The organism is Paractinoplanes toevensis, from assembly GCF_018332695.1.
Taxonomy (GTDB): Bacteria; Actinomycetota; Actinomycetes; order Mycobacteriales; family Micromonosporaceae; genus Actinoplanes; species Actinoplanes toevensis.
Window position 1 is genome coordinate 1 of sequence record NZ_BOQN01000099.1, and the last position, 57,475, is coordinate 57,475.

A 57,475-nucleotide genomic window follows, 5' to 3' on the forward strand; every position below is an offset into this window, starting at 1 on the left:
GGGGCGGCGCCGACGGCGAAGATGACCGGGCCGGGCGGCACCGGGTCGATGATTCCGCAACGACCGGGGCGGCGCGGAGCGGCGGAAACTCGTACGCCGCAAGGGAGGACGACCGGCGTGACCCGCCCGCCCAGATCGCCCGCGCCTATGCTCCGTATTTGATCATCATTGCGATCTTCTCGATCGCCAGCCTCGGGCCGATCAAGGCCGCCCTCGCCAAGGAGCCCTGGACGGTCGTCTTCGCCTGGCCGGGCCTGCACGTGACCGGGGCCAACGGAAAACCACTGTCATCCGTCAACTTCACCTTCGGGTGGCTTCCGGCGGCCGGGACGCTGATGATTCTCGCCGGGATCCTGACGGCGATCGTGCTGCGGGTCAGCGCGGGCCAGGCGGTGCGGGCCTATCGGGACACCTATTGGACTCTCCGGCACGCGATCGTCACGGTGATGGCGGTGCTGGCGCTCGCGTACGTCATGAACCAGTCCGGGCAGACCAACACGCTCGGCGAGTTCCTGGCGACGGCCGGCGGCTTCTTCGTCTTCCTGTCGTCGATTCTCGGCTGGATCGGGGTCGCCGTGACCGGGTCGGACACCTCGGCGAACGCGCTGTTCGGCGCGCTGCAGGTGCAGACCGCGACGAAGGCCGGCCTCGACCCGGTGCTGCTGGCCGCGGCCAACTCCTCGGGCGGCGTGCTGGGCAAGATGATCAGCCCGCAGAACCTGGCGATCGCGGCGGCCGCCGTCGGCATGTCCGGCAAGGAGGGTGACATCTTCCGCCGGGTAGTCGGCTGGAGTGTCGTCCTGCTGCTGGTCATGTGTGTGCTGGTGACGTTGCAGGGCACCCCGGTTCTGGACTGGATGGTGCCGTGACGGGACGACTACGGTGAGAGAGTGCTGACCGATCGGGATCGCACCCTGCTGGCCCCCCATCTCAACCTGTTGCGTGCCGCCCGGTCGGAGTTGGCCGCGGCGCAGGCCACGCTGACCGACGCCGAGCGGCGGGCCGACCAGTCGCGCACCGGCACCGACTGGCGGGACCGCCTGCTCGGCGGCCTGCTCAGCATCGACGAGGGCCGTTCACAGCGGTTCCGCGGCGCTCGCCGGGACCGCCGGACGGCCCAGGCCATGGTGGACGCGGCCATGAAGAAATACACGAAGTACGCCACCCGGATGGATGAGCTGCTCGAGCCGATCCTCCGCCGTGACGACCTGGCCTTCCGCCGGATTCTGGCCGCCGCGAAGGAGTGTGACACCGCCGTGCGGGCCGCCGCCGGGATCCGCGGCAACATCGACGCTGCCCTGGCCCGGCCCGTCTCGAACACCGGAAAGACGAAGGCCGAGCGGGACACCCAGGCGTGGCACGAGGCCGAGTTCAACCGGTTGCGGTCGACCGAGCTGATCGCCGAGATTCGCGCGTCGGCGCGGGCGCTGGAAGGCCTGACCGAGCGAGCCGCGCGGGCGCTCGGCGAGGTGACCGGCGACCCGGCGCCGACCTCGCCGACGCTGAGCCCGGTGGCGTTGAGCCGGCTCGGGGCGACCACCGGCCGGTCTGCCGAGCGGCCCCTGCGCGACCTGCACCGGCAGCTGGGCGGCGTGCTCACCGAGCTCGAACGCTGGCGCACCCGGGCCGAGGAAGCCCGGGTGGCGGCCCTGCGCGCTGCCCAGGACAACCTGTCCGGCTAGGGCTGGACCTCCAGGAGCTGCTGCATCGCCTGGAGCAGCTGGTGGTTGGAGAACGGCTTGTGCAGCAGCGGCGCGTCCGGCGGCAGCTCCTGGCCGCCCGGCGCCGGGCCGCTCGTGTAACCGGACATGAAGAGGACCGGAAGCTCCGGCCGGGCCTTCCGCATCGAGGCGGCCAGCTGCGTGCCCGACATGCCGGGCATGATGACGTCGCTGAGCAGGGCATCGACCTGCAGGCCACCCTCCAGGCAACGGTGCAGGGCCTCCTGCGGATCGGCGGCGGCGAACACCTCGTACCCGGCCTTGGTGAGGATGCGGCAGACGATGTCGCGCACCCCCTCCTCGTCCTCGACCACCAGGATGCGCCGGCCGGCTCCGGCGGCCGCGTCGGCCGGGGCCACCGGTGCCGGTTGCGCCGGCGCCGTGCCGCCGGCCGGCAGCCGGACGAGCACGGTGGTCCCCCGGTCCGGCTCCGAGTCGAGCGTGATGGTCCCGCCCACGTCGGTGACCACCCCGTACGCGGTGGCCAGCCCCAGCCCGGTCCCCTGGCCCCGGCCCTTGGTGGTGAAGAACGGCTCGAACGCGCGGGCCGCCACCTCGGGCGTCATCCCGCAGCCGGTGTCGGTGATGGCCAGGCTGACGAACCCGTCAGCCGGTGAGGCCGAGGTGGCGATGGTGAGCCGGCCGCCGCTCGGCATCGCGGCCCGGGCGTTCATCACCGCGTTCATCAGCACCTGTTCGAGCTTGCTGCGGTCCATCGTGATCGGCGGCAGGTCGGCCGCGAGCTCGGTGGTCAGCTCGATGTCCTCGCCCAGGGTGCGGCCGAGCAGCCGCTGCATGTCGGTCGCGATGGTGTTGAGGTCGAGCGTCTCGGGCCGGGACGGTTCCAGCCGGCTGAAGATCAGCAGTTGCCGGGTGAGACCGCTGCCGCGCGCCGCGGCCTGCACGATCGCCTGCACGTCGGGCTGGCACGGGCTGTTCTCCAGCTCCTCGGCGAGCACGTCGGCATAGCCGGAGATGACCGCGAGGATGTTGTTGAAGTCGTGCGCGATGCCGCCGGCCAGCTGGCCGAGCGAGTCGAGCCGCTCGGCCTGGCGCAGCTGCTGTTCGAGCTGGCGCCGGTGCCGCCGGGCGGCCGCCTCCTGCAGTTCCCGCTGGACCGCCGGGGCGAGCCGGGCCAGCCGGTCCTTGAGCAGGAAGTCGCGCACCCCGGCCCGCATCATCGCGGCCGCGGCCTCCTCCCCCACCTGGCCGCTGACCATCAGGAACGGGATGTCCGGGTCGTGCGTGCGGACCTGTTCGAGGGCCTCCTCGGCTCGGAAGCCGGGCATGTTGTAGTCGCAGATCACCACGTCCGGCGAGCGGGCGGCGAGGGCGGCGGCCATGCTCTCGTGGCTGTCCGCCCGGACGTGCGTGACGTCGATGCCGGCCCGGGTGAGCTGCCGGGCGATCAGCACGGCGTCGTCGTCGTTGTCGTCGACGACCAGCAGGTGAACCGGTGCGGCGCTCACTGGATCTCCGGGGTCAGGGTGAACCGGAAGGTCGCACCTCGGCCGGGGACTCCCTCGGCGGTGATCCAGCCGCCGTGCCGGGTGACGATGCGGTGCACGATGGCCAGCCCGATCCCGGTTCCCTCGAACTCCGAGGCCCGGTGCAGCCGCTGGAACGGGTCGAACATCCGGTCGGCGTAGTTCATGTCGAAGCCGGCGCCGTTGTCGCGGATCTCGAAGACGTCGATGCCCCGCTCCCGCCGCACGCCCACGGCAATCACCGGCTGGTCGGTGCGGGCGGTGAACTTCCACGCGTTGCCCAGCAGGTTGTGCAGGACCGAGCGGATCAGGTTGCGGTCGCCCGACGTGGTCAGGCCGTCCGGGATCTCGGCGGTGACCGGGCGGCCCGGTTCGCAGGCGGCCAGTTCGGCGACCACCTCGCGGGCCAGGGCGCTCAGGTCGGTGTGTTCCCGGCGCAGCTGCGAGCGGCTGGCCCGGGACAGTTCCAGCAGGTCGTCGACCATCTGGGTCATCCGGGTGGCGTTCGCCCGGATCCGGTGCAGATAGCCCTGGGCCTCCTCGGCCAGGTCGCCGGCGTAGTCCTCGAGCAGCACCTGACTGAACCCCTCGAGCGAGCGCAGCGGGGCTCGCAGGTCGTGCGAGACCGAGTAGGCGAACGCGTCCAGCTCCTTCGTCGACGCCTCCAGCTCCGCGGTCCGCTGCCGGACCCGCAGCTCCAGCTCGTCGTTGAGCCGGCGCACCTCCTCCTCGGCCCGTTTGCGCTCGGTGATGTCGGTGGAGATGCCGCAGATCGCGTACGCCCGGCCGTCCTCGTCGTGCAGCGGGAACTTGACCGTCACGTACGTGTGCATGCCGTCCTCGGCCGGCGCCTTCTCCTCCATCTGCAGCGGGATGCCGCAGTCGATGGCCGCCAGGTCGTTGGCCCGGAACTCGTCGGCGATCGGGCCGGGGAAGAGGTCGTGGTCGGTGAGCCCGACGATGTCCTCGCGGCGCAGGTTGAACAGCCGCTCGTACTCGCGATTGACCAGCAGGTAGTGCCCGTCCGCGTCACGCATGTAGATCACCGCGGAGGTGTGGTCGATCAGGGCCATGAGCTGCTCATGGCCGACCACCTGAGACACCACTTTTCGCCGTCACCCCACCAGCGCGACAGACACCGACCGGCCCGACCGTACCTCCGTCCCGGGTGGCTTTTCTCCGGTTTCCCGGGGAAGCGCCGCGCGCAGCGGAGCGAGCGTATGGTCCCGCCGGGCCTGGGTGAGCCGTTCCAGGAACATCTCGTTCATCCCGGTGGTGCCGGCCCGGTTCGACACCAGCGGCCGGTCGCCCTGGCCCGCATCGTCGCGCTGCCGCTGCGGCTTGAACAGGAACTTCTTGCTCAGCATCAGGTGTGCCCCGGCCGCCCGGGCGTGCGCGGCGAGCAGCCGGTACCAGTCGACGAGGCCCGGGTGGTGGCCGATCAGGCCGTGCAGCTCGGCGATCGGCGCGGTGCGGAGGTCGGCCTCGTCCAGGTCGAGCTCGTCGAGCAGCCGTTCCGGCAGGGTCGGGCGGCCCATCAGCTTCTCGATCTCCTGCCGCTCGCCGTCGAGCAGGGCCGGGAACAGCCGGCGTACGTGGTGGTCGTAGCCGGCCAGGTCGATGCCGAGCAGGAAGTCCCGCTTGAGCGCCTCCGGATCGAGCGCACCGCTGGGCGGGATGTCGTCGCGGGTCCAGTGCACCGCGAACTGCCGGAACACGTCGAGGAAGTGTTCGGCCGGCATGCTCTGCTCGGGTGGCCGCGCCGCGAAGTCGATGAACAGCCGGCGCATCGCCTCGATCAGGCCGGTGGCCGCCCGTACCCGATCGATCGCGTCGTCGCCGAGCAGCGGCGCCTCGCCCAGCGGTCCGAGCAGCTCGTTGACCGCGAGTTCGACCGCCTCACCCTGCTTGACCAGCAGGAAGAAGCTTTCCTCGCCGGGCGTGCCGGTGTAGCTGCGGATCCGCCCATCGTCGAACGCCCCGGGCAGCACCGCCATCAACTCGTTTCCCCGGCGGACCTCGACGGTGCCCACGTTCCAGCGCACCAGCGAGGCGAAGCTGTCCCGCGGGCAGTGCCCCTCGCCGGTCCGGTCGGCCAGCGCCGCGAAGTACTCGCGGAAGGGCCGCTCGGCGACGACCAGCCCGTCGAACGCGCGCTCCGGGTCGGCCTTGCCGCCGGCGTTCCATTCCTGATGGTGCCGGGCCATCGACGCGCCGACGAAACCGAGCCGCACGACCAGCTGTTTTGCCTGCTCAGCGTCGAGCCCGTCGACCTCCGGCAGGTACCGCAGCAGTTCCTCGCGAACCTGGTCGGCGAGCAGTCCGGGCGGGGCGTCGCCATGCAGAATGGCGCTGTTCAGGCGGGGTAACTCGTCGTCCACCCAATCACCAGGCCGCATAGTTTGCCCTTCGACAACCAAGCCGGATCTCTTAGCTCGGCATCGATTGACATCGGTGAATCTCGATGCGAGGGTACGGGCACCCCAGGTGTCAGCGTGTCGCCGACCCGTCACGCGCCCACACCCCGAAAGAGCAGAAGGGACCCTTCATGCGCCTACGACGGGCACTCGCACTCGGCGCCGCCACCATCGCGGCCGCCACCGGAATCCTGGCCGGCCCGGCCGCCGCGGCTCAGGCCGCCGCCCCGGCTCCGGCTCTCGCCGCCGTCACCCTCGCCAACACCATCAAACTGAGCAACTGCTCGGCCTCGCTGGTGCGTTTCCCCAGTTCGGTCTCGAGCGACCGGGCGATGATGCTGACCAACGGGCACTGCTACGAGGGCGGCATGCCGGGCGCCGGCGTGGTGATCCAGAACCGGACCAGCACCCGCAGCGGCTCGCTGCTCAACTCCAGCGGCACTGCGCTCGGCACGGTCCGCGCTGACCGCGTCCTCTACGCCACGATGACCGGCACCGACGTGACGCTCTACCGGCTCAGCTCCACCTTCGCGACGCTGACCAGCCGCTACGGTGCGACCGCGCTGACCATTTCGAGCAGCCGTCCGGCCGCCGGTGCGAGCATCTCGATCCCGTCCAGCTACTGGAAGCAGATCTGGAACTGCAAGATCGACAGCTTTGTCAGCACGCTGCGGGAGGACGTCTGGACCTGGAAGGACTCCATCCGGTACGACGTCAACTGCGACACGATCCACGGCACCTCGGGTTCGCCGATCGTGGACTCGACCAGCGGCCAGATCGTCGGCATCAACAACACCGGCAACGACGACGGCGCGATGTGCACCCTGAACAACCCGTGCGAGGTGGACGCGAACGGCACCACGCACGCATACCAGGGGCAGAGCTACGGCGAGCAGACGTACTGGTTCACGACCTGCCTCAACGCGAGCCGCACCATTGATCTGACCGTGTCGGGCTGCCTGCTGACCAAACCGACAAGCTGACTCGACCGAACGGACGAATCGTCGCAGGTCCGGCGGTATATTTCCGCCGAACTACATTTCCACTAATCAAAATAGCGCTGTGATCAATTCACCTATTCGTGTGTGCGTTTTAAACCGGACAAATGCTGTGAATTTCCTATGATCTTCACATCGGCATTACCCGGATACGAAGAGGTGAAGCGATGAATAAAGTTGCCCGCATGATCGTGATGTCGGGAATGGCCGCCGCTGCCGCCCTGGCGTTCAGCGCCGGACCGGCCGCGGCCTCCTCGGCCACCCCGGCCACCCCGGCTCCCACGGCGAGCAAGGCCACGACCGAGTCGGCCGACCGGTTCGGCCCGTCCCGGAGCAAGGTCGTGAACTACTTCCGCGACCCGCGCACCTGCAACCGGGTCGGCTGGATCGGCGAGCGGCGCAACCAGTGGGACAGCTACAACTGCTTCCGCGTGCCGTTCGGTTTCAAGCGCGGCTGGTGGGCGCTGCAGGTCCGCTGGGACAACCACGGCGGCTTCCCCGGTCACCACGGCGGCCCGATCGGCTTCCCGGGTCACCACGGCGGCCCGATCGGCTTCCCCGGTCACCACGGCGGCCCGATCGGCTTCCCCGGTCACCAGGGCCCGCACTTCCCGGCCAAGAAGTAATCCGCTCCACGAGAGCAGTTAACGGCCGAGGGCCGCACCCGGAAACGGGTGCGGCCCTCGCCGCATTTCCGGCCTAATTCGCAGAGTCACAGGAAATTCCCAGGAAACATTCCGCATATTGACAGTCCTCATTCTCAACCGCAAACTGGGAGCGCTCCCACCCCCTTATTTAATTCACCCACTTGGAGAGCCATGCAGTCCGCGATTCCCCGTCGCGCGGCCCTGGGCGCAGCCCTGCTCGCCGCAACCGCCCTGGTCGCGCCACCGGCGCAGGGTGCCTTCGCCGCCACTACCGCGGTAAACGTCAGCGTCAACGCCCGCGCCGGACTGGCCACCGTCCCGGCCACCGCGCTCGGTGTCAACGACGCCATCTGGGACACCACCCTCGGCACCGACGCCGTTGCCGACCTGCTCGGCAGCGCCGGCGTCAAGATGATCCGCTACCCCGGCGGCTCCTACGCCGACATCTACCACTGGGAGACGCACACCGCGCCCGGCGGTTACGTCGCACCGAACACCGACTTCGACACGTTCATGGCGTCGGCCCGCCGCACCGGCGCCCAGCCGATGATCATCGCGAACTACGGCACCGGCTCGGCCGAAGAGGCCGCCGGATGGGTCCGGTACGCCAACGTCACCAAGGGCTACCAGGCCAAATACTGGACGATCGGCAACGAGAACTACGGCAACGGCCGCTACGGCTCGGCCTGGGAAGCCGACGACCACACCGACCTGAGCCCCACCCAGTACGCGAACGAGGTGGTCGCCTACGCCGACGCGATGAAGGCGGTCGACCCGACGATCAAGGTGGGCGCCGTGCTCACCACGCCGGCGAACTGGCCGGACGGGATCGTCGCCGCGGGCGACAGCGCCACCTGGAACCAGACCGTGCTGTCGATCGCCGGCCCGCACATCGACTTCGCCGACGTGCACTGGTACCCCGGCGGCGGCAGCGCGGCCGAGGCGATCGGCAAGACCCAGTACCTCGACGACACGATCTACGCGCTACGGCAGCAGATCAACAAGTACGGCGGCGCCGGCGCGGCGAAGATCGGGATCAGCCTGACCGAGCTGAACGTCGGAGTTGGCCAGAACACCCAGCCCGGCGCGATCTTCCTGGCCGACGCGTACGCGAGCCTCATCGCGAACGGCGTCTTCACCGTCCAGTGGTGGAACGTCCACAACGGCATCGGCACCCCGTCCACGGTTGCCGGGCAGCCCGACTACAACGACTTCGGCCTGCTCTCCAGCGGCACCTGCACCGCCGACAACTCGGTCTGCGAGCCGCCGCTGAACACGCCGTTCGCGCCCTACCACGCGCTGAAGCTGCTGTCGTCGTTCCTGCACCCGGGCGACCAGATGATCCGAGCCGGCACCGACAACGCCCTGGTCACCGCGCACGCGTCGCGCCGGCCGAACGGCGACCTCGCGGTCCTGATGATCAACAAGGATCCCGATGCGGCGCACGACGTAGCGGTCAGCTACGCCGGCTACACCCCGTCCGCGGCGGCCCCCACGGTGCTCACCTACGGCAACGGCGACACCGCCGCACACGCGGGCAGCGCCACCACGCTCCCGGCGTACTCGCTGACGTTGTTGACCTTGAAGCCGGCCGCCGCCATCACCGCGCCGCAGGCACCGGCCCAGCTGACCGCCTCGGCCATCACCGACCGCACCGCCACGATCAGCTGGACCGGCGTGGCCAAGGCCGGCAAGTACGAGATCTACCGGGCCAACGGCGCGGTCAGTGAGCAGCTGGGCGAGACCGGCGCAACCTCGTTCACGGTCCGCAACCTGCAGCCCGGCACCCGCTACACGGTGAACGTGCTGGCCCGCGACAACGCCGGCAACCAGTCCTGGTCCTCGGCCCCGCTGACCTTCACCACCGGCGCGCCCGCCACCAGCACGTGCACGGTGAAGTTCGCCGACGTCAACGACTGGGGCAACGGCTACGTGGGCCAGGTCGACATCACCAACACCGGCGCGGTCCCGCTGAACGGCTGGACCCTGAACTACACCTGGCCGACCGGCTGGCAGACGGTGAGCAGCGGCTGGTCCGCCACCTGGACCCAGACCGGCACAGACGTACGGGTGACCAGCGACGCCACCCTGGCCGCCAACGGCGGTACGGCGTCGGCCGGTTTCGTCGGTTCCTACAGCGGCCCGAACATCCTGCCCACCGCCTTCACCCTGAACGGCACGGTCTGCTCGATCGCCTGATCATCGGCGGTAACCCGGGCAACGCGCCCGGGTTACCGCCACCCGCTACCGTCCGCCCGATGAGGCTGCTCGAGTACCTGCTGATCTTCTTCGGACTCGTCGGTCTCTACATCGCCGTCCATGTGCCCGGCGGCCCGATCCCGGTGCTGCTGCTGGCGGCCATCGCGGTGGTCGTCTACCTGCGCCGGACTCGCACACCTCTGGTTCGAGCCGGCGCGCTGCGGGCGGCCCTGCCCGGCGTGCTCGCCCTGTGGGCGGCAGTTTCGGCCCTCGCGGTGGCCACGGTCGCGCTGTTCGACCGCGACCACCTGTTCGACCTGCCCCGGCGGGAGCCGCTGCTGTGGCTCGCGATCGTGATCTTCTACCCGCTCGTCTCGGTGTATCCGCAGGAGCTGCTGTTCCGGGCGTTCCTGCTGCACCGGTACGCGCCGGCCTTCGGGACCGGCCTCGGCGCCGCCGCGGCGAGCGCGGCGGCGTTCGGCTTCGCCCACCTGCTCTTCGGAAACGTCCTCGCGGTGGTCGCCACGATCGCCGGCGGCTGGCTGTTCGCCCGTCGTTACCAGCGCACCGGCTCGCTGCTCGTGGTGTCGGTCGAGCACGCCCTCTACGGCATCACCATCTTCACGGCCGGGCTGGGGCAGTACTTCTATCACGGCGCGGGGCCCCTCTGAGGCGCGCCGAGTCGGGCCACGGACTGCCGGGCCGAGCAATCTCCAACGAAGACCGTCCCGGGCCGCACCAACTACGCTCCGTCATCGACTGGAGCGGCACCAACACGCACACGTCGACAATGCGTCGCGCCGGTTCCGGCGGCCATTAGATTTCGTTACCGCCCTCCGCTAAGTGTAATGATCGTTTATTGGCGTGCGCCCTGCCGGCCGCGAGAAAATATGTGCATGCGGCAGCTGGAGTTCTTTAGCAGGTCTGAGGTTGCCGCTATGCGCGATCCCACGAGAGCGCGTAACTATTCGCCGGGGAAAGCGGAGTTTCGTCGTGACCATGAGCGGCGCCGACGGTGGGGCTCAAGCGGCGCTACGGGTGGAAGACGTGCCGGTCGAGCGGCTGTTCGCGCACCTGCGGGGAGCTTGGTCTGCATGACCCTGTCGAGAGTGTTCCGCCGCTGATCTGGCCGGAGGGCGCCACGTGCGGGCAACCGCCCGATCCAACCCCGCCGACGCTCGACGATCTCGACGAGGCCTGCATGCAGGGCTTTTCTGCAGATCAGGCAGTTGACACTCACACCGCGCGGGCGGAGTTGCAAGCACAACGACGCCACCGCATGGTCCGTCCTCGACGGTCACCCGGAGGCGCCGGCGACCTGCAACCGGCGCCGACCGCCTCTGGCCCGGTGCCCCCGCGCCGCCGGCGCCATCCGGCATGGCACCGCCAACCGGCTGGGCCTGGGGCCGCGCCGCCGAGCGCGAATAGTGTGCACAGTTTTCTGAGGAATGGGGAATCAACCAGAAGAATCACCGTGAGAATACATGGCCCACCGCTGCGAAAAACCGGGCACTGATCCCGGACGACGTTATTGAAGCCATGCGCTGCCTGAATTGGGGCCGGCAGAGGTTGCCAGATCCGGGAAACGACGCCGGCCGGAGCAGAGCAACTCCGGCCGGCGTCTCCCCTCATCCCGAATGTGGCTACATGGTGATGCTCGCCTGCGGGCCCGAGTACGCCTTGACGATCGACGGCACGTCGGCTGCCGCGTCGAGGGTGTACGAGTAGAAGCTGCTCGGCGTGAACGCGGAACCGCCGGTCACCTGGGCGCCCGTGCAGTTCACGGCGATGCTGCCGCTCTGCTTCAGCTGGCCCTTGGTGGTGTCGTCGATGTTCCACGGGTTCTTGACGTTGTCGAAGTAGCTGTTCTCCAGAACCATCTTGGTGCTGCCCCGCGACAGGTTGCCGTACGAGGTGATGTTCTGCAGGTAGTTGTTGTAGAGGTGCGCGTACAGCAGGTTGTCCGCGCTGGGGTTGCGCTGGTTGGTGTTGTAGAACCAGTTGTGGTGGATGGTCTCGCGGGCGGTGACGTTGTCGGTCCAGCCGATGCCGAGCGTCTTGTTGTGGTTGCCCAGCTGGTTCCACGAGATGGTCACGTTGGACGTGTCCTTGCGGCTGTCGATGTAGCCGTCGTTGATGTTCGTGAACGTGTTGTGGTCGATCCACACGTGGTCGGCGGTGTCCATCTGGATGCCGTCGTAGTCGAAGTCCTTGTCGTCCGGGTCGTCCGACGCGACGGCGGTGTCGCCGATGGTCAGGTTTCGGATGATGACGTTCTTGACGCCGGCGGCGAGAAAGAAGCCACCGTTCTTGATCCGCCCGGTGGTGCCCACCCCGACGATGGTCTTGTTGCTGGTCACCCGGACCTCGTAACCGAAGGTCGGCACCGTGATCGTTCCGCTGACCCGGATGACGTACGCCGCGCTGGCCGTCGCGTACTTCAGGAAGTCGGCGTAGGTCGTGACGGTGACCGTCGTGCCGCCCGCACCACCGGTGGTTCCGGCGGCGAAGCCGTCGGCCGTGTTGGAGAAGGTGCGCCCGCCGGTGGACACGGAGTTGAAGGCCCACTGCTTGTTCGAGTTGGCCGAGCAGGTTTCCTGGATGATCGCCGCGCCGGAGGCGGTGGACGCGTCCTGGTCGGACAGGCACAGGCCGCTGTTCACGTTGATGATCTGGAACGTGTTCGTGCCGCTCGCGGTCAGCGTGAACAGCTGGTTGGTCTGCGACCCGACGCAGGTGTACTGCTGCACCTGGACACCCGAGGTCTTGGACGCCGCCGGGACGTCGACGCACTTCCCGCTGTTGACGTTGACCAGCTGGTACTGCGAGCTCGACACGGCGTTGAGCTTGAACTGCTGCCAGGCCGCGCCGGCCGTGCAACCCCACTGCTGGAGCAGCGCACTGTTGTCCTTGGACCCGGCGGCGACGTCGATGCACTTGCCGCTCTTGGTGACCGCGAGCTGGTAGGTGCCGCCGGCCGCGGGCAGGGTGGCCGCCTCGGACGGCATCATCGAGATCCCGACCAGCAGGGTCGGCACGGCGACGGTGGCGACCGCGCCGAAAATCAGTTTCTTCCTCATAGCGGGTTCCATCCATCCGTGCCGGCGAGATATTTCTGCGGGGTGTAGTTGGCGGCCGTCGAGTCGGACATCTGCGGCCGGTTGCTGTTGGTGGTCGCGCCCGAGCCGGTGTTCTTGTATTCGTAGAAGCGGGCGTTCTTCCACGAGTTGCTGGACATGTCGATCCAGGGCTGCGCGGTGGCGAGCGCGGCACTCAGCGACGACTCCCGGTAGAGCACCTGCGCGTCGGCTCCCCACGGGCGGCCCAGCTGCGTCTTTCCGCCGGCGGCGCCGGTGATGGTGCATTTGTAGAAGAGGAAGCCGTAGGTAACACCGGCATCGGTCTTCGCGGCGGTGATCGGTCCGCCGGTCGAGCGCTTCTCGTAGATCGAGGAGGTGTTGAAGACCGCGGTGCCGCCGCCGAAGATGAAGTCGACGGTGCCCTCGACGTAGGAGTTCGTGTAGTAGGAGCGACCCGCGTTGACCAGCAGGGTGTCCTGGGCGCCGAGGAAGCGCACGTTGTTGAAGACCGACCGGTCGGCGTTGACGTTGGCCGCTACCGCCTGGCTGCCCTCGCCGTAATCGTTGGACATGGTCAGGTTGGTGGCGGCGAAGTCCTTGCCGTTGACGAAGACCGTGGCGCTGCCGGACGTGCCGTAACCGCCGGCCGAGCTGTGGTTGTTCACGATCACCGTCTGGGACGCGGATGAACCGAGACCCTGCAGCGTCACGTACGGCTTGTTGGCGGGGATGGTGACGATCTCGCGGTAGGTGCCGGCCTTGATGGTGATGGTCCGGCGGGTGGTGTTGTTCGCCGGGACGGCGTCGATCGCGGCCTGGACCGTCTTGTACTGCCCGGTGCCGTCGGCCGCGACGACCGCGCCGGTGGTCGAGCCGCCGGAGACGCTGGTGAACGCCCACTGCTTGTTCGAGTTGGAGGTGCAGGTCTCTTGGATGATCGCGGCCCCGGACGCGGTGGAAGCGCCCTGGTCGGACAGGCAGAGCCCGCTGTTCACGTTGATGATCTGGAACGTGTTGGTGCCGTTGGCGGCGAGCGTGAACAGCTGGTTGGTCTGGCTGCTGACGCAACCCCACTGCTGCACCTGCACACCGGAGGTCTTCGACGCGGCCGGGATGTCGATGCACTTGCCGCTGTTCACGTTGACCAGCTGATACTGCGTGCTGGTCACGGCGGTGAGCTTGAACTGCTGCCAGGCCGCGCCGTCGGTGCAACCCCACTGCTGCAGCAGTGCGCCGTTGTCCTTGGACCCGGCCGCGACGTCGATGCACTTACCGCTCTTGGTGACCGCGAGCTGGTAGGTGCCGCCCGCGGCCGGGAGGGTCGCCGCCGAGGACGGCAGGGCGGCGTAGACGATGGCGGCCGTGGGGATGCTGATCGCCAGCGCGGCCACCAAGAACCTTCGTTTTACTCCGGACAACTTTCCCGATCCTCTCGCCCGTTCGGTGACGCTGGGTATGGGAGCGCTCCCAATCTGTCACCCTGAGTGATTCCGCCCGGGGGAAGGCGGCACCCCGGTAGATGCATGGGCGAAGCGGCGACAACAAAAACCGCGAGGATTTCTTTGTTGTCGCTTGCCGGAGCGGCGTGTAACGATGGCGCCCGGCTTCCGTTGTCGCAGTTCATGCCACTCCCCAGCGTTGCCTCTAGCGACATCTGTCGATGTCGTGGCTCGTCTCAACCGCGAACCAGATGAGGAAGGGCGCCCGTGACTCAGAGTCAGATCGCTCCCGAGATCTCCCGGCTCGTGCGGGATGCGCAGGACGGCAGTTCCGGCGCCCTCGACGAACTCATCGCGCTCCACATGCCGCTCATCTACAACATCATCGGGCGAGCGCTGGCCGGTCACCCGGACGTCGACGACGTCGTGCAGGAGACCATGTTGCGGGCCGTCCGCGGCCTGTCCGGACTGCGCGACCCGGACCGGTTCCGGTCCTGGCTGGTGGCCATCGCCTACCGGCAGATCCAGCTCTACCTGCGCTCCCGCAAGGCGACCCGGATGCGGCGGGTGGCCGAGCCGGTCGAGGTGGCCGACCCGCGCGGCGACTTCGCCGACCGCACCGCGACCGAGATTGTCGTCGCCGACCAGCGCCGGGAACTGGCCGAGGCGGCCCGATGGCTCGACGACGGTGACCGGCGGCTGCTCGGGCTGTGGTGGCAGGAGGCCAGCGGCGAGCTGACCCGCACCGAGCTGGCCGAGGCGATCGAGGTGCCGCCGAAGCACGCGGCCGTCCGGGTGCAGCGGATGAAGGCGCAGCTCGACGCGGCCCGCGGGGTGGTTCGGGCGCTGCGGGCCCGGCCGCGCTGCCCGGAACTGAGCGATCAGCTGCGCCGGTGGAACGGGGCGGCCGATCCGCTGTGGCGCAAGCGGTTCGCCCGGCACATCCGCGAGTGTCCGATGTGTGCGCCGCGCCGGGAAGGCCTGGTCGCCCCGGAGGAGTTGCTGCTCGGTATGGGTGCGCTGCCGGTGCCGGTGGGCCTGGTGGCCGGCCTGAAATCCGCGGCGCTGTCCTCGAAGGTCTCGCTGCTCAAGTCACTCACGGTGGCGGCGACCACGACCGTCGCGGTGGGCGGCGGTCTCGCGTACGCGGTCTATCACGAGACGCTGCCACCCGGCGGCGACACGGTGACCGTGACCCCGACGCTGACCCGGTCGGCCGCGCCGGGCACCGCCCGGCGCGTGCAGACGAACCCGCCGGCGCCGACCGCGACCACCCCCATCGCCGTGGTGCCGGTGGCCGACATCGTGGTCGCGCCCGACGGCTCCGACTCCGGCAACGGCAGCGTCAAGCGGCCGTACGCCACCGTGGCCAAGGCCGTGTCGATGGTGAAGCCGGGACAGACCATCGCGCTGCGCGGTGGAACCTACCGGCTGAGCGCCGAGCTCTCGATCGAGACCAGCGGCACCGCGGCCAAGCGGATCGTGCTCACCAACTACGCGAACGAGAAGCCGGTCATCGACGCGTCCGGAGTGCCGGCCAACCGGTGGGCGATCACCCAGTCGGCGGCGTTCTGGACCGTGCAGGGGCTCGAGGTGACCGGGGCGCGCAGTCATACGTACGTCTGCCGGGGCTGTCACGACGTGGTCTTCCGGCGGCTGTCGATGCACGGCAACGCGGCCTCCGGCCTGCTGCTGCGCGATCCGGGAACGACGAACAACCAGGTGCTGGACAGCGACTTCTTCGACAACGGCGGCGGGCTGGGGATTCAGTTCGGGTCGGGGACGGGGAATCTGGTTCGGGGCAATCGGGCGTACGCAAACGGGTCATCCGGTTTTGATCTTGGTGGGTTCACCGATCCGGTTTCGCTCGAGTACAACTGGGCCTATCGCAATGAGGCGAACGGGTTCGCGTTGGCCGGCAGTGACGTGGCCGCCGGCCACCAATTGCGGCACAACGCGGCGTGGGACAACGCCGGGCCCGGGTTCACCGACGATGGGGGAACCGGGGCATTGCAACTGAGTAATAACACCGCCTGGCGCAACGGTGGCAGCGGCTTCGCGTTCCCGAACGCGCCGGCCCTGCTGCGGTCCAACGCGGCCGCCGGCAACCCGGTCACGCCGGCCGCGAACGCCCAGCTCAGCCGCAACAACTGGGCGGAGACCTTCCGCTCGACCGACCCGGCGACGGCCGAGGGCGCCCGCCAGCCGGACGGCAAATTGCCGCGCACCGACTTCCTGGCGACCGGCGACGGCGTAGGCGCATCGATGGGCGGCTATTGATTCACAGGTGATTCTTAGGTTGTTTCGAGGGACTTCGACCTAACCTGACTATCGACGTTCATCGATAGTTCACCAGGAGGTCACCCCACATGCCCCGGCTCGCGCTCTTCGCGATCGATCTCGTCGCGGTGACCATTCTCGTCTTCGGTCTCTATTTTCCGCGGCATCGGCGCCGGGATCTTGTGGTTGCCTACCTCGGCGTCAACGTCGGGGTCCTCTCCGTCACCGGCGCGCTGAGCGAGAGCTCGGTCGGCGCCGGCCTCGGGCTCGGCCTCTTCGGCGTTCTCTCGATCATCCGGCTCCGCTCCACCGAGGTGGACCAGCGCGAGGTCGCCTATTACTTCTCCGCGCTCGCCCTGGGCATCCTCGGTCCGCTCAACGCCGGACCGTTCTGGCTCACGCCGGCGTTGATGGCCCTCATTCTCTCCGTGATGTATCTCGGCGATCATCCCCGCCTGTTCCGCAGCTACCGGCGGCAGACGCTGGTGCTCGACTCGGCGATCACCGACCACCTCGCGCTGATCGCCCAGCTGGAGGGCATCCTCGGCGCCCGGGTGCACTCGGCCGTCGTGGAACGCGTCGACCTGGTCAACGAGACCACCATCGTGGACGTCCGCTACTCGCACGCCGCCGCCGACCGCGCGGTCGTCACCGCGGGGGTGCACCGATGACCCTCACCACGCTCGAGGCGATCTCGCTCGACGAACTGCTCGAAAAGGCCGAGCTGCAGACCCGCGTCGACCGCAAGTACGTGTTGCCGCTGGACGAGGCGCTCGCGTTGCCGGGCCGGCTCGCGGGCCTGGCCCGGATCCTGGAGATCGACGGGCAACGGACCTTTCGCTACCGGTCCGTCTACTTCGACACCCCCGAGCTGACCAGCTTTCGGCTCGCCGCCACCCGGCGACGGCGCCGGTTCAAGGTGCGCACCCGCACCTACGTCGACTCGGCGCTGTGCTGGCTGGAGGTGAAGACCGAGGGACACCGCGGCGGGACCGTGAAGGACCGGCTGCCGTACGCGGTGGTGGATCACGAGACGGTGGCGCCCGGCCGCTGGTTCGTGGACGGCATCCTCGGTTTCCCGCACGCCCTGGCCCCCACCCTGGTCACCGACTATCGGCGCGCCACCCTGCACGTCTTCGCCGACGACTCCCGGCTGACCATCGACACCGACCTGGGCTGGCAGGACGCCTCGGGAAACCGGCTGCACCGGCCGGACCTGGCCATCGTCGAGACCAAGACCCGGTCGGCGGCGTCCGGAGTGGACCGGATGCTCTGGGCCGACGGACGGCGCCCGGTCCGGATCTCCAAGTACGCGACCGGCCTGGCCGCGTTGCGCCCCGATCTCCCTGCGGTGCCCTGGCGCCGTACGCTCCGGCGCTTTTTTTAAGGCCTTTTTTTCGTGCTTTTTTAAGAAAAGGCACTAATTCCGTTCCCCCATAGACAGGAAAACCCATGTCACGCACCCCACTGCGCCGACGCGCGGTCGCCCCCGCCGTCCTCACCGCCACCGCCCTGGCGATCTGGGCCGGCGGTTCGGCGATCGCCGGCGCGGCTCCGGTCACGACGCTCGCGGCCGGTCCCGCCGCGGCCGCCGCGCTCGCCGCCAACCAGGCCAGTCACGACAGCACGGCCGACCACACCTGGAACGAGTCGGACGTCGCCACCGTCACCCTGACCGGCACCGGAGCCACCTCCACCAGCTCGAACGTCACCGTCTCGGGCAGCACGGTCACCGTGAACGCGGCCGGCACCTACCGGTTCTCCGGCTCGCTCACCAACGGCCAGATCGTGGTGAACAGCACCGGCACCGGCATCGTGCGGCTGATCCTGAACGGCGTCACGATCACGAACAGCACGACGTCGGCTCTGCGCATCGTCGCCGCGGACGAAGCGATGATCTTCCTACAGGCCGGATCGACCAACCGGCTCACCGACGGCTCCGCCAACGCCGACGCGGCCCTCGACGCGGCCGCCGACCTCACCATCGACGGCACCGGCACGCTGACCGTCACCGGCAACGGCAACGACGGCATCGCCAGTGCGGACGGCCTGGTCATCACCGGTGGCACCATCACCGTGACGGCCAAGGACGACGCGATCCGCGGCAAGGACTACGTCATCGTCACCGGCGGCACGATCACCGCGACCGCGACCGGCGACGGCATCAAGTCGGACAACGCCGAGGACACCACCCGCGGCTACGTCTCGCTGGCCGGCGGCACGGTGACCTCGACCGCGACCGGCGACGCCGTCACCGGTCAGACCGACGTGATCATCTCGGGCGGCAAGCTGACCGCGAAGTCCGGCGGCGGCAGCGGGGTCACTCCCGGTGACGCCTCCGCGAAGGGCCTCAAGGCCGGCGTCCTCGTGGTGATCAGCGACGGCACCAACAGCATCGACGCCTCCGACGACGGCGTGCACTCGGACGCCAACGTCACCGTCGACGGCGGCACCACCACGGTCGCCACCGCCGACGACGGCATACACGCCGAGACCAACGTGAACGTCAGCGCCGGCACGGTCAACGTCACCAAGTCGTACGAGGGCGTCGAGGGCCTCAAGGTCTACGTGACCGGCGGTAGCGTCAGCGCCACCGCCACCGACGACGCGTTCAACGCCTCCGACCCGGCCTACGGCGAGATGCAGAACTCGCCGAACGCGCTGATCTCCATCACCGGCGGCACGGTGATCGTCAGCGGTGGCACCGACGGTCTCGACTCCAACGGCGCGCTCGCCATCGGCGGCGGCAACGTCATCGTCGCCGGCTCGCCCACCCGGGGCGGCGGCGAGGGCGGCCTCGACTCCAACGGCGCGCTGACCATCACGGCCGGCACGCTGGTCTCGACCGGCCTGAGCGCCAGCACCAGCACGCTGCCGACCTCGGGTCAGGGCTGGGTGTCGGTGAACTTCAGCGCCAACCAGGCGGCCGGCACGATCGTGCACCTCGCCACCACGTCGGGCACGCAGATCGCCACGTACCAGTCGTCGAAGATCTTCAAGGGCATCATCTTCTCGTCCAGCCAGATCACCCGCGGCACGACCTACGCGATCTACACCGGCGGCACCGTCTCCGGCACCGCGGTCGGCGGCGGCCTCTACACCGGCGGCACGCTCTCCGGCACCCAGTCGACCACCGTCACCGCGGGCACCGCGACGGGCAGTGGCGGCGGCCCGCGCTAACCTCCGCGGGTGCTCGAGTTCCTCGATCGGATCGAGCCCGTCATGGCCGCGCATCTCGGCGGGCCATGGCGGGCCACCGGTTTCACCGACCTCGGCGACCGGGCGTCCCATCGCTGCGGCATCTTCCGCGGCTCGCCGATCGACGTCTTCGCCAAACTGAACACCGGCGGGGAGACCGGGCCCGAACTGCGCGGACTCGCCCTGCTTCGCCGGCACGGAGCGCCGGTTCCGGAATCGATCGGCGAGGTTCCGGTGCCCGGCGGCAGCCTCCTGCTGCAAAAAGCCATTTCGGAGATCCCCGCCGGGTGGGCCGGCATCGGCCGCGTGCTGGGCACGCTTCATCAGACGTACGGCGTGAATTTCGGCCTTGATTTTGATGTTTTCTTCGGTCCACTCCCGCAGGACAACCGGCCGTGCCCGGACTGGCCGTCGTTCTACGCTTCCCGTCGCCTGGAACCGTTGCTGCGCCGCGCGGTCGACTCCGGCCGTCTCGACCCGACGCTCGCCGCCGGGGTATCCCGCGTCATCGACCGGCTGCCACTGCTGTGCGGGCCTGCGCCGCGGCCGACCCTCCTGCACGGGGACGCCCAGCAGAACAATTTCCTGACCGCCGCCGACGGCGTCTATCTGCTCGACGTGTCGCCCTATTACGGGCACCCCGAAGTGGACCTGGCGCTGCTCGACTACTTCGCGCCGGTGCCGCCGGTCGTCTTCGACGCCTACCGCTCGGTGACGCCGATCGACGCCGGTTTTCCGGCGCGGCGGGAGTTGTGGCGCCTCGCCGGCTATCTGGCGGTGGTCATCGTCGACGGCGCGTCCGATTTCGGGCGGCCCTTTCTCGGACGCATCGCCGACGCGATCAAGCTCTACCGCTAATTACTTGCCCTCATGAAATGAAGTAAGGCCCGGCCTTGCGGCCGGGCCTTACTTATCGCTTTCACATGGGGTGATCGACGGGACTTGAACCCGCGACCCCCGGGACCACAACCCGGTGCTCTACCAGCTGAGCTACGACCACCATGCACGAGAAACCTTCCCCGTGGTGCCCGACAATCATAGCCGCCTGCGGCCTGGGGTCGTCGAGGGGGTTACCGATCGCCTCCGCTACAGCTCAGCGGCGATGGCCTTGGCGGTCTCGACGTCCGGGCCGGGCAGCGGGACGAAGACCGTCCGCCGGTAGTACTCCAGCTCTCGGATGCTCTCCCGGATGTCGGCGAGGGCGCGGTGGGCGAGGCCCTTGGGCGGCTGGCCGAAGTAAACCCTCGGGTACCACCGGCGGCACAGCTCCTTGATCGAGGAGACGTCGATCATGCGGTAGTGCAGGAACGCGTCGAGCGCCGGCATGTCCCGCGCGAGGAAGCCGCGGTCGGTGGCGATCGAGTTACCGCACAGCGGCGCGGTGCGCGGGTTGGGGACGAACTCCCGAACATAAGCCAGGACCTGCTCCTCGGCCTCGGCCATGGTGATCACCGAGCGGCGCACCTCATCGGTCAGCCCCGACTTGGCATGCATGTCACGCACGACCGGGGGCATCGCGTCGAGCGCCGCGTCGTCGGCATGGATGACCAGGTCGACGCCCTCGCCCAGCACGTTGAGCTCGGGATCGGTGACCAGCGCCGCGACCTCGATGAGCTTGTCCTTGCCCAGGTCGAGACCGGTCATCTCACAGTCGATCCACACCAGAAGATCAGCCACCCGGACAGCCTACGCCCGCGCGGGGCCCATCGCCGTCACGTCCGGGCGGGCCACCCGTCCGGGCCTTTGCGGTACGACCCGCGCTTTGTCCGCTTTCGGGGGGAGACTTCCCAGTTGGGCGCTTCCCCGGCTAAACTGGTCTTAACGGACGAAGCCCCCATTCGGTTACTCCGTTCCCCCGGTAAAGGGCCCTCCACGTCGGCAGCGCGGAGGGCCCTTTCGGCAAACCCAACAGAGAAGGCCGCCCTGGTGGGCGGCCTTCCAGCTGGTCAATCAGTCATCATTCGGCAGACCTGGCGGGGTACGGCGGCGGCGCACCGGCTCGGGCGGGGCGGGTTCGACCGTGGCGGGGTTTGTAACGGTTCTGCGCCGACGCCGCTGGGCCGAGGCCGCGAGCAGCTCGGCGGCCTCCGCGCGGTAGCTGGAAAGGCCGGTCGCCGAGGCCGCGGCCTTCATCGGCGACGCCGGCTTGAGGGCGGTCGGCGGTTTCGCGGCATTGCTCGTCGCGGGCTTACCCGCGGTGTTCGCGGCCGGTTTGGCGGCATTGCTGACCGCCGGCTTGCCCCCGGTGTTGACGGCCGGCTTGGCCGCGTTGCTCGTCGCCGGCCGCGCCGCGTTGCTCACCGCAGGCTTGGCCGAGTTGCCGACGGCCGACCGGGGTGCGCCGCTCGCGGCCGGCTTCGGTGCGGTGCTCGCCGCCTTGGTTCCGCTGCCGGCCGCCGGCCTCGGTGCGCTCGCCGCCGGCCTCGCCGGTGCGGTCGTCGCCGGCCTCGGTGCGCTCGTTGCCGGCCTCGGTGCGCTCGTTGCCGGCCGCGCCGGTGCGGAACCGGTCGCCGGTTTGGCCGTGACGGACCGCTCCGACGCCGAAGCTGCCGGCGAGGTCGGGGTGGCCGGGGTGGCCGGCTTTGCCGCCGCTGCGGACCGGGTGGCCGCCTTCGCCGCCTTGATGGCCGAGGTGGCCGCCGCCTTGGCCGCCGGGGTGGCCGGGGTCCTGGTGGCCGCTGCCTTGACGGCCGGGGTGGCCGAGGCCGCCGACTTGGCCGACGCACTCGACCGGGCGGTCGAGGTGGTGCGGGCTGTCGTCTTGGCGGCCTCGGCCGGGGCGGCGGCGGTCTTCGGTTTGGCCGTCTTCGCGGCGCGGGCACGGGTCGTCCGGGCCGGCTTCAACTCGGTCTCGCCAGAATCGGGGTCCAGGTCAGCGGCAACGTCCGCGACCACATCGGCCGCCTCGGCACGGGCCTGCGCGGCCGCGCGGGCCGCCACGGTCTCGGCGGCCTTCCGCCAGGCGGCGGGCGCCGGCCGCCCGGCCCCAAGACCGGGCAGCCGACCACCAAAACCGCTAACCAGACCGCCATCGTCGCCATCCGGCGGGGTTTCGGCCGATTTGCGTACGCCGCCCGGCGCTGGCATCGGCCGCTGAACCAGTGGAAACTCGGCCGTCGGCACCTTGCCCGCCTCCGACGCGAACTCATCCCGCGGCATGTCCTCATCCCGGGCACCACCGGGCGAGGGCATCGGCCGACGCCGAGCGCGTCCAGCCGACGGCTCCACCCCGTCCCCGCGGTCTCCGCCGTCTCCGCCCGGCGGCGCAGGCATCCGCTCGCCGCCATCGGTGTCCGAGGCCGGCATCGCCCGCTGAACCAAGCGACCGTCAAAGTCCGACGTCGGCATCCCGCGTTGCGCGAGGCGCCCATCAGCATCCGCCATCGGGCGCTCGGCGAGGTGCCCATCTGCGTCCGGAACCCGCGTCAGGCGTTGAACGAGGTGCCCATCCGCTTCCGGAGCCGGCGTCGGCCGCTGGGCGAGGTGCCCATCGGCGTGCGGAACCGGCGTCAGGCGGTGGGCGAGGTGCCCATCTGCGTCCGGAGCCGGCGTCGGCCGCTGGAGCGGGCGTCGATCCGTGCCCGCATCGGTGGCGCCGACCGTCGGAGTCGCGGTCATCGCGCCTGGGTCAGCGGTGGGACTTCCGGCGACGTTCTGCTCGTCGCGCATGGTGGCCGAGCCGACCGATACGAGTCCGTCTGCCGTTGCCGGCGTGGCGGCGGTGCCGCCGATCCGCTCCCCGCGGGCCATCGCATGCATGAGCGCCGAAACGTCCGCACCGCCGGCGGCAACCCGCACCGGTCGCTGGCCGCCCGCCGCCGTGACCTCGGCTCGATCGTCCGAGTCGGCCGCATCGTGGGCATCGGCCGGCGTACCGGTCGAGGTCCGCTCCGGACTGGACGGCTGAGCCGGCGCCGAGCTACGCCCGGGCGCCGGAACGGCGCCTTCCCGCCCGGAGTCCTCGACCGGTGCGGCCCCGGAGGCGCCGATCACCGAGGTCAGCTCGGGAGCGGACACCGGAGTGCGGTCGTCGCGACCGGCCTCGGTGTCCGCCCCCGCGGCCTGCCGCGCCCTACTGGCGGATAGGTGCGGCGCGGCGCCGGCATCCGCGGTCGTCACGCGAGCGGACGACACGTCGGCACCGGCCGGAGTGGCTTCGGGGTGGGCCCGGCCCGGGTTGGTGGCGGCGGTGGTCCGCTCAGCCTCCGGCACCCGATCGAGCCCGAAATCGGAAGCGGATCCCTCCGCCTGCCCGCCATGAACGGTAGCGGCGCCAGAGCCCGCCAGCCCAGCCGCAGCACCGAGTTCTACGTCACCGGCGGCCCGCTCGACAGCCGCAATGGAAGGCCGTCCCAGCCCCATCACCTGCGGAAACGCCGGCACCTTCGGTGCCGCCCCGACGCCCGGCGCCTGGCCGGCACCCGTCGCGCCCGCGGCCACATCCGCCACGTCCGCACCCGGCCTCCGAACCGAGGCCGCAGCCGCAGCCGCAGCCGCAGCCGACGGCGACGGCGACGGCGACGGCGACGGCGACGGCGACGGCGAGCGTGTCCCAGCAGCCGGGTCAGGCGTCGACGAGACGTTCGGACCGGTTGAAATCGGCATAGGTGAAGCAGCCGACCTGCCCGCCGCCGCAGGCGCAGCCGGAGTGGCCTGCCTCGTCGAGGCGGACGCGGTCGGAGTAGCGGTGGGTGCGGATGACGCCATCGTCGCCGGGATCCGGGATCCCTGGGCTGCGGGTGCGGCTTGGGCCGGGTTCGGACGGCCGCCTGCGGGCTGCTGACGGCCCACTCGGGGAGAATCTGCCCGGGTCAGGCCGGTCGCTGCCCAATCGGTGGCATTAGGGCCGGTGATAACCGCAACCCGCTGGCCGGCCCGGCGCGGGTCGCGGCCGGACTGGTTTTCCCGCCCGGCCGGCGAGGGGGATGCCGCCGACACCGCCTCCGCCCCCTCGCGAACACCGCGTGCGGCGCGCGCATCCGCCGCACCGGCCGCATAAGCCGCCGCAACGGCCGCGTCCCCGGACGGCGCGGGAGCCGGGCGCCCACCGCCCGAACCCCGCTTGCCGACCGACGGCTCAACGGGCCGGGACCCCGTCCCGATCGGCTCGTCCCGGTCTGGCGCTACGTCTGTCGGCTCATCGTCGTCTGTCGGCTCATCGTCGCCGGACGTAGCACCTGTCGGCACACCGTTGTCGGAAACAGGGCGTGGCTGCTCGCCACTGCCGGAAATGAGGTCCGATGGCTCGTCGTCGTCCGGAGCGTCGGCCCGCCGCGCGCCGTTTTCGGACGCCTCGCCGAGCGGCTCGCCGTCGGCGGGCTTCGTACTCGATCGCTCGGCGGCCGCGGCGGCCGCCTTCTTCCTGGCCACCTCGGCCATTCGCGCGGCGGCGGTCGCCTCGGTCTCCCGGGCGCGCTCAGGGGCGGTTTCCGCCACCCAGGCACCGACGGCCGACGCCTGGAACAGTGGCAGGTCACCGGGACCAGGCTCGTGCTTCCGCCCGAACCGCTCCCCTCGCCGACTGAACAGCGGGTCCGCCGAGGACGGAAAGTCCCCGAGCGGCAGAGCGCCGCCGGCCGCGGGCGTGATGAAGTTCAGCGGCTCCCCCGGCGCGGGCCGCCGATCGGCCGGCCGGCCGGGAATGGCAGTGGCCGCCGCGTATTCGGCGGGGTCCGGCGCATCGGACCGGCCCATTGCCGCCGCGGAGTGCGCCATAGGGCGGGGACCCGAGATGCCGGAAGCCGGAACACCGGCCGCGGAAGTCAGTGCCCCGGATACCGAAGCCGGGCCTCCCGAAGCCGGGCCTCCCGAAGCCGGCACTGCGTAAGCCGGGGCCGTGGAAACCGGGGCCGCGGAAACCGGAGCCGCTGACGCCGGGATGGCCGAGGTCGGGGCCGCTGCGGGCGGGCCGGTCAGGGCCGGTGTGCCGGCCGGGGGCCAGGTGAACTGCGGCGCGGAGGCGGACAGGCCCGCCTTCTGGGCGTCGGCGAGGGTTCGGGGGCGGTGGGCGCCGCCGGACCGGGGTGCGTTCAGGGTGGGTAGCGGGAGTGGGGCGCCGATCGCGGCCATCAGGTCGGGGACCTGGCTCGGCTCGACCACGTACACGATCTCGCGGCGGCGGGCCGGCCAGATCAGGGTGATCAGCCCGGTCATCGCCAGCAGGGTGCCCAGCGTGAGCAGGCCCCAGGTGCTGGAGTTGATCCAGCCGGGGCGCAGCTCGGCCGAGGACGTCAGCTGGATGCCGGACTTCGCGCCGGGGCTCATGATGACCAGGCTGTAGGGGCCGCCGGTGACCTCGCCGGGTGACCACGCCAGGTGGCCGTCGGCGCCGGTGCGCAGCCAGAACGACGCGTTGGCGGGGAGCACCCGGGGGGCCTGCCGGCCGCCGACCGGGAAGGTCGCGACCGGGAGGGCGCCGGTGCCGATGTCGACCGTGCGGACCCGGGCGTGCGGGACGCCGTACAGGTACTGGTCGACGGTGGCCGACGGGGCGATGCCGAGGAAGGCGGGGCCGTCCTGGGTGGTCGCGTTGACCCGCAGCTGGGTGTCGCCGATCCGGGTGAAGGGCGCGTCGGTGCGGAGCAGCCGGTCCACGTCGGGGACGACGAACGCGTACCCGGGTGTGGCGAGTCGCTGCAGTTCGCCGCTGAACGCGCCGCCCTGGTCGCGGTGCTGCATGGCCGCCCACAGTCCCGCGCCCGCCAACAGCGACGGCAGACCGATGGTCAGCGTCAGCATTCCGAGGATGGTGCGGAGCCACCGCATCAGCTTCTCCCCCTATCTCAGGCCGTACTGCGGTGACCATACAGATCCAAATATCCCTAAAGTGGTCAAATAGCAGCTAACACCCTGATAGATATGACAACGGCCCGACTCCCTTCCGGGAGCCGGGCCGTGAGCAGCGGAAATCAGGAGATGTTCGCGGTCATCGTGAGGGTCTGCTGGTCGATGTCGCTGGTGCGGGCGGTGAACTTGAACGTCCACTGACCGGCCGACGGCAGCGCGATATCGCCGACCGCGTGGAAATCGGTGATCCGCAGCAACGGGATCTGGATCGGCTCGATGCCTTTCGACTCCAGTGCCGCCGTCCCGGTCCACTCGACGACGGTGAGCGGTTTGTTGTCGGGCGTGTAGGCGTACAGATGGATCGAATTGTTGCCGACCGCGGCCGGGAAGATGTCGACCTGCATCGCCATCGTGCTGCTGGTCAGCGTCTGCGAGACGGTCGAGCTCGTCGAGCCGGTCTCGGCCGCCTCGGCGGTGCGCGGCGGGGCGATCTGCACCAGCGCCGCCGTCACCCCCAGCACGACCGCGGTGATCGCCAGCTCGATGCCGACGATGCGGCGCAGGCCACGCGGCTCGGCCTCGGCCTGTTTCGACCGGACCAGCCGCCGGGAGAACCAGGCGGCGCCCAGCACCAGGCCGGCCAGGGCCACCTTGACCAGGATCAGCCGCCCGTAGGTGCTGTTGACCAGCCCGTCCAGCGAGGCCACCTCGATCAGCGCCTGCACCACGCCGGCCAGGATCAGCGCGGTCACCGCGGTGGCCGCCCAGCGCGACCAGATCGGCAGGATCGCGGACAGCTCCCGCTCGTTGGCCTGGCGCAGCAGGAACCCGCCCAGCATGACCAGGCCGCCCAGCCACACCGACATGGCGGCCAGGTGGATCGCGTCGATCACCACCGAGACGCCGGCCACCGGGGAGGCGGTCGGGTGCCCGGTCAGCGGCCAGGTGGCCAGCGCCGCCACCCCGAGCACGCCGAGCAACGCCAGGTCGGTCTTCGACTCGCCCTTGCCGGTCAGCAGCGGGCGCAGCAGCAGCGCGGCCGCGCACAGCACGCCGATGCGCACCAGCATCACCGCGCCGAACGTGCTGCCCAGCACGTCGCGCAGGTCACCGAGCCGGACGTCGAACAGGCCGGTGCCGAGCGAATAGGGGACCTGGAGCCAGATCGCCACCAGCGTGCTGAACCCGACCAGGCCCATACCGGTCCAGATGACCCGGGACGGGCCGCGCCGGGACAGGCGGTGCGGCCACAGCAGGGCCAGCACCAGCGCCGGGCCGACCAGGAGCACCAGACCTGCGTACCCCAAATATTTCCCGACCGGGATCAGTGCCCGGACCACCGGGTCGACCTTGCTGTCGTCGACCGCCGCCGTCGGCGGCGCCGAGGCCGCGCCCACCGAGTAGGTGATGCTGCCGCCGACCGGGTGACTGTCGGCCGAGATCACGCGGAAGCTGATCAGGTAGGTGCCCCGGCCGCCGCCGGAGCGCAGCGGGATGGTCAGCGTGCCGCCGTCGACCGTCGGCTCGCCCTGGTCGGCGCGCGAGCCGTCCGGCGCGAGCACCTGCACCTTTCCGGTCACCAACTGCACCGACTCGCTGAAGGTCAGCGTCACCTTGTTGGGCGCGTCGGGCACGATCGTGCCGTTTCCGGGGTCGCTGGCGACCAGCGCGGCATGGGCGCTGGCCGGTGCGGCCGGGCCCAGGAGCACCAGGAACAGCCCGATCAGCAGGCCGAAACCACCCGCCAGGGCTCGGCGACGATCAAAGGTCATGCGCGCCATCGTCCCCGATCCGGTCAGAAGCTCCCACCGACGGGTAGTCGCCGATGCGTCCGACATGGTTCCAGAAGCCACCGACAATTCTGGTTCCCGTACCATCTGCGGTCATGGAAGGGCAGGATCCGACGACGCGATTGGCCTTGACGGCCGGCACCGGGGACCCGGCTGCCCAGGCGGCGTTGGTCCGCGCCACCCAGGCCGAGGTGTGGCGGTTCACCGCCGCGCTGGTCGATCCGGGGGCCGCCGACGACCTCACCCAGGAGACCTTTCTCCGGGCGTTCAAGGCGCTGCCGTCCTTCGAGGGCCGCTCGAGCGTGCGCACCTGGCTGCTCGGCATCGCCCGGCGCACCTGCGCCGACCATCTGCGCGCGGTGGTCCGCCGCCGCCGGCTCGACGCGAAACTCGCCGAACAGGCCCGCACCGATCTGCCGGTGCCCGACCCGGCCCATCGGCTGAGCACCGCCGACCTGCTGAGCGGGCTCAGTGACGAACGACGCACCGCGTTCGTGCTCACCCAGGTGCTCGGCCTGTCCTACGCCGAGGCGGCCGAGGTCGAGGACGTACCGGTCGGCACCATCCGCTCCCGGGTCGCCCGGGCCCGGGACGAACTGGTCACCGCGGTGTCCCAGGCGCGGGCGGTGTGACAGGGTCTTTCGACCCTGCCGATTCCCAGCCAAACCTCAGCAGAATGGTGGAACCTGCTGAGCGAGGACAACGACTAACTGGGCGTGAAAATGCATTGGGGTAAGGCGTGGCCGTGGATTTCCACGGTGGCTCGGCTCGGGCTTTCCGCGGTGTTCCTGGTCGCCGGCGCGCTCAAGATCACCGACTTGGACGAGTCGGCCCGTGCGGTCAACGCCTACCGGCTGATGGATTACGACACCGCCAAGGTAATCGGTGCGATTCAGCCGTTTCTCGAGATCGCGGTCGGCCTTCTGCTGCTGATCGGCCTCGCCGTGCGGCTCAGCGCGGCCATCGCCGCGCTGCTCCTGGTGGTCTTCATCGTCGGGATCATCTCGGCGTGGGCCCGGGGGCTGCAGATCGACTGCGGCTGCTTCAGCTCCGGTGGTGATCTGGCCGCCGGGCGCACCGCGCAGTACGGCCTGGACATCGCGCGCGACGCCGGTTTCCTGCTGCTCGCCGGGATTCTGCTGTGGAAGCCGCGCACCCGGTTCTCGATGGACGGCCTTCTGATGGGAGAACGATGAGCAAGGGCAACCGCGACCGACTGGCGGCGAAACGCATCGTCGAACAGCAGAAGGCGGCCGAGCGCCGCCGTCGCGTGACGATCTGGACGTCGGTCGCGGTCGTAGCCGTACTCGTATTCGCCGGTCTGATCGGTTGGGCTGTGGTGGCCAAGCAGGACAGCACCGACGCGAGCAAGCTGACCACGCCGACCGTGGCCGTCGACGACGGCACCGCGTTCGCGGTCGGCACCGGCCCGGTCACGGTCGACCTCTACGAGGACTTCATGTGCCCGATCTGCCACGAGTTCGAGACTCAGGCCGCCGACACGATCACCCAGCTCATCGCGGACAAGAAGATCACCGCGCGCTACCACCCGGTGGCCATCCTCGACCGCGCCTCCAACGGCACCGAGTATTCGACCCGCTCGGCCGGTGCGGCCGCGGCCGCGGCCGAGGGCGGCAAGTTCAGCGAGTACCACAAGGTCCTCTACGACAACCAGCCCGAGGAGAACAGCGACGGCCTCGACAACGCCAAGCTGATCGAGCTGGGCAAGAGCGTCGGGCTGGGCGACGCCTTCGCCACCGCGGTCAACGACAAGACCTACACCGCGTGGGCCGGCAAGGTCACCGACACGTTCTCGTCGCGCGGCTACACCGGCACCCCGACCATCGTCGTGGCCGGCAAGCAGCTGCAGGGCAGCAACGGCAGCATCCCGACGGCGGCCCAGCTCAGCGCGGCCGTCCAGGCGGCCGCGGGGTGAGACGGCTCGCCCTCTTCGTGATCGTGGCCGGCGCGTTCCTCGCGCCGGCCACGCCCGCGTTCGCGCACGGAGGGGACGCGCCCGACGCCACCGCCTACCGCACCACGATCACCGGGATCAGCACGCCGGAGAAAGGCCTGACGGTCCGCACGGTCGAGGCCGGCGCACGCCTGGAATTGACCAACAAGACCGGGCACTCGGTGGAGGTCCTCGGCTACTCCGGTGAGCCCTACCTCGACATCAGACCCGACGGCACCTGGGAGAACGTCAACTCTCCGGCGGCGTACATCAATGAGACCCTGGCCGGCGACACGCCCGTACCCTCCTCGGCCGACCCCACCGCCGCGCCGAGCTGGCGCCGGATCTCCGGCGCGACCAGCGTCCGCTGGCATGACCAGCGCACCCACTGGCTCAGCGCCGGCCTGCCGCCGCCGGCGCGGGCCGATCCGACCCGCGCCCATCGCCTGCGCGATTGGGAGGTGCCGCTGCGGGTGCAGGTGCGCACCTTCGCGATCACCGGCACCCTCGATTGGGAGCCGCCGCCGAAAGCCTGGCTCTGGTGGTCGGTCGCGGTTCTGACCGGCCTGACGGCCTTCGCCCTGCTGCGAAAATGGCCGAGGTCCGTGCGGCCGGTCACCCTGATCGCCGCGATCTGCCCGCTTGTGTACGCCGTGAGCACCGCCCTCGACGGAACCTCCCCGTCCCTGCTGCTCATCACGGTCGGCCTGCTCGCCATCGCGGCGGCCTACCGGCATCCCCCGTTCTTCCTCACGCTGGCCGGTGCCGCGGTGGCCCTGTTCGCCGGCTTCACCGAGATCGGCGCCTTCGACGCGGCCGTGCTTCCCGCCGCCGGCCCGGCCTGGCTGCCGCGCGCTGCGGTGGCCGTCGCCCTGGGCGCGGGAACCGCGCTGGCCCTGACCGGCGTGCTCCGGCTGCGCGCCGCCCTGCCCGCCCCCGCCGACCGCCGCCCCGCACCCGTTGCCGTCTGAACGCCACGCCACGCCACGGCCGGTCCGGCTCCGATCCCGTCGCGCCCTCAACGCCGCGCCGCCGCCGGGTCGCGTGGCTTGTCGGTGGGCCGGTCTATCGTTCGTCGCATGACTGAGACCGCCCGACTTTCTGCCGGGGACACCGCGCCCGAATGGTCGCTGCCGACCGACAACGGCGACCGGCTCACCCTCAAGGACCTGCGCGGCCGCAAGGTGGTGCTCTACGCCTACCCCGCCGCGATGACCCCCGGCTGCACCACCCAGGCGTGCGACTTCCGCGACTCGCTGGCGTCGCTGCAGGCGGCGGGCTACGAGGTGGTCGGCATCTCGCCCGACGCCCCGGCCAAGCTGGCGAAGTTCCGCGAGCGCGACGCCATCACGTTCCCGCTGGTCAGCGACGAGGACAAAAGTGTCCTGACGGCATACGGAGCCTTCGGCGAGAAGAAGAACTACGGCAAGACGGTGCAGGGCGTGATCCGCTCGACCTTCGTGATCGACGAGAACGGCGCGATCGAACACGCCTTCTACAACGTCAAGGCCACCGGCCACGTGGCCAAGCTCCGCCGCGACCTGGGAATCGACTGACCGTTTTCCACAGGTTCGCCCCACTCCTGCCGATCAGACCAGCACGACTAACGGACCGGCAGGTCCCCCGCTCCCACGGCGGCCGTCATGCGGCATCGACCCGCAAGGCGGCCGCCGTGCCCGGGTAGGGGAATCGTTCCCAGGCCGCGCGTCCATGACTTGACCTGCAACCGTCTAGAATCGCCTCAACGCTTTTGCCTCGTGGGGCAAAACGGGCGGGAGTGGCGTAATTGGCAGCCGCGCTGGGTTTAGGTCCCAGTGTTCGAAAGAACGTAGGGGTTCGAGTCCCCTCTTCCGCACCGCGCTTTATGACAGGTCGGTGATTACTACCCGGGCGGTGCTGGAGTCCTTCAGGGAGTCGTAACCCGCGTTGATGTCGGCCAGGCCGATCTCCTTGGTGATCAGGTCGTCCAGGTTCATCCGGCCCTGTAGGTACATCGAGGCGTAGAACGGGATGTCGCGCTTCAGCTCGGACGAACCCATGTAGACGCCCTGCACCTTCTGCGAGTTGCTCAGCGCCACCAGCGCGCTGACCTCGATTCCGGCATCCATCGCGCCCACCCCGATCAGGTAGAGGCCGCCGCCCTTGCCGAGCATCTGTCCGCCCTGCGCGGTGACCGGCCGGACGCCGACGAAGTCGAAGACGTGGTCGGCGCCGGTGCCGGTGAGGTCGCGGACGGCCTCGACCGGGTCGATGGTGCGGCTGTTTATGACGTGGGTGGCGCCGAAGGCCTTGGCCCGGTCCAGCTTGGCGTCCTCGATGTCGGTCGCGATGATCGTGCCGGCGCCGGCCAGCCGGGCGCCGCTGATCGCGTTGAGGCCGACGCCGCCCGCGCCGATGACCACGACGGTGTCGCCCTGTCGCACGTTGGCGCTGTTCAGGACGGCGCCGGCACCGGTGAGCACGCCGCAGCCGATCAGCGCGGCGGGCGCCCACGGCATCTCGTCGGGGACGACGGCCAACTGGTTCTCGTGGATCAGCGCCTCCTGGGCGAAGCCGGCCAGACCCATGCCCTGGGCGACGGGCTCGCCGTTCCAGGACAGCCGGGAGCCGGTGGCGCGTTCGGTGGCCGACGGGTGCAGGCAGATGTAGGAGCGGCCGGCGAGACAGTTCACGCAGGCGCCGCAGTACTGGATCAGGCTGCCGACGACGTGGTCGCCGACCTTGACCTGGGTGACCTGCGGTCCGACGGCGGTCACCACGCCGGCGACCTCGTGGCCGAGCACGACCGGGAACGCGCCACCGATGAACGTGGCGACGCTGAGGTCGGAGTGGCAGAGGCCGGAGGCCTTCACCTCGATGCGGACCTCGTGGCCGATCGGGTCGGCGAGGTCGATCTCCTCGAGCACGAAGCCCTGACCCAGGCCTGTGGTTACGGATGCCTTCATGTCTTCCTCCAGGAACGCGAGATTTCGAGTGTGCGCGCGACTGAAAAGAAAAGCAACAGGTGTCGCTTACCGCTGGTCAGGGCGGCTGATAAGCTTCGATGGTGTCCGCTGACGTCGATGTGCGCGTGCGGCGCACCCGCGAGAGTCTGAGCCAGGCCGTACTGCGTCTGGCCGCCGAGCATCCGGTCGAGGACATCGCGGTGGCCGATGTCGTGCGGCTTGCCCGGATCAACCGCACCACTTTCTACAAGCACGCCGCGTCGCCGGCCGATGTTCTCGCCGAGGTGCTCTACGCCGACCTCGACCGGATCCGGACGGGCTGGATCGCCGGTGCGCCGGCCCGAGAGGTCTGGGAACGCTCGGCCGGGGAACTCGCCGACCATCTGCAGCGTTTCGAAGACCTCTACCGCACCGGACTGGTCGGGCAGCGCAGCGCCGTCCTCAATCGCCTGCTGGTGGAGCACTTCGCCGGTTCGGCCCTGGCGTGGCTCGACCGTGACCCGCGCCTGCTGCCCGACGGCGCCGGCTCACCGCAGTGGCGTCGGAAGGCCTTCAGTCGTTTCATCGCGCACGGCGAGGTGGGCGTCGTCGAGGCCTGGCTGACCGAGCCCGCACCGCTCGACCGCACCCTGTTCATCTCCGCCTCGGCCTCCTTCATGTCGACCTGGCTCGGCGGGGCAGGATGACGATATGGGTGTCGAGTTCGTAGTAGATCCGGAACTGGACGGGGACCTGACGGCGCGGATTCTCGCGCTCTGGGTCGAGGTCACCAATGCCGGCGGGGCGGTCGGGTTCGTGGCTCCGGTCACGGCCGAGGAGGTGCGGCCGGTCGCCGAGGCCGCGTTCGCGGGAGTGCGGGCCGGGCTCGACCGGCTGCTGATCGGGGTGGACGGCGGGGAGCCCGTCGCGCTGCTGTTCGTGACCGACAACCGGTTCGGGCTCAAGGATCACTGGCGGGTGCTGAAGCGGGTCATGGTGACTCCGCGCAGCCAGGGAAAGGGTTACGGCGCCGCGCTCATGCGGGAGGCCGAGGGCCTTGGCCGCAAGATGGGGCTGGCCGGGCTGGCCGTTACCGTCCGGGGTGGGAACGGCACCGAGAATTTCTACGACCGGCTCGGCTACCGCGAGGTGGGCCGCATCCCGGGGGCTCTTCGGGTCGCCCCGGACGACGACCGGGACGAGATCTCGATGTGGCTGGACCTGCGGTAACACCTAGACCAAGGCCGAGGCCGCCGGGTCGACGACGCCTGGGGTGAGGATGCGTCGTCGCCGGCGGCCGGCGGCCGCGCGCTCCGGATCTGGGGGGTGACCGGGGCGCGGCGGGGTGGGGCGCGGAAGCTCTACTTGCAGGAGGAGGCGGCCAGGTCCACGGCCGCCTCGGCGGGCTGTTCGGTGGTCGGGACGGGCTCGACCGTGGTGGTCGACTCGGGCAGCGGGGCCGCCGAGGCCGAGGACTTGGCCGGCGACGGGGACGGCGACGACTTGGTGGGCTTGGCGGTCGCCTTCTTCGTGACCGTGGACGCCGCCGAGCCGGAGGTGCCGGTTGCCAGCCGGGCGGTGGTCTTCTGCGTCGTCTCGGGCGCGAGCTTGATGCCGCTGATGGTGGTCGAATGCCCGTACACATCAGTGATCTTGATTTTGAAGGGGCCGCTGCCGGCGCCACCGTCGTTGACCCAGTAGTTGTAGTCCTCGCGGTGGGTGGTCTTGCCGTTGATCGTGACCGACTTCAGCTGGGTGACGTGATTGTCGATCAGGACGGCCAGCCAGTACTGCGACGAGCCCTCCTTCACCCGCACGCTGATCGGGCCGGGCGCGGACGCCGTGGTGACCGTCTTGTAGGTGATCGGGATGATTCCGGCGACCTCGGCGCCGATCTTCTTGAAGGCGGTGCGACTGAGGTCGAGGTGACCGACCGGGCATTCCGGGCAGGAGTCGGTGACCTTGACGCGCACCTTGCCCTTCGGGCCGGTCACGTCGAGGTAGGTGCCGCAGGCGGCGCCGGCCGAGTACTGGTCGGGGCCGAGCGCCACGAACAGGTCGTCGGCGGGCGACGAGGGGAACGAGCAGTTTCCGGTGCCGGAACCCAGGTCGTAGAAGGTCGCTTTGCCGGTTTTAGCCGATGTGGACGGTGGCGACGCGCAGGCGGCACCACTGTTCTGCAGCACAAGGGCCACGCCGAGCACCGCGGCGAGAATCACGGCGCCGCCGGCGGCGAGCCAGCGGGGCGAAAGCAGGCGAGGTCCGGTCACGCTGAGGGATCCTTCGCGGCGGCGGCACCGCGGGCAACGTTCCTAAGACAGACCTAAGACACATGCGACATGCTTCACCCAGACGGTGACAGCACAGTCACCTCGTCACCGACACGCAGTGACCCCACGGTGATGGGGATCAAATTGATCGCGAAGTGCAGCCCGGAGCCGAAGCGCCGCCGTTGCCCCAGCATCCGCAGCGGCTGCCGGCCCTTCTCGCCGGTCTCCTGGTCGATCGTGGTGACCAGGCAGCGCGGGCAGGGGGTGGACGCCAGCAGCACGGTCGACCCGATCCGCAGGCGCACTTCCCGGGCGGACCAGTCGTCCTCGGCCCAGGCCCCGGCGCCGGACACCACGAGGTTCGGCCGGAAACGCGTCATCGGCACCGCCTCCTCGCCCGCCGAGACCAGCCAGTCGTTGAGCGCGTCCAGCGAGGCGGTGTTGGCCAGCAGCATCGGATAGCCGTCGGCGAAGCTGACCGGCTCGGCCGCCGACGACGAGCCGGCCACGTTGCGGCCGCCCGGGTCGGCCTGCCAGGCCAGTCGCACCGACCGCCCGAGAAACGCGCTGCTCCACGCGCTCTCCGCGATCCGGGCGGGTGCCGGCGCGTGCCGCTTGAAGACCCGCACGAACTCCTTGGGCCCGTCGACCGGCTCGGCCACGGTCAGGTCCGGCATCCCCGGCGCCGACAACTCCAAGCCACCGTCGCGAACCCGGACGCGGAGTTGAGTGAGCAGTGGAAGATCACGCTGGGTGATTCCCACCCCGTCGTCGTCGACCATCATCCAGCGGCGGTCGCTGGTCAGCCCCCAGGGCTCGACCTCGGCCACGTCGTGCTCGATCCGGTGGCAGCCCTTGACCGGGTACGTGGCGAGGGTCGCGATCCGCATACCCGCAGCCTAATAGCGCGATCAGATCTTCCGGCCGCTCGGGGAGGCACGGGCAGCGCGGTTCCCATCGACGGCACGGCTCTGGTTTCTGAAATTTTTTATGCATATGCTGCGGGGCGTGAATGAAGGCGTGATCAAGTCGGTGCTCGACCTGTTTCACGGTGCGCGACTGACGCCGACCCAGCGCCGCATCGCGCACTGCCTCGTCGAGCACGCCGCCAAGGCCGCCTATCTGTCCGCGGCCGAGGTCGCCGACCTGGCCGGCGTCAGCCAGCCGTCGGTCACCCGGTTCGCCATCGCGCTGGGCTACTCCGGCTATCCGGCGCTGCGCCGCGAGCTGCGCGACCTCACCGGCGGCGGCGATGAGCCGGTGGCCGAGGGCAACGCCATGCAGCTGGCCGTCCGGGCCGAGGCCGTTCACCTGAACCGACTGCACGACCAGCTGGCCCAGCTCGATGATGTGGAACGAGCCGCGCGACTGCTGATGAACAGCCGGCCGCTGCCGGTGCTGGGCCTGCGGGCGGCGGCGCCACTGGCCGGATATTTCGGGTATTTCGCGGCTAAGGTGCACCCTGACGTCCGAGTGCTCGACGCACCCCTGCCGGACCGGCTCGACCAGGCACGGGCGGCCGGGGCGCAGGCGATGCTGGCGGTGGTGCTGCCGCGTTATCCGCGCGAGTCGCTCGAGGTGATCCGGGAGGCCCGCCGGGCCGGGCTGGCGATCGTCGCGATCACCGACTCGGTGGTCAGCCCGGTGGCCGAGCTGGCCGACGTGGTGCTGCCCGCGGCGGTCGGCACGCAACTGGTGTTCGACCTGCACACCGGGCCGATGGCGATGGCGATGGTACTTCTGCAAGCGATGTGTGACGCGGCGCCGGATCTGGCGCAGGGGCGTCTCGAGGAGTTCGAGCAGACGGCCGCTCGGCGGCACGTGTTCATGGCGTAGGAGAGGTCGATGTCCGAGATCAGGGCCGCGCACGGCAGCGCGTACACCGCATTGGGTTGGCCTCAGGAGGCCGCCAAGCGGATGTTGATGAACAACCTCGACCCCGACGTGGCCGAAAGGCCAGAAGATCTTGTGGTGTACGGCGGGACCGGCAAGGCGGCGCGCGACTGGCCGTCGTTCCACGCGATCGTCCGGGAACTGGACCGGTTGAAGGGCGACGAGACCCTGCTGGTGCAGTCGGGCAAGCCGGTCGGGGTGTTCCAGACGCACGAGTGGGCGCCACGGGTGCTGATCGCGAACTCCAACCTGGTGGGCGACTGGGCGACGTGGCCGGAGTTCCGCCGGCTCGAGAAGCTCGGGCTGACGATGTACGGCCAGATGACCGCGGGCTCGTGGATCTACATCGGGACGCAGGGCATCCTGCAGGGCACCTATGAGACGTTCGCGGCGGTGGCGGCGAAGCGGTTCGGCGGAACTCTGGCCGGGACGCTGACGCTGACCGCGGGTTGCGGCGGCATGGGCGGCGCGCAGCCCTTGGCCGTGACCATGAACGGCGGCGTCTGCCTGGTCATCGACATCGATCCCACTCGTCTGCGGCGCCGGGTCGAGACCCGGTATCTGGACACGATCGCGTCCGACCTCGATGACGCGATAAAGCAGGCCTTGACCGCCAAATCGGAAAAGTCGCCGCTGTCCATCGGCGTCGTCGGCAACGCCGCTGACATCGTGCCGGAGCTGCTGGTGCGGGGGGTGTCGATCGACATCGTCACCGACCAGACCAGCGCCCACGACCCGCTCTCCTACATTCCCATCGGCATCGACCTGGCCGACGCCGCCGAGTTCGCCCGGACAAAACCGGAGGAATTCACCGACCGGGCCAGGGCGAGCATGGCTCGGCACGTCGCTGCCATGGTCGGCTTCATGGACGCCGGCGCGGAGGTCTTCGACTACGGCAACTCCATCCGCGGCGAGGCCAAGCTGGCCGGCTACGACCGGGCGTTCGACTTCCCCGGCTTCGTTCCGGCCTACATCCGGCCGCTCTTCGCCGAGGGCAAGGGCCCGTTCCGCTGGGCCGCCCTCTCCGGCGACCCGAAGGACATCGCCGCCACCGACAAGGCGATCCTCGAACTCTTCCCGGAGAACGAATCCCTGGCCCGCTGGATCAAGCTGGCCGGCGAGAAGGTCGCCTTCCAGGGCCTGCCGTCGCGCATCTGCTGGCTCGGCTACGGCGAGCGGGACAAGGCCGGCGTCCGCTTCAACGACATGGTCGCCGACGGTTCGCTCAGCGCTCCCCTGGTGATCGGCCGCGACCACCTCGACTCCGGCTCGGTCGCCTCGCCGTACCGGGAGACCGAGTCGATGCTCGACGGTTCCGACGCGATCGCCGACTGGCCGCTGCTGAACGCCCTGCTCAACACCGCGAGCGGCGCCTCCTGGGTGTCGATCCACCACGGTGGCGGCGTCGGCATCGGCCGGTCCATCCACGCCGGGCAGGTGTGCGTGGCCGACGGCACCGCACTGGCCGGCCAGAAGATCGAACGGGTCCTCACCAACGACCCGGGCACCGGCGTGATGCGGCACGTGGACGCCGGCTACGAGTCGGCCGCCGCCGGCGGCGTACACATCCCGATGTCGCGATGAGCGAAAAGGTCTTTTCGGCCCTTTGGGCCGAGATCGAGGCCATCGGCCGAGCGTCCAGCGGCGGCTATTTGCGGTACGCGCTGGACGAACCCGAACTTGTCCTGCGCGACTGGTTCCGCAACCAGGCCGACCGCCGTGACATGCCGGTCACCGACGACGGCAACGGGAACCTGTTCGCCTGGTGGGGCGCGGCGTGGGGACGCGGTGCCGTGCTCACCGGATCGCATTTCGACTCGGTGCCGCACGGCGGCGGCTTCGACGGCCCGCTCGGCATCGTCAGCGCGTTCCTGGCCATCGACCAGATGCGCGCGGCCGGCCACACCCCGTCGGTGCCACTGGCCGTGGTCGCGTTCGTCGAGGAGGAGGGTGGCCGCTTCGGGCTGCCCTGCCTCGGTTCCCGGCTGCTGTCCGGCGCGATCACCCCGTCGAAGGCCGCCGCGCTGACCGACCAGGACGGCGTGACGTTCGGCGAAGCACTCGGTGCGACCCCGGCCGGTCCGCTGCCCGGCCTGCAATCCCGGATCGGTGCCCTGGTCGAACTCCACATCGAACAGGGCCGCCAGCTCGAGGTCCCGGTCGGCGTGGCCAGCGCGATCTGGCCGCACGGCCGCTGGCGTTTCGACTTCACCGGGCACGGCGACCACGCCGGCACCACCAAGATGGCCGACCGCCGCGACCCGATGCTGACCTTCGCCTACACGGTGCTGGCCGCCAACAAGGAGGCCCGGCTCTCCGGAGCGCACGCCACGATGGCCCGGGTCGAGGTGGAACCGAACGCCACCAATGCCATCCCGTCGCTGGTGCGGGGCTGGCTGGACGCCCGCGCGGCGGACACCGCGACGATGGACTCGCTGGTCGAGGCGGTCATCAAGCGGGCCACCGAGCGGGCCGGCCGGGACGGCACCGAGGTCGCGGTCACGTCCGAGTCGCTGAGCGCCGAGGTCACCTTCGACACAGCGCTGGCCCACCGCCTGTCCGGTCTGCTGGACGACGCCCCGATCCTGCCGACCAGCGCCGGCCACGACGCCGGGGTGCTGTCCGCCCTGGTACCGACGGCGATGCTGTTCGTCCGCAACCCGACCGGCATCTCGCACTCGCCGGCCGAGTTCGCCGAGCCCGCCGACTGCGCCGCGGGGGTCGACGCCCTGGCCCGGGTCCTGAGCGAGCTGACATGACGGTCTACCGGGCCGACTACGCCTGGCTGGGCGACCGGATCGAGCGGGACGTCGGCATCGAGGTGACCGACGGCCGGTTCGCCGCGGTCGGCCCCGGCTCGGGCGGGGAACGGTTGCCGGGGTTGGTGCTGCCCGGGTTCGCCAACGCCCACTCGCACGCCTTTCACCGGGCGCTGCGCGGCCGCACCCACACCGGCGGGCCGGGCAGTTTCTGGACCTGGCGCGATCTCATGTACCGGGTGGCCGCGACCCTCGACCCGGACGGTTACCTGCGGCTGGCCCGCGCGGTCTTCGCCGAGATGGCGCTGTCCGGCATCACCGCCGTCGGCGAGTTCCACTACCTGCACCACTCCCCCGACGGCACGCCCTACGCCGATCCCAACGCCATGGGCCACGCCCTGATCGAGGCCGCCCGTCAGGCCGGCATCCGGATCACCCTGCTGGACACGCTCTACCTGCAGTCCGGTGTGGACGGAAAGCCGCTGGAAGGCGTTCAACGCCGCTTCGGCGACGAAAACCCGGAACGCTGGGCCGGGCGGGTGGCCGGGCTGGCGGCCGCGCCGCACGCGGTGATCGGTGCGGCAATTCATTCCGTACGGGCGGTGCCCGCGCACCACCTCGCGGCGCTGGCCGGACGTGGGCCGCTGCACGTCCACCTCTCCGAACAGCCCGCCGAGAACGAGCAGTGCCGGGCGGTGCACGGCTGCACCCCCACCGAGCTGCTCGACCGGCACGGCATCCTCGGCCCGGACACCACGGCCGTGCACGCCACCCATCTGACCGACCACGACGTGAAGCTGCTCAGCAGCACCCGGACCGGCATCTGCATGTGCCCGACCACCGAACGCGACCTGGCCGACGGCATCGGCCGGGCCCGCGACCTGGCCGACGCCGGTTCCCCACTGAGCCTGGGCAGCGACAGCCACGCCGTGATCGACATGCTCGAGGAGGCGCGCGCCCTGGAGATGAACGAGCGCCTGGCCACCCGGCGGCGCGGCCGGTTCACCCCGGCCGAGCTGATCACCGCGGCCGCCGCGCACGCCGCCATCGGCTGGGCCGACGCCGGCACGATCGTCGTCGGCAACCGTGCCGACCTGGTCTGCCTTCGTTTGGACTCGGTCCGCACGGCCGGCTCCGACCCGGCCGCCGCGATCCTGGCCGCGACCGCCGCCGACGTCACCCACGTGATCGCCGACGGCCGCGCGATCGTCACCGACGGCCGCCACACCGCGATCGACGTCCCGCGCGCGCTGTCCGAGGCCCTGTCGCTCGCCGAGGCCCGGTCATGACCACTCTGCTCATCGACAACATCGGCGAGCTCGTCACCAATGAGGACGGTGGCGAAGGACCGCTCGGGTTGCGCCGCAGGGCCGCCGTGCTGATCGACCGCGATCGGATCGCCTGGGTCGGGCCGAGTTTCCACGCGCCGGCGGCCGACCGGCGGTTCGACGTCGACGGAGCGGCGGTGCTGCCCGGGTTCGTCGACAGCCATGCCCACCTCGTCTTTGCCGGGGACCGGGCCGCCGAGTTCGCGGCACGGATGGCCGGCGAGCCCTACACCGGTGGCGGCATCCGCACGACCGTCGGCGCGACCCGATCGGCCACCGACGACGAGCTGCGGCAGGCCACCGAAAGGCTGGTCGTCGAGGCCCGGCGGCAGGGCACCACCACCATCGAGATCAAGAGCGGGTACGGGCTCACGGTCGAGGACGAGGCTCGGTCGCTGCGCATCGCCCGGGAGTTCACCGAGGAGACCACGCTGCTCGGAGCCCATGTCGTGCCGGCCGAGCACGCCGACAACCCGTGGCGGTACGTCTCGATGGTGTGCGGTCCGATGCTCGCGGCCGCCAAGCCGTACGCGAAGTGGATGGATGTTTTCTGCGAACGTGGCGCCTTCGACGAGGATCAGGCGCGCACGATCCTCACCGCCGGCCGCGACGCCGGGCTCGGGTTGCGGGTGCACGGCAACCAACTCGGGCCGGGGCCGGGCGTGCAACTCGCCGTGGAACTCGGCGCGGCCAGCGTCGACCACTGCACCCACCTCGACGACTCCGATGTGGAGGCGCTGGCCGACTCGGACACCGTCGCCACACTGCTGCCGGGGGCCGAGTTCTCCACCCGGTCGCCCTACCCGGACGCGCGGCGACTCCTCGATGCCGGCGTGACCGTGGCGCTGGCGACCGACTGCAACCCCGGTTCGTCGTACACGTCCTCCATGCCGTTCTGCATCGCCCTCGCCGTACGGGAAATGCGAATGACCCCGGCCGAGGCCGTGCGGGCCGCGACCGCCGGCGGAGCTCGCGCCCTTCGGCGCGAGGACGTCGGGTTCGTGCGCGCCGGAGCGCGCGCCGATCTGATCGTGCTGGACGCACCGTCCCACCTGCACCTGGCCTACCGGCCCGGAGTTCCCCTGGTTCGCACTGTTCTGCACAACGGAGTACCGCAATGATCACTGTTCAGCCCACCGGCGTCACCCCCGCCGAGGTCGTCGCGGTCGCCCGCGAGGACGCCAAGGTCGAGCTCGCCCCGGCCACCGTCGAGGCGATGGCCACCAGCCGCGCGATCGTCGACAAGATCGAGGCGTCCGGCCGGCCGGTCTACGGGGTCTCCACCGGCTTCGGCGCCCTGGCCAGCACGTTCATCGACCCGTCCCGCCGGGCCGAATTGCAGCACGCGCTGATCCGCTCGCACGCGGCCGGCATCGGCGCGCCGATGCCGCGCGAGGTGGTGCGGGCCATGATGCTGCTGCGGTTGCGGTCGCTGGCACTCGGCCACTCGGGGGTACGGCCGGAGCTCGCGCAAGGACTGGCCGACCTGCTCAACCACGACATCACGCCGTGGGTGCCGGAGCACGGCTCGCTCGGTGCGTCCGGTGACCTGGCGCCGCTCGCCCACTGCGCGATCGTGCTGCTCGGCGAGGGCTGGGTGCTGGCCGCGGACGGCCGGCGGGTCGACGCCGCCGACGCACTGGGGGATGCCGGACTGAAACCGCTCGAGCTGGCGGCCAAGGAGGGGCTCGCGCTGATCAACGGGACCGACGGCATGCTCGGCATGCTGCTACTGGCCCTGGACGACGCGCGGCACCTGTTCTCGATGGCCGACGTGACCACGGCGCTCGCGATCGAGGCGATGCTCGGCTCCGAGCGGCCGTTCCTGCCGGAGCTGCACGCGATCCGGCCGCACCCCGGCCAGGCCGCCTCGGCCGCGAACATCCACAAGCTGCTGCAGGATTCGCGGATCATGGACTCGCACCGGGACGACCTGGCGCACGCGGTGCAGGACGCGTACTCGATGCGCTGCGCCCCGCAGGTGGCCGGCGCGGCCCGGGACACCCTGGACTTCGCGGCCCAGGTGGCGGGCCGGGAACTGATCTCGGTGGTGGACAACCCGGTCGTGCTGCCGGACGGACGGGTCGAGTCGACCGGCAACTTCCACGGCGAGCCGCTCGCGTTCGCCGCCGACTTCCTGGCCATCGCGGCCGCCGAGGTCGGCGCGATCGCCGAACGGCGGGTGGACCGGCTGCTCGACGTGACCCGGTCCCGCGAACTGCCACCGTTCCTGTCACCCGACGCCGGCGTCAACTCCGGTCTGATGATCGCCCAGTACACGGCGGCGGGCATCGTGGCCGAGAACCGGCGGCTCGCGGTGCCGGCCTCCGCCGACTCGCTGCCGACCAGCGGCATGCAGGAGGACCACGTCTCGATGGGCTGGGCCGCGACCAAGAAGCTGCGGACCGTGCTGGACAACCTGACCTCGCTGCTCGCCGTCGAACTGCTCAGCGCGGTGCGCGGCCTGCAACTGCGGGCACCGCTCGCCCCGTCACCGGCCGGGCGGGCCGCGATCGCGGCCGTGGCCCCGTTCGCGGGCGAGCCGGGCCCGGACATCTTCCTGGCTCCGGCCCTGGAGGAGGCCCGCGCGGTGATCAGCCGCCGGGAGCTGCGCGCCGAGATCGAGGCCCACGTGGGGAAGCTGCTGTAGTCCCGCGGGAAATCGGACGCGGGAAAGGACGTTTCCCGCTAACTTTCGCACATGACGGGCTACGACTTTCGCGCACTGCAGGAACGCTGGCTGCCGGTGTGGGAGTCGCTGGGCCTCTTCGCCGCGCACGACCCGGCCCGCGAGCGGCGCTACCTGGTCGACATGTTCGCCTACCCCTCCGGCGACCTGCACATGGGCCACGCCGAGGCGTACGCGATCGGTGATGTCATCGCCCGCTACTGGGTGCAGTGCGGCTTCGACGTGCTGCACCCGGTCGGCTGGGACTCGTTCGGCCTGCCCGCCGAGAACGCGGCCATCCGGCGCGACCAGCACCCGGCCGACTGGACGTACGCGAACATCGCCACCCAGGCCGAGTCGTTCCGCCGCTATGCCGTCTCGTTCGACTGGGCGACCAGGCTGCACACCAGCGACCCGTCCTACTACCGCTGGACACAGTGGCTGTTCCTGCGGTTCTTCGAGCGCGGCCTGGCCTACCGCGCTCGGGCCGCGGTCAACTGGTGCCCGGCCGACCGGACGGTGCTGGCCAACGAGCAGGTGGTGGGCGGCCGCTGCGAGCGGTGCGGCAGCGAGGTGAGCACGCGGGAGCTGACCCAGTGGTTCCTGCGCACCACCGCGTACGCGGACCGGCTGCTGGCCGACATGTCCCAGCTGGAAGGTCACTGGCCGGCGCACATCCTGACCATGCAGCGCAACTGGATCGGCCACCCACCCGACTATCACCTGCGGGACTGGCTGATCTCCCGGCAGCGCTTCTGGGGTTGTCCGATCCCGATCGTGCACTGCGACTCCTGCGGCGAGGTCGGCGTCCCCGACGACGAGCTGCCGGTCCGCCTGCCCGACCTGCGCGGCGCCGCCCTGGCCCCGAAGGACGTCTCCCCGCTGGCCGCCGCCACCGACTGGGTGTCGGTGCCCTGCCCGAAATGCGGCGCCCCGGCCCGGCGCGACACCGACACGATCGACACGTTCGTCGACTCGAGCTGGTATTTCCTGCGCTACCCCAACCCGGCCTACGACCAGGGCCCGTTCGACCCGGCGGCAGTGCGCCAGGTCGACCAGTACTTCGGCGGCCCCGAACACGCGGTGCTGCACCTGCTGTACGCCCGCTTCTTCACCAAGGTCCTGTACGACCTGGGCCTGGTCGACTTCACCGAGCCGTTCCGCGCCCTGACCACCCAGGGCCACGTGATCCTGAACGGCGCCGCGATGAGCAAGTCCAAGGGCAACATGGTCGACCTGGGCGAACAGATCTCGAAATACGGCGTCGACGCCGTCCGCCTGGCGATGGTCTTCGCCGGCCCGCCGGAGGAGGACATCGACTGGGCCGACATCTCCCCCGGCGGCTCGGTCCGCTTCCTGTCCCGCACGCTGTCACTGACCACCCGAGTCCCGGCCGCACCCGCCGCGCCCGCGCCCGCCACGCCCGGCGGGCCGACTTTCGTCGGTGGTGGCCGGGGCGAGCCCACCGAACTGCGGCGCACCACCCATCGGCTGCTGCGGGCGATCACCGACCTGATCGAGGCGCGCCGGCTGAACGTGGCCGTCGCCCGGCTGATGGAGCTGGTCACGGCGGCCCGCGAGGCGCCCGCCGACGACCCCGCGCTGCGCGAGACCGTCGAAGCGATCGCCATCGTGCTGTCGCTGTTCGCGCCCTACACCGCCGAGGAGATGTGGTCCCGGCTGGGCCACCCACCCGGCGTCGCCAAGGCCGGCTGGCCCACGATCGACTCGGCTCTGGCCGCCCAGCGCACCGCCGTCTGCGCCGTGCAGGTCAACGGCAAGGTCCGCGACCGCCTGACCGTCCCCGCCGACATCACCGACGCCGACCTGACCGCGCTGGCACTGGCCTCCCCCGCCGTCGCCACCTACATCGGCGACGGCACAGCGCCACCCCGCACCATCGTGCGAGCTCCCAAGTTGGTCAACATCGTCATGCCGACCTAACCCTCGTCGGCCCGGCCCGTCGCCGAACCAACCGCCTGCCGGTCCAGCCCTTCGCCGACCTAGCGGGGGAGTTCCTTCGCGATCACCTTGGCCAGCTCGCGGAACGCCTTGCCGCGGTGGCTGATCGCGTCTTTCTCGGCCGGGCTCAGCTCCGCGTTCGTGCGGGTCTGACCCTCGCCCAGGAAGATCGGGTCGTAGCCGAAGCCGCCCTCGCCGCGCCGCGCCCGCAGGATCGTGCCGCGCTGCTTGCCCTCGACCAGGTGCTCCCGCCCGTTCGGCAGGACCAGTGCGGCCGCGCACACGAACGCGCCACCCCGATGCTCGTCACCCACGTCGGAGATCTGCGCCAGCACCAGCTCGAGATTGGCCCCGTCGTTGCCGTGGCCGCCGGACCAGCGCGCGCTGAACACCCCGGGCATCCCGTTGAGCGCGTCGACCGCGATGCCGGAGTCGTCGGCCACCGTGGGCAGTCCGGTGCGCTTGGCGCCCTCACGGGCCTTGATCAGGGCGTTTTCCCCAAAGGTCAGCCCGGTCTCCGGCACGTCGGGATAGTCGGGGAAGTCGCCCAGCCCGACCAGCGCGATCCGCTCGGCGCCCAGCGCCTGGTCGAGAATGCGCTGAAGCTCCACCAGCTTCTTCTTGTTGGCCGTGGCCAGCAGCAACCGGGCACTCATGCCAGCTCCTCGCTTCGCTCCGAGCTGCCAAGAGCAAATTCCACACTGAGCTTGCCGATTTGCTCGCTGCGCTCGCTCATGCCAGGGCCTTCTGCTGGGCCGCGGCCAGCTCCGCGCAACCGAGGACGCCGAGGTCGAGCAGGGCGTCCATCTGGTCGCGGCGGAACACGCCGTTCTCCCCGGTGCCCTGCACCTCGACGAAGTCGCCGTCGCCGGTGCACACCACATTCATGTCGACCTCGGCGGCGACATCCTCCAAATACATCAGATCGAGGCGGGGCTCGCCGTCGATGATGCCGACGCTGACCGCCTGGATCGAGCGGTGCATCACCTTTTCCACCTTGCCGGCCAGCGACTTGCGGTCGGCCAGCCAGTTGACCGCGTCGTGCAGCGCGACATAGGCGCCGGTGATCGCGGCGGTGCGGGTGCCGCCGTCGGCCTGCAGCACGTCGCAGTCGAGGACGATCGAGTTTTCCCCGAGGGCCTTCAGGTCGATGCAGGCCCGCAGGCTGCGCCCGATCAGCCGGGAGATCTCGTGGGTGCGGCCACCGACCTTGCCCTTGATGCTCTCCCGGTCGCCACGGGTGTTGGTGGCGCGGGGCAGCATCGCGTATTCGGCGGTGACCCAGCCGAGGCCGGAACCCTTGCGCCAGCGCGGCACCCCCTCGGTGACGCTGGCGGTGCAGAGCACGCGGGTGTCGCCGAACTCGACGAGCACCGACCCCTCCGGGTGGATGCTCCACTTCCGGCTGAGGGTCACGGGTCGTAGCTGGTCGGCCGCTCGGCCGTCGGGTCGTGCCATGCCTTGAACCTTATTGGGTTGGGCGCTGGTTCGCTCTGCCAGGTCCCGCGCCTGTGGATAACTCCTGGGGTCTGTGTCGAAGTAGGGGCCGGGCTGCGGCGTGGCCCAGCCGCCGCCTGGCCGCACGGCTCGAACACCCAGATACAACACCGGTATCCGGGCGCCCGCGCCGCGCACCCAGCCGACACCTGGACCTCGCCTCGCTTCGGCCCCTACTTCGACACAGACCCTAGACGCGCGGCACGGCCGGGCGCAGGACCGCCTCCGGCCGGGGCCGGGTAATGGTCCGGGCAGTGCCGAGTGCGCCGTGCGCCTGCAGGAAGCCGTCCACGGCCTGCTCCCAGCCGAATTTCTCGGCCCGGGTCCGGGCCGTCGCCCGCCGTTCCGCCTCGGGCCGCCCCATCAGGGTGCGGACTCCCTCGGCGAACGCCTCCGGGGTGCCGGCCACCGCGACGCCGGCCTCGCCGACCACCTCGGGCAGGGCACTGGAGGCGTTGACGACCACCGGCGTACCGCAGGCCAGGGCCTCCAGGGCCGCCAGGCCGAACGTCTCCACCGGACCCGGCGAAACGACCACATCGGCGCTGGCCATCAGCGCCGCGACCGCGGAGCGGTCGGCGATGTGGCCGGCGAACCGCACCGGAAGCCGTGCGGCCCGGTAGGCGAGCGCGGCCCGCCGGGTGCCGTCCCCGGCCACCGCGAGCACCGCCGGCACTTTCGCGTTGCGCAGCGCCGCGATCGCGTCGACCGCCAGCTCGGGCCGTTTCGCCCCGGACAGCCGGCTGCAGTAGGCCACCAGCAGCTCGTCGGGCCGGGCGTAGCGAGCCCGCACGGCGGGGTCGAACCGGGACGGGTGGAACTCGTCGAGGTCGACGCCGAGCGGCACCTCGACCAGGTTGGGCACGCCGAGCCGGCGGAACTCGCCGGCCGCGAACGCGGTGGTGCAGACGATCGTGTCGAAGTTTTCCGCGGTGCGCAGGTTGAGGCGGTCGGCCACGTGGTCGCGCTTGGGCACGCCCCAGACGCCGAGCAGGCCGGCCAGGGTCTCGTGCGAGACCATCACCGAACCGACGCCGCGCTGCCGCGCCCAACTGCCCGTCCAGCGCAGGGTGGCCCGGTCGGAGACCTCGATGCGGTCGGGTTCGAGGGAGTCGAGCAGCCGGGTGAGCTCGCCGCGCCCGGCCATCACGCGGTAGCCACCGGTGCGGGGCAGCGGCGCGCTGGGCAGGGTGATGACGCGGCCCTGGGAGGTCTCGATGTCGGAGCGCTCGCGACCGGGAACGATCAGCACCGCCTCGTGGCCCGCGCGCTGGTAGCCCTCGCCGAGATTACGCAATGCCGTCCGGAGGCCACCGGTATGAGTCGTCACGAAGTTGGCCAGGCGGACAATGCGCATGCAGCAACTCCAAGATCATGATCCGGTGGTGCAACGGTGCTTCCGACCCCTGTCCCCCGGCTCAGGCCTCAGAGATCGTACCGGGCGCCGGGGCGAACCACCTCAACCGGGCCGGTATATGCCGCGGTGGCCGCATCCACAATAGAAGCCTCGGAGAACCACGCAGGTATCAAATGGGTCAGCAAAAGCCGCCCCACATCGGCCTTGGTGGCCGCCTCGCCCGCTTCACCGCCGGTCAGGTGCAGGCCGGGCGGGTTGTCCACCCCGTCGAGGTAACTCGCCTCACACAGGAACAGGTCGGCTCCGGCGGCCAGGCGCAACAGGGCCTCGCACGGTGCGGTGTCGGAGGAATAGGCGATCACCCGGCCGCCGTGCTCGATCCGAACCCCGTACGTCTCGATCGGATGGTTGACCCGGTCCACCGTGATCGTGAACGGTCCGATCGGAAAGGTGCCGGGCTGCAGACCGTAGAACGTGTATACGTCGTCCAGAGTCTCGTTGTCCGAGCTGTAGGCCGCGGAGATCCGCTCGGCCGCCCCCAAGGGCGCATAGACCGGAATGGGCTCGTGCGCCCCGCGCGGGTCGTAACGACGGACCACGATGTAGGTGCAGGCGTCCAGCATGTGATCGCAGTGCAGATGAGTCAGGACGATCGCGTCGATCGAGTTCATGTCCGAGTACCGCTGCAGGGCCGACATCGATCCGGAGCCGAAATCGATGAGAAGCCGAAAGTTGTCTGCCTCGACGAGATAGGCGGAACAAGCCGCCTCGGGGCCGGGAAAACTGCCGGCGCAGCCGAGAACGGTCAGTCGCATGCGGGTCCCTCTGCCTCACGCTGGGTCGTCCACGCCCCGCCGGACCGGTCCGTGGCAGTCTCGTCAGACCAGTCAATCACGGAGCGAAGCGTACTTCGCGACCTGCGCGGCAGGTAAAGGTCTGATCGATTTGTCGCTAAATCGACAACGTACATCACACCGCCCGTGACCTCGGTCATTAGCGCAATTCCCGTTACGTCCGGTGAGTCGTTTGCGTTGCACAAAGTGAGGACTTCTTGGGACGGAACAGACGGGGACAACGTGACAACGGTCGAACAGAACCGCACCACGCGGACCGAGGCGGCGGAGATCATGCCGTTCGGTGGCTGGGAGAGTACACCGGCAACCGCGGCCTTCGGTGACCACGAAACGCTCTTCCGCTTTCCCGCGGCGGATGACCCGGCGCCGTCGCCGGCGCGACTGTTGACCATGGCGCTCTACGCGTCCGCGCTCGGCTTGGCCGGCGTCGGGGTCGGGCTGCGCGCAATGGTCAAGCTTTTCGGCGGTACGCCATTCTGGTACGTCCCGACGCTGTCCCTTTTCGGACTTCTGAGCGTGGCCCTGGTCGTCGGATCGTTCCTTTCGATCCACCGGCCGGTGCTGCCGTGGCTGCTATTGGCGGCAGCCGCGGCGCCATTGGCGATCGACATCCTGATCGCCGTGTTCTATTAGGGCCTTACGCCCAGAGCTGGCCCTCCAGGGCCTCTTCCGCGTCGTTGAGGGTGCCGCCGTAGGCGCCGGTCGACAGGTACTTCCAGCCGCCGTCGGCGATCACGAAGGCCACGTCGGCGCGGCGGCCGGCCTTGACCGCCTCGTGCGCCACGGCGAGGGCCGCGTGCAGGATCGCCCCGCTGGAGAACCCGGCGAAGATCCCCTCCACCTCGACCAGTTGGCGGGTGCGCAGCACGGCGTCCCGGGTGCCCACCGAGAAGCGGCGGGTCAGGACGCTCGCGTCGTACAGCTCGGGCACGTAGCCCTCGTCGATGTTGCGCAGGCCGTACACCAGCTCGCCGTATCGCGGCTCGGCCGCGATGATCTGGATGCCCTCGACCTTTTCCCGCAGGAACCGGCCGGTGCCCATCAGCGTGCCGGTGGTGCCCAGCCCGGCCACGAAGTGCGTGATCGTCGGCAGGTCGTGCAGCAGCTCGGGACCGGTGGTCTCGTAGTGCGCGCGGGCGTTCGCCGGGTTGCCGTACTGAAAAAGCATCTTCCAGTCGGGATGCTCAGCGGCGATCTGCTTGGCGGTGGCCACGGCCTGGTTCGATCCGCCCGCGGCCGGCGAGAAGATGATCTCCGCGCCGTACATCCGGAGGATCTGGACCCGCTCGGCCGAGACGTTCTCCGGCATGACGCAGACGAGGCGATAGCCTCGCAGTTTCGCCACCATGGCCAGCGCGATGCCGGTGTTTCCGCTGGTCGGCTCGAGGATCGTGTCGCCCGGGTGCAGGTGGCCGGACTCCTCGGCCTCGCGCACCATGAACAGCGCCGCCCGGTCCTTGATGCTGCCGGTCGGGTTGCGATCCTCCAGCTTGGCCCAGAGCCGCACCGGCGGTGCCCCGTCGGGCACCGTCGGCGACAGGCGGGGCAGGCCGACGAGCGGCGTGCCCCCGCACGCGTCCAGCAGGCTCTCGAAACGAGCCATCGGTCCTAGCGCCCCAGCAGGGCGGCCGCGGCGGCGAAGCCGAGAGCGCCACCGGCCACGGCCGGCAGGATGGTGACCGAGTCGCCGTCGTTGAGCTTGGCGTCGAGAGCGCCGAGGAACCGCACGTCCTCGTCGTTGATGTAGATGTTGACGAAGCGGTGCAGGCCGCCCTCGGGCGTGATCAGCCGGCCCTTGAAGCCGCTGTGCTTGGCGTCCAGATCGTCGATCAGCGCGGTCAGCGTGTCGCCGGCGCCCTCGACGACCTTCGAGCCGCCGGTGTAGCTGCGCAGAATGGTGGGAACGCGAACTTCGATTGCCATGTCGGTGAATGCTCCTGAGTAAGGGTCGAACACGGGAAGGGGTCTACGAGGATGTCGTCAGCGACACTCGTAAACCACCGACACGGGGCTCTGCCCGAACATGTACGACTGCACGCTCGCACTCACGCGTCTACCTTCGCATCCACGATGTCGATCTTTTCCTCGGTCACCGCGCCGTCCACGATGCGGAACGACCGGATCTCGTCGACACCCGGCTCGCGGGTCGACACCAGCACGTAGTGAGCGCCCGGCTCGCCGGCGAGGTTGATGTCCGTCCGGGAGGGATAGGCCTCCGTCGCGGTGTGCGAGTGGTAGATGACCACCGGCTCCTCGTCGTTGTCGTCCATCTCGCGCCACACACGGAGCTGTTCCATGGAGTCGAACTGGTAGAACGTCTGCGACCGGGCCGAATTGTCCATCGGGATGAACCGGGTGGGTGCGTCACTGCCGACCGGACCGGCGATCACGCCGCAGGCCTCGTCGGGGTGGTCCCGGCGGGCGTGGGCGAAGATCGCGTCAACGATCGCCCGGTCAATGGTCAGCACGTTGTTCACATTACCGTGAGATTTCCCGCCCCCGAGTATGGCCGTGGCCACAGTCAGTCGATCTCCGGGAGCGCGTTGAGCAGCGACTCCTGAAGGTAACCCAGGTAGGCGTAGACGCTGAGCTGGAAGACCCGGCTCGAACCGGGGTCGTGCACCACCGCCTGCTCCAGCTCCTCGCTCAGGTCGGTCTCGGCGCCGATGTCCAGCCGGGTGCCCATGGCCAGGCGCGCGTCGTTGATGGCCCGCAGCCACGCCTCCGCGGCCTCGCCGTCGAGGCGTACCTCTCCCTCGCCGTCGTCGGGCAGGGCCGCGAGAATCGCGCCGGCCTGATCGATCTTCCCGGTCTTGAGTTCACCCTCGGTGTAGAGGCGGAACTCGGCCGAGTCGTCCGGGCGGTCCGGATAGATGTCCGGGAACAGCCGGGAGACCACCGGGTCGGTGTGGTCCATCCCGTCGGTGAGCAGGCCGACCACCTCGCCGGCGACCTTGCGCAGCACGCGCACCTCGTCGATCGCGAAGGTCGCCACGCACTGGGTGCCGTTGCGTCGGAACATCTGCCCTCTCCCGCGGTTGCTCAGGCCCGGTCAACCGTCGCCCAGAGACCGTATCCATGCAGCTGGTTGGCGTCCATCTCCATGCGCTCGCGCGCCCCGGAGGAGACCACCGCCCGGCCCTTCGTATGCACATCAAGCATGAGCTGCTCGGCCCGCTCCTTGCTGTAGCCGAACAACTTCTGAAAGACCCAGGTCACGTATGACATGAGGTTCACCGGATCGTCCCAGACGACGGTCACCCAAAGGCGATCATCGGCGGGTGCCTCCTCGATCTCCGGTGCCTCGACGGGAGCAACCTGTGGCAACGCCATGACCCCCATGTTGCCACCGGATTTGCCGCATCGGTGAACCGGAACGCCGAACCGCAGGTCAAGGCGGCATTAGTAAGGGGCAGGAGCGCGCAATAGGGTGAGGGGGTGAACTCCTTCGCCCCCGCGTTGATGACCGACCAGTACGAGCTGACCATGGTCAGCGCCGCGCTGAAGGACGGGACGGCCGACCGCAGCTGCGTGTTCGAGGTCTTCGCCCGCCGCCTGCCCACCGGCCGGCGTTACGGCGTGGTCGCCGGCCCCGGGCGGCTGATGGAGTTGATCCGCGATTTCCGCTTCACCGACGAGGACATCGACTTCCTGCGCAGAGCGCAGATCGTCGACGAGAGCACGGCGGCCTGGCTGGCGGCCTATCGATTCACCGGCGACATCGATGGGTACGCCGAGGGAGAGCTCTTCTTCCCCGGCTCCCCGATCATGACCGTCTCCGGCACCTTCGCCGAGTGTGTGGTGCTGGAGACCCTGATCCTGTCGGTGCTCAACCACGACTGCGCGGTCGCCACCGGCGCGGCCCGGATGGTCACGGCGGCCCGCGGGCGCCCGATCATCGAGATGGGCTCCCGGCGCACCCATGAGAACGCCGCCATCGCCGCGGCCCGGTCCGCCTACCTGGCCGGTTTCGCCTCCACCTCCAACCTGGCGGCCGGCGCGAAGTACGGCATCCCGACCACCGGCACCTCGGCGCACGCGTTCACGCTGCTGCACGACGACGAGCCGACCGCGTTCTCGTCCCAGGTGGCGGCGCTCGGCAAGAACACCACGCTGCTGGTCGACACGTACGACATCGCCCAGGGCATCCGTAACGCGATCGCGGTGGCCGGCCCCGACCTGCGGGCCATCCGGATCGACTCCGGCGACCTGTCGGTGCTGGCCCAGCACTCCCGCGAGTTGCTCGACTCGCTCGGCGCCACCGAGACGAAGATCATCGTTTCGGGTGACATGGACGAGTACGCGATAGCCACCCTCGCCGCCGAACCGGTCGACATGTACGGCGCCGGCACCGCGGTGGTCACCGGCTCCGGGGCGCCCACCGCGGGCCTGGTCTACAAGCTGGTCGAGGTCGACGGCCGCCCGGTGGTCAAGCGCTCGGAGAACAAGGCGACGGTCGGCGGGCGCAAGACCGCCGTCCGCCGGCACAAGCCCACCGGCACCGCCACCGAGGAGATCATCGTCTCCCAGGGCGTGCCCGACCACTTCCCCAACGACCGGCTGCTCCAGCGCTCCTTCGTGGCCGCCGGCGAGGTCGTCGACCAGCCCGCGCTGCAGGAGTCCCGCGACCACCTGCGCCAGTGCCTGATCTCGATCCCGTGGGAAGGCCTGAAGCTCTCGGCCGGCGACCCGGCCATCCCCGTGACCATCGTCCCGACCGTTTAGGGGTGTTCTCGTGGCCCGTGCCTTGATCATCGTCGACGTCCAGAACGACTTCTGCGAGGGTGGTTCCCTGCCGGTGACCGGCGGCGCCGCCGTCGCGGCCGAGGTCTCCCGCGTCCTGGCCGAGGACACCGGCCGGTGGGACCACGTGGTCGCCACCAAGGACTGGCACATCGACCCCGGCAACCACTTCAGCGACCACCCCGACTACCTGGACACCTGGCCGGCGCACTGCGTGGTCGGGTCGGGCGGCGCCGACTTCCACCCGTCGCTGGCCACCGACCGGGTCGAGGAGGTCTTCCACAAGGGTGAGCACAAGGCGGCCTACTCCGGCTTCGAGGGGCACGCCCCGGACGGCGCCGGCCTCGCCGACTGGCTGCGCGGCCGCGGGGTGACCGAGGTCGATGTGGTGGGAATCGCAACCGACCATTGCGTACGGGCGACCGCGCTCGATGCCCGCGCGGCCGGCTTCGCCACCACGGTCCTGCTCGACCTCACCGCCGGTGTGGCCGCCGGCACCACCGAGGCGGCGCTGGCGGAATTCCGCACCGCGTCGATCGAAATGTCCGGTTCCCCGCGCGTTTCATAGGTTTCCTGCCGCCATAAGTGGTTGGTTTTCTGTCGTACCCCCGAGGCAGGATGACGGGCGGAGGTCAGGAACCACATGCTGCTCACGCCTTACCGCGAAACACTCGCGTTACCTCGGATCAAGTCACTGCTCGCCGTGGCGACGCTGGCCCGCATCCCGATCGCGGCCAGCGCCGTCGTCCTGACCCTGCACGTGGTCACCGACCTGGGCCGCGGCTACGGCGCCGCCGGCCTGGTCGGCGCCGCCTTCACCATCGGCGGCTCGGTCGGCGCCCCGGTGATGGGCCGCCTGATCGACCGCCGCGGCCTACGCCCGGTCCTGGTGCTGACCACGATCGCCGAGGTCATCTTCTGGTCGGTGGCCCAGGGCGTGGCCTATCCGGTGCTGCTGGTGATGGCCCTGTTCGGGGGCTTCCTGGCGCTGCCCGCGTTCGCCGTGGCCCGCCAGTCGATCGCCGCACTGACTCCCGAGGCCCAGCGCCTGCCCGCGTTCGCCCTCGACTCGATCACCACCGAGCTCTCGTTCATGACCGGTCCGGCCCTGGGCGTGCTGATCGCCACCGGCCCCGGCCCGCGCGTCGCCATGCTCACCATCGGCGCCGGCATCCTGTTGTCCGGCCTGGGCCTGTGGCTGCTCAACCCGCCGGTCCGGGCCGCACACGAGGCTCAGGTGGCCTCCGGCGAGCGGGTCCCGCGCCGGTCGTGGCTGCGGCCGCGCTTCGTCGCCGTGCTGGCCGTGACGATGGCCGCCACCCTGGTCCTGTCCGGCACCGACGTGGCCGTCGTGGCCGTGCTGCGGGAGAGCGGCGAGGTCGGCTGGACCGGCCCGGTGATGACCCTCTGGGCGCTCTACTCCCTGCTGGGCGGCTTCGCGTACGGCACGATGAGCCGCCGCCTGCCGGCCGTGGCCCTGCTGGCCCCGATGGCGGTGCTGACCGTGGCGGTGGCGTTCGGCAGCGCCCATTGGTGGCTGCTGGCCATCCTGCTGATCCCGTGCGGCGCCCTGTGCGCCCCCACCATCACCGCCAGCGCCGACGCGGTGAGCCGGATGACCCCCGCCGCCGCCCGCGGCGAGGCGATGGGCCTGCACAACTCGTCCCTGACGGTGGGCGTGGCCCTGGGCGGTCCCCTGGCCGGACTGGCGGCCGACACCCTCTCCCCCGCCTGGGGTTTCGTAGCGGTCGGCGGTGTCGGCACCCTGATCGCCCTCGCGGTGATCCCGGCCGAGCTGCTCCACCGCCGCCGCCCTGACCCAGGTCCCGGAGGCCCTCCGGCAGCCCTCCCCGTTCCGGTCGAGTTGGCCGCCGGGGCAGCCGGACCGGCCGAGGCGATCCCGCGTCAGGCCCGCGAGTCCGTCGGTCACCACTAGGGTCCACGGCGTGGTTGATTGGCTGACCCGGCCCGAGACGGCGGCGGACGTCGATGCCATCCGCGACATCACGGCGTCCGCCTTCGACACGACCGCCGAGGCGGACCTCGTCGACGCCCTGCGCTCCGACCCGGCCTGGATCGACGGCCTGTCCCTGGTCGCGGCCACCCCCAGCGGCCGGGTCATCGGCCATGCGCTGCTGACCCGCTGCCACGTCGACGAGGTGCCGGCCCTGTGCCTGGCGCCGTGCTCGGTACTACCCGAGCACCAGCGCACCGGCGCCGGCACCGCTGTGATCAACGCCGCCCTCGCCGCCGCGCGGTCCAGGGGCGAGGCGTTCGTGATCGTCCTGGGCCATCCCGGCTATTACCCGCGCTTCGGTTTCCGGCGGGCGTCGGAGGCCGGCATCCGCCTGTCCATCGAGGTCCCCGACGAGGCTTTGATGGCCCTGACCCTCGACCCGGCCCGCCCCCTACCATCCGGCTCGGTCCGTTACGCCGCGTCCTTCGGCATCTAGGCCCCGCACCCCTGCCTATCGGCCGGGCAAAACGAGTTGTGAGCTTTTCTCGGGGCTACTGTACGATCGTACTTGTACAAACGTACAAGAAGAGGTGTGATCGTGTCGTACGTGTATCTGCTGGCTGCCATAGCCGCAGAGATCGTCGCTACCAGTCTGATGAAGTCGACCGAGGGGTTCACCCGGCTCTGGCCCACGCTGGCCTGCCTGGTCGGCTACGCGATCTCGCTGGTCGCCCTGTCCCAGGCGGTGAAAGGCGTCCCGGTGGGCGTGGCCTACGCTCTGTGGTCAGCCCTGGGCACCGCCGCAATCGTCGCGATCGGCGCGGCGTTCCTGGGCGAGCCCATCACGCTGCTGAAGGTGGCAGGCATCAGCCTGATCATCGCCGGCGTGGTAACCCTCAACCTCGGCGGTTCCCACTGACTTCCACCCCACCGGCCCAGCAGCCGACCACCTCGATGGCCGGCCCTCAGCCGACCAGCGCAGCGTCCGGCCACCGGCCGACCGGCTCGGTGGGTGGCCCCCAGCCGACCGACTCAGTGACCGGTGAAAAGCCAACCAGCTCGATGGCCGACCCTCAGCCGACCAGCGCAGCGCCCGGCCACCGACCGACGGGCTCGGTGGGCGGCCCCCAGCCAACCGACTCAGTGACCAGCGACCAGCTGACCAATCCGGTGGCCGGCGGCCAGCCGACCAGCTCGGTAGGCGGCACCCAGCCAATCAGCAGCTCGGGAGGCGGCACCCAGCCAACCAGCAGCTCGGGAGGCGGCA

At 70.3% G+C, this 57,475-nt stretch carries 50 protein-coding genes, 2 tRNA genes and 1 pseudogene; 32 read left to right on the top strand and 21 right to left on the bottom strand.

All coding sequences use genetic code 11. The features are described 5' to 3' along the window. A partial coding sequence (locus tag Ato02nite_RS37630) for an L-lactate permease (protein WP_213011468.1) occupies positions 1–869 on the top strand: 869 nt, incomplete at its 5' end. A 21-nt stretch (positions 870–890) separates the two neighbouring features. Then, positions 891–1,682: a hypothetical protein gene (locus Ato02nite_RS37635; protein ID WP_213011469.1), complete on the top strand. Its 792-nt coding sequence runs from the start codon at positions 891–893 to the stop codon at positions 1,680–1,682. On the opposite strand, the gene Ato02nite_RS37640 is transcribed toward Ato02nite_RS37635, so the two are convergent. The 3 genes from Ato02nite_RS37640 to Ato02nite_RS37650 are packed head-to-tail and all read right to left on the bottom strand — an operon-like array spanning position 1,679 to position 5,589. Beyond that, positions 1,679–3,190, bottom strand: coding sequence for a hybrid sensor histidine kinase/response regulator (locus Ato02nite_RS37640; protein ID WP_213011470.1), 1,512 nt, complete (start codon positions 3,188–3,190; stop codon positions 1,679–1,681). The genes Ato02nite_RS37635 and Ato02nite_RS37640 overlap by 4 nt on opposite strands. Continuing rightward, on the bottom strand, positions 3,187–4,314 hold the full coding sequence (locus tag Ato02nite_RS37645; protein ID WP_213011471.1) for a sensor histidine kinase: 1,128 nt from the start codon (positions 4,312–4,314) through the stop codon (positions 3,187–3,189). The genes Ato02nite_RS37640 and Ato02nite_RS37645 overlap by 4 nt, the downstream gene beginning before the upstream one ends. Before the next feature lie 9 nt (positions 4,315–4,323). Then, positions 4,324–5,589 carry a hypothetical protein gene (locus Ato02nite_RS37650; RefSeq protein WP_246607917.1) on the bottom strand — a complete coding sequence of 422 codons (1,266 nt, stop codon included), beginning with the start codon at positions 5,587–5,589 and terminating at the stop codon, positions 4,324–4,326. A 167-nt stretch (positions 5,590–5,756) separates the two neighbouring features. On the opposite strand from Ato02nite_RS37650, the gene Ato02nite_RS37655 reads away from it, so the two are divergent. The 4 genes from Ato02nite_RS37655 (at position 5,757) to Ato02nite_RS37670 (ending at position 10,140) form a co-directional block, all read left to right on the top strand. Then, positions 5,757–6,608: a S1 family peptidase gene (locus tag Ato02nite_RS37655; protein WP_213011473.1), complete on the top strand. Its 852-nt coding sequence runs from the start codon at positions 5,757–5,759 to the stop codon at positions 6,606–6,608. Between the two features lie 182 nt (positions 6,609–6,790). Further along, positions 6,791–7,249, top strand: a complete 459-nt coding sequence (locus Ato02nite_RS37660) for a hypothetical protein (RefSeq protein WP_213011474.1) — start codon at positions 6,791–6,793, stop codon at positions 7,247–7,249. A 192-nt stretch (positions 7,250–7,441) separates the two neighbouring features. Continuing rightward, positions 7,442–9,469 carry a cellulose binding domain-containing protein gene (locus tag Ato02nite_RS37665; protein ID WP_213011475.1) on the top strand — a complete coding sequence of 676 codons (2,028 nt, stop codon included), beginning with the start codon at positions 7,442–7,444 and terminating at the stop codon, positions 9,467–9,469. Between the two features lie 59 nt (positions 9,470–9,528). After that, positions 9,529–10,140, top strand: coding sequence for a CPBP family glutamic-type intramembrane protease (locus Ato02nite_RS37670; RefSeq protein ID WP_213011476.1), 612 nt, complete (start codon positions 9,529–9,531; stop codon positions 10,138–10,140). A gap of 972 nt (positions 10,141–11,112) precedes the next feature. Here the strand turns inward: Ato02nite_RS37670 and Ato02nite_RS37675 are convergent. After that, positions 11,113–12,549, bottom strand: coding sequence for an RICIN domain-containing protein (locus tag Ato02nite_RS37675; RefSeq protein ID WP_246607918.1), 1,437 nt, complete (start codon positions 12,547–12,549; stop codon positions 11,113–11,115). Further along, positions 12,546–13,940 carry a pectinesterase family protein gene (locus tag Ato02nite_RS37680; protein ID WP_246607919.1) on the bottom strand — a complete coding sequence of 465 codons (1,395 nt, stop codon included), beginning with the start codon at positions 13,938–13,940 and terminating at the stop codon, positions 12,546–12,548. The genes Ato02nite_RS37675 and Ato02nite_RS37680 overlap by 4 nt, the downstream gene beginning before the upstream one ends. 315 nt (positions 13,941–14,255) lie before the next feature. Between Ato02nite_RS37680 and Ato02nite_RS37685 the strand changes: the two genes are divergently transcribed. The 5 genes from Ato02nite_RS37685 (at position 14,256) to Ato02nite_RS37705 (ending at position 20,324) form a co-directional block, all read left to right on the top strand. Next, entirely contained in the window at positions 14,256–16,268 is a 2,013-nt protein-coding gene (locus Ato02nite_RS37685; protein WP_246607920.1) for a sigma-70 family RNA polymerase sigma factor, read from the top strand. Positions 16,269–16,357: 89 nt separating this feature from the next. Beyond that, the gene (locus Ato02nite_RS37690; protein ID WP_213011479.1) at positions 16,358–16,939 is read left to right on the top strand and encodes a DUF4956 domain-containing protein; all 582 of its coding nucleotides are present in this window, start codon (positions 16,358–16,360) and stop codon (positions 16,937–16,939) included. Then, complete coding sequence (locus Ato02nite_RS37695) at positions 16,936–17,655, top strand: polyphosphate polymerase domain-containing protein (RefSeq protein ID WP_213011480.1); 720 nt, start codon at positions 16,936–16,938, stop codon at positions 17,653–17,655. Before Ato02nite_RS37690 ends, Ato02nite_RS37695 begins: the two co-directional genes overlap by 4 nt. Before the next feature lie 65 nt (positions 17,656–17,720). Beyond that, entirely contained in the window at positions 17,721–19,448 is a 1,728-nt protein-coding gene (locus tag Ato02nite_RS37700) for a carbohydrate-binding domain-containing protein (protein WP_213011481.1), read from the top strand. Between the two features lie 9 nt (positions 19,449–19,457). Beyond that, complete coding sequence (locus tag Ato02nite_RS37705) at positions 19,458–20,324, top strand: fructosamine kinase family protein (protein ID WP_246607921.1); 867 nt, start codon at positions 19,458–19,460, stop codon at positions 20,322–20,324. A gap of 66 nt (positions 20,325–20,390) precedes the next feature. Here the strand turns inward: Ato02nite_RS37705 and Ato02nite_RS37710 are convergent. From Ato02nite_RS37710 to Ato02nite_RS37725, 4 genes are all read right to left on the bottom strand, one after another. Further along, positions 20,391–20,466, bottom strand: a tRNA-His gene (locus Ato02nite_RS37710). A gap of 86 nt (positions 20,467–20,552) precedes the next feature. After that, entirely contained in the window at positions 20,553–21,143 is a 591-nt protein-coding gene (gene orn, locus Ato02nite_RS37715) for an oligoribonuclease (RefSeq protein WP_213011482.1), read from the bottom strand. A 273-nt stretch (positions 21,144–21,416) separates the two neighbouring features. Then, a complete protein-coding gene (locus tag Ato02nite_RS37720) occupies positions 21,417–26,231 on the bottom strand; it encodes a hypothetical protein (RefSeq protein WP_213011519.1) in 4,815 nt (1,604 codons plus the stop codon). Positions 26,232–26,374: 143 nt separating this feature from the next. Then, on the bottom strand, positions 26,375–28,033 hold the full coding sequence (locus tag Ato02nite_RS37725; RefSeq protein WP_438873101.1) for a copper resistance CopC/CopD family protein: 1,659 nt from the start codon (positions 28,031–28,033) through the stop codon (positions 26,375–26,377). Positions 28,034–28,137: 104 nt separating this feature from the next. On the opposite strand from Ato02nite_RS37725, the gene Ato02nite_RS37730 reads away from it, so the two are divergent. The 6 genes from Ato02nite_RS37730 (at position 28,138) to Ato02nite_RS37755 (ending at position 31,851) form a co-directional block, all read left to right on the top strand. After that, the gene (locus Ato02nite_RS37730; RefSeq protein WP_213011484.1) at positions 28,138–28,674 is read left to right on the top strand and encodes a sigma-70 family RNA polymerase sigma factor; all 537 of its coding nucleotides are present in this window, start codon (positions 28,138–28,140) and stop codon (positions 28,672–28,674) included. A gap of 90 nt (positions 28,675–28,764) precedes the next feature. Beyond that, positions 28,765–29,238, top strand: coding sequence for a MauE/DoxX family redox-associated membrane protein (locus Ato02nite_RS37735; RefSeq protein ID WP_213011517.1), 474 nt, complete (start codon positions 28,765–28,767; stop codon positions 29,236–29,238). After that, on the top strand, positions 29,235–29,978 hold the full coding sequence (locus Ato02nite_RS37740; RefSeq protein ID WP_213011485.1) for a DsbA family protein: 744 nt from the start codon (positions 29,235–29,237) through the stop codon (positions 29,976–29,978). The genes Ato02nite_RS37735 and Ato02nite_RS37740 overlap by 4 nt, the downstream gene beginning before the upstream one ends. After that, complete coding sequence (locus Ato02nite_RS37745) at positions 29,975–30,967, top strand: hypothetical protein (RefSeq protein ID WP_246607922.1); 993 nt, start codon at positions 29,975–29,977, stop codon at positions 30,965–30,967. Before Ato02nite_RS37740 ends, Ato02nite_RS37745 begins: the two co-directional genes overlap by 4 nt. A gap of 108 nt (positions 30,968–31,075) precedes the next feature. Further along, positions 31,076–31,552, top strand: a complete 477-nt coding sequence (gene bcp / locus Ato02nite_RS37750; protein WP_213011486.1) for a thioredoxin-dependent thiol peroxidase — start codon at positions 31,076–31,078, stop codon at positions 31,550–31,552. 215 nt (positions 31,553–31,767) lie between these two features. Continuing rightward, positions 31,768–31,851: transfer RNA gene (locus Ato02nite_RS37755), tRNA-Leu, on the top strand. Between the two features lie 7 nt (positions 31,852–31,858). On the opposite strand, the gene Ato02nite_RS37760 is transcribed toward Ato02nite_RS37755, so the two are convergent. Next, entirely contained in the window at positions 31,859–32,941 is a 1,083-nt protein-coding gene (locus Ato02nite_RS37760; RefSeq protein WP_213011487.1) for a zinc-binding dehydrogenase, read from the bottom strand. A 101-nt stretch (positions 32,942–33,042) separates the two neighbouring features. On the opposite strand from Ato02nite_RS37760, the gene Ato02nite_RS37765 reads away from it, so the two are divergent. Both Ato02nite_RS37765 and Ato02nite_RS37770 read left to right on the top strand, forming a co-directional pair. Then, complete coding sequence (locus tag Ato02nite_RS37765) at positions 33,043–33,627, top strand: TetR/AcrR family transcriptional regulator (RefSeq protein WP_213011488.1); 585 nt, start codon at positions 33,043–33,045, stop codon at positions 33,625–33,627. Between the two features lie 4 nt (positions 33,628–33,631). Beyond that, entirely contained in the window at positions 33,632–34,150 is a 519-nt protein-coding gene (locus Ato02nite_RS37770) for a GNAT family N-acetyltransferase (protein WP_213011489.1), read from the top strand. Positions 34,151–34,281: 131 nt separating this feature from the next. Here the strand turns inward: Ato02nite_RS37770 and Ato02nite_RS37775 are convergent, their stop codons facing one another. Together Ato02nite_RS37775 and Ato02nite_RS37780 are read right to left on the bottom strand one after the other, a co-directional pair. Then, on the bottom strand, positions 34,282–35,190 hold the full coding sequence (locus tag Ato02nite_RS37775; protein WP_213011490.1) for an expansin EXLX1 family cellulose-binding protein: 909 nt from the start codon (positions 35,188–35,190) through the stop codon (positions 34,282–34,284). A 74-nt stretch (positions 35,191–35,264) separates the two neighbouring features. Beyond that, entirely contained in the window at positions 35,265–36,080 is an 816-nt protein-coding gene (locus tag Ato02nite_RS37780) for an MOSC domain-containing protein (protein WP_213011491.1), read from the bottom strand. Positions 36,081–36,198: 118 nt separating this feature from the next. Here Ato02nite_RS37780 and Ato02nite_RS37785 point away from each other — a divergent pair, with 118 nt between their 5' ends. The 7 genes from Ato02nite_RS37785 to Ato02nite_RS37815 are packed head-to-tail and all read left to right on the top strand — an operon-like array spanning position 36,199 to position 45,782. After that, positions 36,199–37,026: a MurR/RpiR family transcriptional regulator gene (locus tag Ato02nite_RS37785; RefSeq protein ID WP_213011492.1), complete on the top strand. Its 828-nt coding sequence runs from the start codon at positions 36,199–36,201 to the stop codon at positions 37,024–37,026. A gap of 9 nt (positions 37,027–37,035) precedes the next feature. Further along, positions 37,036–38,667 carry a urocanate hydratase gene (gene hutU / locus Ato02nite_RS37790; protein WP_213011493.1) on the top strand — a complete coding sequence of 544 codons (1,632 nt, stop codon included), beginning with the start codon at positions 37,036–37,038 and terminating at the stop codon, positions 38,665–38,667. Continuing rightward, on the top strand, positions 38,664–39,842 hold the full coding sequence (locus Ato02nite_RS37795) for an allantoate amidohydrolase (RefSeq protein ID WP_213011494.1): 1,179 nt from the start codon (positions 38,664–38,666) through the stop codon (positions 39,840–39,842). The genes hutU and Ato02nite_RS37795 overlap by 4 nt, the downstream gene beginning before the upstream one ends. Then, positions 39,839–41,131, top strand: coding sequence for a formimidoylglutamate deiminase (locus Ato02nite_RS37800; RefSeq protein ID WP_213011495.1), 1,293 nt, complete (start codon positions 39,839–39,841; stop codon positions 41,129–41,131). Before Ato02nite_RS37795 ends, Ato02nite_RS37800 begins: the two co-directional genes overlap by 4 nt. Beyond that, positions 41,128–42,291 carry an imidazolonepropionase gene (gene hutI, locus Ato02nite_RS37805; protein WP_213011496.1) on the top strand — a complete coding sequence of 388 codons (1,164 nt, stop codon included), beginning with the start codon at positions 41,128–41,130 and terminating at the stop codon, positions 42,289–42,291. Before Ato02nite_RS37800 ends, hutI begins: the two co-directional genes overlap by 4 nt. After that, positions 42,288–43,820, top strand: coding sequence for a histidine ammonia-lyase (gene hutH, locus Ato02nite_RS37810; RefSeq protein ID WP_213011497.1), 1,533 nt, complete (start codon positions 42,288–42,290; stop codon positions 43,818–43,820). The genes hutI and hutH overlap by 4 nt, the downstream gene beginning before the upstream one ends. A gap of 51 nt (positions 43,821–43,871) precedes the next feature. Continuing rightward, positions 43,872–45,782, top strand: a complete 1,911-nt coding sequence (locus Ato02nite_RS37815; protein ID WP_213011498.1) for a leucine--tRNA ligase — start codon at positions 43,872–43,874, stop codon at positions 45,780–45,782. Positions 45,783–45,841: 59 nt separating this feature from the next. Here Ato02nite_RS37815 and rdgB read toward each other — a convergent pair whose 3' ends face one another. The 4 genes from rdgB to Ato02nite_RS37835 all read right to left on the bottom strand — a co-directional run bounded on the left by rdgB (position 45,842) and on the right by Ato02nite_RS37835 (position 49,469). After that, the gene (gene rdgB, locus Ato02nite_RS37820) at positions 45,842–46,456 is read right to left on the bottom strand and encodes an RdgB/HAM1 family non-canonical purine NTP pyrophosphatase (RefSeq protein ID WP_213011499.1); all 615 of its coding nucleotides are present in this window, start codon (positions 46,454–46,456) and stop codon (positions 45,842–45,844) included. Between the two features lie 76 nt (positions 46,457–46,532). Further along, positions 46,533–47,258, bottom strand: a complete 726-nt coding sequence (gene rph / locus Ato02nite_RS37825; protein WP_213011500.1) for a ribonuclease PH — start codon at positions 47,256–47,258, stop codon at positions 46,533–46,535. 229 nt (positions 47,259–47,487) lie between these two features. Further along, positions 47,488–48,654, bottom strand: a complete 1,167-nt coding sequence (locus Ato02nite_RS37830) for a glycosyltransferase (protein ID WP_213011501.1) — start codon at positions 48,652–48,654, stop codon at positions 47,488–47,490. A gap of 68 nt (positions 48,655–48,722) precedes the next feature. Further along, a complete protein-coding gene (locus Ato02nite_RS37835; protein ID WP_213011502.1) occupies positions 48,723–49,469 on the bottom strand; it encodes an MBL fold metallo-hydrolase in 747 nt (248 codons plus the stop codon). A gap of 261 nt (positions 49,470–49,730) precedes the next feature. Between Ato02nite_RS37835 and Ato02nite_RS37840 the strand changes: the two genes are divergently transcribed. After that, on the top strand, positions 49,731–50,141 hold the full coding sequence (locus Ato02nite_RS37840) for a hypothetical protein (RefSeq protein WP_213011503.1): 411 nt from the start codon (positions 49,731–49,733) through the stop codon (positions 50,139–50,141). 4 nt (positions 50,142–50,145) lie between these two features. Here the strand turns inward: Ato02nite_RS37840 and Ato02nite_RS37845 are convergent, their stop codons facing one another. The 5 genes and pseudogenes from Ato02nite_RS37845 to clpS form a co-directional block, all read right to left on the bottom strand. After that, positions 50,146–51,111, bottom strand: coding sequence for a PLP-dependent cysteine synthase family protein (locus Ato02nite_RS37845; RefSeq protein ID WP_213011504.1), 966 nt, complete (start codon positions 51,109–51,111; stop codon positions 50,146–50,148). Between the two features lie 5 nt (positions 51,112–51,116). Continuing rightward, entirely contained in the window at positions 51,117–51,431 is a 315-nt protein-coding gene (locus tag Ato02nite_RS37850; protein ID WP_213011505.1) for a MoaD/ThiS family protein, read from the bottom strand. Between the two features lie 57 nt (positions 51,432–51,488). Further along, positions 51,489–51,976, bottom strand: a pseudogene (locus tag Ato02nite_RS37855) (M67 family metallopeptidase). Between the two features lie 53 nt (positions 51,977–52,029). Then, entirely contained in the window at positions 52,030–52,530 is a 501-nt protein-coding gene (locus Ato02nite_RS37860) for a DUF2017 domain-containing protein (protein ID WP_213011507.1), read from the bottom strand. Positions 52,531–52,550: 20 nt separating this feature from the next. Next, positions 52,551–52,841, bottom strand: a complete 291-nt coding sequence (gene clpS / locus Ato02nite_RS37865; protein ID WP_213011508.1) for an ATP-dependent Clp protease adapter ClpS — start codon at positions 52,839–52,841, stop codon at positions 52,551–52,553. A gap of 105 nt (positions 52,842–52,946) precedes the next feature. On the opposite strand from clpS, the gene Ato02nite_RS37870 reads away from it, so the two are divergent. From Ato02nite_RS37870 to Ato02nite_RS37890, 5 genes are all read left to right on the top strand, one after another. Beyond that, on the top strand, positions 52,947–54,233 hold the full coding sequence (locus Ato02nite_RS37870) for a nicotinate phosphoribosyltransferase (RefSeq protein WP_213011509.1): 1,287 nt from the start codon (positions 52,947–52,949) through the stop codon (positions 54,231–54,233). A gap of 10 nt (positions 54,234–54,243) precedes the next feature. After that, positions 54,244–54,819: a nicotinamidase gene (locus Ato02nite_RS37875; RefSeq protein ID WP_213011510.1), complete on the top strand. Its 576-nt coding sequence runs from the start codon at positions 54,244–54,246 to the stop codon at positions 54,817–54,819. Positions 54,820–54,894: 75 nt separating this feature from the next. After that, positions 54,895–56,187: an MFS transporter gene (locus tag Ato02nite_RS37880; RefSeq protein ID WP_213011511.1), complete on the top strand. Its 1,293-nt coding sequence runs from the start codon at positions 54,895–54,897 to the stop codon at positions 56,185–56,187. 10 nt (positions 56,188–56,197) lie between these two features. Beyond that, entirely contained in the window at positions 56,198–56,704 is a 507-nt protein-coding gene (locus Ato02nite_RS37885; protein WP_213011512.1) for a GNAT family N-acetyltransferase, read from the top strand. A gap of 96 nt (positions 56,705–56,800) precedes the next feature. Further along, positions 56,801–57,127, top strand: coding sequence for a DMT family transporter (locus tag Ato02nite_RS37890; protein WP_438873102.1), 327 nt, complete (start codon positions 56,801–56,803; stop codon positions 57,125–57,127). Positions 57,128–57,475 lie beyond the last annotated feature (348 nt).

Excerpts from the sequence above, each read along its gene's own strand:
- Ato02nite_RS37655 (WP_213011473.1), top strand. The coding sequence starts at position 5,757 with ATGCGCCTACGACGGGCACTCGCACTCGGCGCCGCCACCATCGCGGCC.
- Ato02nite_RS37660 (WP_213011474.1), top strand. The coding sequence starts at position 6,791 with ATGAATAAAGTTGCCCGCATGATCGTGATGTCGGGAATGGCCGCCGCT.
- Ato02nite_RS37665 (WP_213011475.1), top strand. The coding sequence starts at position 7,442 with ATGCAGTCCGCGATTCCCCGTCGCGCGGCCCTGGGCGCAGCCCTGCTC.
- Ato02nite_RS37670 (WP_213011476.1), top strand. The coding sequence starts at position 9,529 with ATGAGGCTGCTCGAGTACCTGCTGATCTTCTTCGGACTCGTCGGTCTC.
- Ato02nite_RS37675 (WP_246607918.1), bottom strand. The coding sequence starts at position 12,549 with ATGAGGAAGAAACTGATTTTCGGCGCGGTCGCCACCGTCGCCGTGCCG.
- Ato02nite_RS37690 (WP_213011479.1), top strand. The coding sequence starts at position 16,358 with ATGCCCCGGCTCGCGCTCTTCGCGATCGATCTCGTCGCGGTGACCATT.
- Ato02nite_RS37695 (WP_213011480.1), top strand. The coding sequence starts at position 16,936 with ATGACCCTCACCACGCTCGAGGCGATCTCGCTCGACGAACTGCTCGAA.
- Ato02nite_RS37700 (WP_213011481.1), top strand. The coding sequence starts at position 17,721 with ATGTCACGCACCCCACTGCGCCGACGCGCGGTCGCCCCCGCCGTCCTC.
- Ato02nite_RS37720 (WP_213011519.1), bottom strand. The coding sequence starts at position 26,231 with ATGCGGTGGCTCCGCACCATCCTCGGAATGCTGACGCTGACCATCGGT.
- Ato02nite_RS37725 (WP_438873101.1), bottom strand. The coding sequence starts at position 28,033 with ATGGCGCGCATGACCTTTGATCGTCGCCGAGCCCTGGCGGGTGGTTTC.
- Ato02nite_RS37730 (WP_213011484.1), top strand. The coding sequence starts at position 28,138 with ATGGAAGGGCAGGATCCGACGACGCGATTGGCCTTGACGGCCGGCACC.
- Ato02nite_RS37735 (WP_213011517.1), top strand. The coding sequence starts at position 28,765 with ATGCATTGGGGTAAGGCGTGGCCGTGGATTTCCACGGTGGCTCGGCTC.
- Ato02nite_RS37740 (WP_213011485.1), top strand. The coding sequence starts at position 29,235 with ATGAGCAAGGGCAACCGCGACCGACTGGCGGCGAAACGCATCGTCGAA.
- bcp (WP_213011486.1), top strand. The coding sequence starts at position 31,076 with ATGACTGAGACCGCCCGACTTTCTGCCGGGGACACCGCGCCCGAATGG.
- Ato02nite_RS37760 (WP_213011487.1), bottom strand. The coding sequence starts at position 32,941 with ATGAAGGCATCCGTAACCACAGGCCTGGGTCAGGGCTTCGTGCTCGAG.
- Ato02nite_RS37770 (WP_213011489.1), top strand. The coding sequence starts at position 33,632 with ATGGGTGTCGAGTTCGTAGTAGATCCGGAACTGGACGGGGACCTGACG.
- Ato02nite_RS37780 (WP_213011491.1), bottom strand. The coding sequence starts at position 36,080 with ATGCGGATCGCGACCCTCGCCACGTACCCGGTCAAGGGCTGCCACCGG.
- hutU (WP_213011493.1), top strand. The coding sequence starts at position 37,036 with ATGTCCGAGATCAGGGCCGCGCACGGCAGCGCGTACACCGCATTGGGT.
- Ato02nite_RS37795 (WP_213011494.1), top strand. The coding sequence starts at position 38,664 with ATGAGCGAAAAGGTCTTTTCGGCCCTTTGGGCCGAGATCGAGGCCATC.
- Ato02nite_RS37800 (WP_213011495.1), top strand. The coding sequence starts at position 39,839 with ATGACGGTCTACCGGGCCGACTACGCCTGGCTGGGCGACCGGATCGAG.
- hutI (WP_213011496.1), top strand. The coding sequence starts at position 41,128 with ATGACCACTCTGCTCATCGACAACATCGGCGAGCTCGTCACCAATGAG.
- hutH (WP_213011497.1), top strand. The coding sequence starts at position 42,288 with ATGATCACTGTTCAGCCCACCGGCGTCACCCCCGCCGAGGTCGTCGCG.
- Ato02nite_RS37815 (WP_213011498.1), top strand. The coding sequence starts at position 43,872 with ATGACGGGCTACGACTTTCGCGCACTGCAGGAACGCTGGCTGCCGGTG.
- rdgB (WP_213011499.1), bottom strand. The coding sequence starts at position 46,456 with ATGAGTGCCCGGTTGCTGCTGGCCACGGCCAACAAGAAGAAGCTGGTG.
- rph (WP_213011500.1), bottom strand. The coding sequence starts at position 47,258 with ATGGCACGACCCGACGGCCGAGCGGCCGACCAGCTACGACCCGTGACC.
- Ato02nite_RS37830 (WP_213011501.1), bottom strand. The coding sequence starts at position 48,654 with ATGCGCATTGTCCGCCTGGCCAACTTCGTGACGACTCATACCGGTGGC.
- Ato02nite_RS37835 (WP_213011502.1), bottom strand. The coding sequence starts at position 49,469 with ATGCGACTGACCGTTCTCGGCTGCGCCGGCAGTTTTCCCGGCCCCGAG.
- Ato02nite_RS37845 (WP_213011504.1), bottom strand. The coding sequence starts at position 51,111 with ATGGCTCGTTTCGAGAGCCTGCTGGACGCGTGCGGGGGCACGCCGCTC.
- Ato02nite_RS37850 (WP_213011505.1), bottom strand. The coding sequence starts at position 51,431 with ATGGCAATCGAAGTTCGCGTTCCCACCATTCTGCGCAGCTACACCGGC.
- Ato02nite_RS37860 (WP_213011507.1), bottom strand. The coding sequence starts at position 52,530 with ATGTTCCGACGCAACGGCACCCAGTGCGTGGCGACCTTCGCGATCGAC.
- clpS (WP_213011508.1), bottom strand. The coding sequence starts at position 52,841 with ATGGCGTTGCCACAGGTTGCTCCCGTCGAGGCACCGGAGATCGAGGAG.
- Ato02nite_RS37880 (WP_213011511.1), top strand. The coding sequence starts at position 54,895 with ATGCTGCTCACGCCTTACCGCGAAACACTCGCGTTACCTCGGATCAAG.